This is a genomic window from Roseburia sp. AF20-18LB, assembly GCF_003461185.1.
Taxonomy (GTDB): domain Bacteria; phylum Bacillota; class Clostridia; order Lachnospirales; family Lachnospiraceae; genus Roseburia_C; species Roseburia_C amylophila.
Genome location: NZ_QTWP01000001.1, coordinates 227,739 through 285,409, shown reverse-complemented (window position 1 = coordinate 285,409; position 57,671 = coordinate 227,739). Strand labels below are relative to the sequence as shown.

The window sequence follows — 57,671 nt, the reverse complement described above, 5'->3', positions numbered from 1 at the left end:
GCAAGAGAGTCCGGTGAATTCATGGATTATGAAAATGATTACGAGGACTATGATGAGGAGTATGAAGAGGGTTATGAGGAAGGTTATGAAGAAGAAAACGCAGGAGATGGTGAGTTCATAGATGGCAACGAATAAGAAGATTCCTATGCGGAAATGTGTAGGATGCCAGGAAATGAAAAGCAAGAAAGAACTGATTCGGATTATTCATACGCCGGAAGATGAACTTGTAGTGGACTCCACTGGAAGGAAGAATGGAAGAGGCGCATATATCTGTCCGAATATGGATTGCTTTTTGGCAGCAAAAAAGACAAAGGGCTTGGAAAGATCTTTGAAAATGGCGATTCCGGAAGAAATATATGAGGAGTTGCAAAAGGAGATGCAGAATATTGAAACAAGATAAGGTGTTATCCATGCTTGGACTTTCTGCCAAGGCAGGAAATGTTGCAAGCGGAGAATTTTCAACAGAGAAAGCGGTAAAAGAAGGAAAGGCTCATCTGGTCATTGTCGCAGGAGATGCTTCAGATAATACGAAGAAACATTTCCGTGATATGTGCAGCTTTTATGAAGTGCCATTTTATGCTTATGCTGATAAGGAGAGTCTCGGACATCATATTGGAAAAGAATTTCGGGCATCATTGGCAGTTACCAACGAAGGTCTTGCCAAAGCCGTCATAAAGCAATTGAAACTGTTAACAACTGAATAACGGAGGTAGTTATATATGTCAAAACTCAGAGTATATGAACTCGCAAAAGAATTAAATATAAAGCCGCAGGATGTTTTGGATTCCTTAAAAGGAACCCAGTATGAAGTAAAGACATCCAGTAATAGTATAGATGAAGATGCACAGAAACTGGTACGTTCTAAAGTAAAAGGAGCAGCAAAACCGGCAGCAAAGCCAGCAGCAGAGACAAAGCCGGCAGGCGAAGCAAAAGCTGCAGGCGAGGCAAAATCAACAGAGGCACCGGCTCGACCGAAGAAAAAAGCAAGTATTTCTGCTGTATTTAACCCACAGAACAGCAAGACCAATCCGGGAAGCAGACGTCAGGCTTATCACACCAATGCCAAGACCGGAGAAACAAGAAGACCGGCACCGGCTGCAAGACCAGCTCAGCCTGCAAAACCGGCAGCACCAAAGCCTGCAGAAGTAAAAGCTGCAGAAGTTAAGCCGGCAGAGGTAAAGGCAACAGAAGTTAAGGCTGCAGAAGTAAAACCAGCAGAAACGAAAACTGCAGAAGTAAAGACTACGGAAACAAAAACTGTTCAGGAGAAACCGGTAGTGAAAACAGAAGAGAAGAAGACGGAGACAAGAAACTTTAACAATAACCGTCAGCAGGGAGACAGACCATACAACAATAACCGTCCACAGGGAGACAGACCGTATAATAACAACCGCCCACAGGGAGACAGACCGTATAATAACCGTCAGCAGGGAGACAGACCGTACAACAATAACCGCCCGCAGGGGGACAGACCATATAATAACCGTCAGCAGGGAGACAGACCGTATAATAACAACCGCCCGCAGGGAGACAGACCGTACAATAACAACCGCCCGCAGGGAGACAGACCGTACAACAATAACCGCCCACAGGGAGACAGACCATACAATAATAACCGTCCACAAGGCGACAGAAATGGAAGAGGCGGAAGAAATGGTGGAAGATTCGATCAGGAATTAAACCGTTTCAATAAAGAAGCAATCCAGGCAGGACCGGACGATTTAAGAAAAGAAAGCCGTGAGAACCGTGACCGTGACAATACCCGTAAGAAACAGGTGCAGGAGCACGATAAGTTAGGAAGCAAGAAACAGGAAAGATATGTAAATCTTGAGAAAAACGGCGGTAAGAAGAAACGTCCTGCACAGCCGAAACCAAAGGAAGAAGATACCATCCGCAGCGTATCCCTGCCGGAGCGTATGACGATTAAGGAACTGGCAGATAAGATGAAGGTTCAGGCTTCTGAAATCATCAAGAAGCTCTTTATGAAGGGACAGATGGTTACCGTAAATCAGGAAATCGACTATGACAGTGCAGAAGAAATTGCACTGGAATTTAACTGTATTGCAGAGCCGGAAGAAAAGGTAGACGTAATTGCAGAGCTTTTAAAAGAGGATGAAGAAAGAGAAGAAGATTTAGTTCCAAGACCACCTGTTGTCTGTGTAATGGGTCACGTTGACCATGGTAAAACATCCCTTCTGGATGCAATCCGTAATACACATGTAACAGACCGTGAGGCTGGTGGTATCACACAGCATATCGGAGCATATGTGGTAAGTATCAACGGACAGAAGATTACCTTCTTAGATACACCGGGACATGAAGCATTTACCGCAATGCGTCTGCGTGGAGCAAAATCTACCGACATCGCAATTCTTGTAGTTGCAGCAGATGATGGTGTCATGCCACAGACTGTAGAAGCAATTAACCATGCTAAAGCAGCCGGAATTGAAATCGTAGTAGCAATCAATAAGATTGATAAGCCAAATGCCAATATCGACCGAGTAAAACAGGAGTTATCCGAATATGAACTGATTCCGGAAGACTGGGGTGGAAGCACCATCTTTGTACCGGTATCTGCTCATACCCACGAAGGTATTGACCAGTTATTGGAAATGTTATTATTAACAGCAGAAGTCAGCGAATTAAAGGCAAATCCAAAACGTAAAGCCCGTGGTGTTATCATTGAGGCACAGCTGGATAAAGGAAGAGGAGCGGTAGCAACTGTTTTAGTACAGAAGGGAACCCTTACAGTTGGTGAGCCGATTGCCTGTGGTAGTGCATATGGTAAAGTGCGTGCCATGATTGACGATAAAGGAAGAAGAGTAAAAGAAGCCGGACCATCCATGCCGGTAGAGATTTTAGGACTTTCCAGTGTACCGGATGCAGGAGAAACATTCGTAGCATGTGACAGTGAAAAAGATGCAAGAAACTTTGCAGAGACATATATTTCCGAAGGAAAGGCAAAACTGTTAGAGGAGACCCGTTCCAGAATGTCTTTAGATGATCTGTTCTCACAGATTCAGTCCGGAGATGTAAAAGAGCTGGATATCATCGTTAAAGCAGACGTCCAGGGTTCTGTAGAAGCCGTAAAACAGAGTCTTGTAAAACTTTCCAACGACGAAGTTGTGGTTAAGATTATCCATGGTGGTGTTGGTGCAATCAACGAATCTGATGTTACTTTAGCATCTGCATCTAACGCAATCATCATTGGATTTAACGTAAGACCGGACCCTACAGCAAAGGTTACTGCTGAAAATGAAGGTGTAGATATCCGTCTGTATAAAGTTATCTATAACGCAATTGAAGACGTAGAAGCTGCTATGAAGGGAATGTTAGATCCTGTATACGAAGAAAAAGTAATCGGCCATGCAGAAGTTCGTCAGATTTTCAAAGCATCCGGTGTTGGTAACATTGCAGGTTCTTATGTATTGGATGGTAACTTTGAGCGTGGATGTAAAGTCCGTATTACCCGTGAGGGAACACAGATATTTGAAGGAAATCTTGCTTCCCTGAAACGTTTCAAGGACGATGTGAAGGAAGTAAAAGCCGGATATGAGTGTGGTCTTGTATTCGAAGGATTTAATGATATTGCAGAACTGGATCAGGTAGAGGCATATAAGATGGTAGAGGTTGCCAGATAATCTGATAGAAGGACAGGAAAATTATGCAAAAAAATAGTATGAAAAATATGCGGATAAATGGAGAAGTTCAAAGAGAACTCTCCAACATTATCCGGAGTGAAGTAAAAGACCCGCGTATTGCGCCGATGACCAGCGTGGTTGCCGTAGAAGTGGCACCGGATTTAAAAACCTGTAAGGCGTATATCAGTGTATTCGGAGACGAAGAAGCTCAGAATAATACAATCAAAGGTCTTAATAGTGCAGAAGGGTATATTCGTCATGCCCTCGCAAAAAGTATCAATTTAAGAAATACTCCGGAGATTCGGTTTATCCTGGATCAGTCCATTGAGTATGGTGTAAACATGTCAAAGAAAATTGATGAGGTGATTGGACAGGAAGAGTCCTAAGCCTCATCCGAAGAGAAAGAGAGCAGGTGTTGCCAATGAAATTAGAGGAACAGCTTTATGATGTGAAGCGTGTAGCAATAGCCGGTCATGTAAAACCTGACGGAGACTGTGTAGGTTCCACGTTAGCAGTATATAACTATATCAGAAAATATCATCCGGAAATGGAAGTGGAACTCCATCTGGAACCGATTCCAAACATTTTCAAATTCCTTGCAAATGCAGATAAAATTGACAGCTCTTATATAGAAAAAGAGCCATACGATTTATTTATTGCATTGGACTGCGGTGATGAGAAACGACTGGGAAATGCAGTGAAATATTTTCATGCAGCAAAACGCACCTTCTGTGTTGACCATCATATCAGCAATCAGAGCTTTGCAGATGCAAACTACATTTTCCCGGAGGCAAGTTCAACCTGTGAGCTTGTATATGAACTCATAGATGAAGAGAAGATTACAAAGGAAATTGCAGAATGTATTTATGTGGGAATTGTGCATGATACCGGTGTGTTCCAGTATTCCTGTACTTCCGCAAAGACCATGAACATTGCCGGCAGGCTGATGGAAATGGGAATTGATTTCAGCCGTATCGTGGATAAGACTTATTATGAGAAAACTTACGAGCAGAACCGGATTTTGGGTCAGGCATTGGTGGACAGCCAGCTCTTTTTAGATGGAAAATGCATTGCATCTATCGTAACCAAAGAAGAAATGGAAAAATACCAGGTTCTTCCGAAACATTTAGAAGGAATCGTACAGCAGCTTCGTGCTACCAAAGATGTGGAAGCTGCAATCTTTCTTTACGAAAATGAGGATGGAAGCTTTAAAGCAAGCATGCGTTCCAGTGGTAAGGTAGATGTGGCAGTTATTATGATGTCCTATGGTGGAGGCGGTCATATACGGGCAGCCGGAGCAACCATAGAAGGCAATGCCAAAGAGATTCTTGATGGAATCGTAAAGGACGTTGAAAAACAGCTTTTGAAATAGACAGGATAACGTATGGACGGAATTATTAATGTAAGAAAAGAAAAAGGATTTACGTCCTTTGACGTAGTTGCAAAGCTGCGTGGAATTTTAAAAATGAAAAAGATTGGACATACAGGTACGCTTGATCCGGATGCGGAGGGCGTACTTCCTGTATGTATAGGAAAAGCAACCAGAGTCTGTGACCTTTTAACTGATAAGGACAAGGTATACGAGGCAGTCATGCTTTTGGGAAAAGAAACGGATACCCAGGATATGACAGGAACCATATTAAAGGAATCCGAGGTAAATCTTTCCATAGAAGAAGTAAAGCAGTGTATTGAAAGTTTTGTAGGAGAATATGCACAGATTCCGCCGATGTATTCTGCACTGAAGGTCAATGGAAAGAAATTATGTGACTTAGCAAGAGAAGGTGTGGAAGTAGAACGCAAGGCAAGGAAGGTTCAGATATTAGATATTGCAATTTTATCAATCGACTTGCCGCGAGTGACCATGCGGGTGCACTGTTCCAAAGGAACTTATATCCGGACATTGTGCCATGACATCGGAGAAAAATTAGGTTGTGGAGCCTGTATGGAGTACCTGGTACGGACAAGCGTTTCAGATTTTCAAATAGAAGATGCAAAAACACTGCAGGAAATTGAGACAATAATGAAAAGTGGTAAGATAGAAGAGATTTTATATCCCATTGATACCGTATTTAAAAATCTGCCACAGATTCACAGCCGCAAAGATAGTACGGCACTTTTATATAATGGAAATAAGCTGCCGCTGCCCGTGATAGCAGAGGCAGAGACGATAGAGCATACGCTTGCTTCTTTTTATAAAGAAGATGACTGCAAAAAAGTCAGAGTGTATGACAATGCAAATCATTTTGTTGGAATATATGAATACCGTACAGCGGACAGGCTGTTTAAGCCGGTAAAACTTTTCTTTACACAGCAATGAGAAGGAAAAAGACATTTAAGCAGGTATAAAAAATGAAGTATATACATGGAACAACAGAATTTCATATTGAAGAAGAATGCGTGCTTTCCCTTGGCAAATTTGACGGTCTGCACAGAGGACATGAGACTTTATTAGAACATATGATGGAGCAGAAGAATAAAGGCTGTGCAACGGTACTATTTACCTTTGCCATTCCGCCGAGACCGGGCAGGATAAATGAAGTCCAGAAGGTGCTTACGACGAATGAAGAGAAGGTTGCAATCTGTGAAGAGCAGGGCATTGATTATCTGATTGAATATCCTTTTACCAAAGAAGTCATGACCATGGAACCGGAAGCATTTATTGAAATGCTGGCTTCTTCCATGAAAATCCGTGGCATTGTGGTTGGAACAGATTTTCATTTCGGACATAACCGCCGCGGAGATTACCATCTGCTGGAAATATATGCGAAGAAGCTGCATTATGAACTTAAGGTAATAGATAAGGTTCAGTATGAGAATCGGGATATCAGCAGTACCTTTATCCGGGAAGAAGTAGAAAAGGGCAATATGGAAAAAGTAAAATACCTTCTTGGCTATGATTATTTTGTGGAAGGTGTTGTAATACATGGCAGAGAAATGGGCGCGAAGGTACTTGGAATCCCGACCATAAATATCATACCGCCGGAAAACAAACTGCTTCCGCCGTTTGGTGTCTATGTTTGTGATGTTGTAGTAGGGGATAAGACGTATCATGGAATCGCAGATGTTGGATGTAAGCCGACTATCGAAGGGGTTAATCCGGTGGCAGTGGAAACCAATATTTTTGATTTTAATGAGAATCTCTATGGAAAGAAAGTGCGTGTCTGCTTCCGGAGCAGAGAGCGCAGCGAGATGAAGTTTGAATCCTTAGAGGCTTTAAAGCAACAGCTCGAACAGGATATTGCCTATGGCAGATTTTATGTACAGCAGCATTAAATATATGAATTTCGTAAAATTTCGAACAATTGTTACATAATTGTTACATATTTATGTTGACATTATGAAATCACGTTGCTATAATCTTAAAATATGGAGAAGCATATTGATTCGAACAGATGCGGAAATGCAGGGTGCATTTTGCATCGTTACAATGTCAGGAGGCATATTTTTATGAAGAACAATAGAAAGTGGAAGACAACAGCATTTATTCTTACCTGTGGACTTACAGTGGCGCTTGAGGGTGGCGCAGCTGCACAGACATCAGCAGGTTCCGGCTTAAATGCAGGAATATTTGCTACAATGGATTCCTATTATAATACAGATATTGTTGTTTCAGCAACCAATACTGTTACAACGATGGAAGGACAGTCTGAGGATGCTGCAGCAACCGATACAACGGTACCTGCAGATACAGCAGCAACCGATACAGCGGTACCAGCAGATACAACAATCTGTGGATATACCAATCTTGGTATTGCACAGGTTGACAGCAGTTTAAATGTAAGGGAACAGCCGGATACCAATTCTGATATCGTAGGAAAGATGCAGAACGATGCCGGATGTGAAATATTAGAGGACGATGGCGAGTGGCTTAAAATTGAATCTGGTCAGGTAACCGGATATGTAAAAGCAGAATATATCATTACCGGAGAGGCAGCTGTAGCAAAAGCCCAGGAAGTAATGAAGACCATTGCAACCGTTACAACACAGACTTTAAATGTACGTGCTGAGATGAATACCGATTGTACCAAACTGGCATTGATGCCGGAAGGAGAAGAATTAGAGGTTTTAAATCAGTATGATGGCTGGGTGGAAGTAGACTTAGATGGTGATGTAGGATATGCAAGTACCGACTATGTAGAGATTTCACAGCAGCTGCCAAAGGCACAGACCATGACAGAATTAAAATATGGTCAGGGTGTTTCAGATACAAGAGTATCACTGGTGGCTTATGCAACACAGTTTGTCGGTAATCCATATGTATGGGGCGGAACCAGCCTTACCAGAGGAGCGGACTGTTCCGGATTCGTATTATCCGTATATGCAAATTATGGCGTATATCTGCCACACTCATCCAGAGCACAGGCAGGATGCGGAACCAGAATCAGTGCATCCGAAGCACAGCCGGGAGATTTGTTCTTCTATGGTAGCGGTAAGGGCATCAACCATGTGGCAATCTATATCGGAAATGGTCAGATTGTTCATGCAAGTTCACCTTCTACCGGAATCAAGATTTCCAATGCATATTATCGTTCACCAGTATGTGTTGTCCGTGTATTAGGAAACTAGATAAGGAAACTAACAGAATTTTGTTTACAAATAATAAGTAGTATGTTATATTTGTTAGGTATGATTTAGCCGATATTCGGTAGATGGACACTCCGACCTTTTACTGATTATCAGGCGATAAGAAAATATAAGGAGGAAACGTAAATGTTATCAAAAGAAAGAAAAGAAGCAATCATCGCAGAATATGGTAAAACTGCTACAGACACAGGTTCACCAGAGGTACAGGTTGCACTTTTAACAGCCAGAATCAATGAGCTGAATGAGCACTTAAAAGTAAATCAGAAGGATCATCATTCCAGAAGAGGACTTTTAAAGATGGTTGGTCAGAGACGTCGTTTACTGGCTTACTTAAAGAAAGTTGATATTGAAAGATATCGTTCTTTAATCGAACGTTTAGGTTTAAGAAAGTAATTTCTTGTAAAAGGAAACCGTATAGAATAGAGCGGAGTTGTCCGCTCTATTTTTCGGTTGCTAGGCTTCCACAGGTTGCCGGATATCCGTAAGGAACTGCAAGTACAGAGTCTTATGGATGACAATGTAAGAACGGCAGAAGGACGATTCCGAGACCACTGATTAGTGCAATTACAGATTGTGTTAATCAGTAGTTTCGGTCGATACACCTCCGGATGGCTGCAAACAGCACCATTTCGGAACTTCTGCCATAATAAGCAGGAATATCCTGCATACAAAAAAGGAGAAATGATATGTACCAGAGTTATTCAATGGAACTTGCCGGAAGAACTCTTACGGTTGATATTAACCGTGTGGGTAAACAGGCAAATGGATGTGCATTCATGCACTACGGTGATACCACTGTATTATCTACTGCAACAGCATCTGAAAAGCCAAGAGACGGAATCGACTTTTTCCCTCTTAGCGTAGAGTTCGAAGAGAAATCTTATGCAGTAGGAAAAATCCCAGGTGGATTTAATAAGAGAGAAGGAAAAGCATCTGAGAATGCAATCCTTACTTCCCGTGTAATTGACAGACCTATGCGTCCGTTATTCCCAAAGGATTATCGTAATGATGTAACATTAAACAACCTCGTTATGAGCGTTGACCCGGAATGCCGTCCGGAAATCGTAGCAATGCTTGGTTCTGCGATTGCAACCTGTATTTCGGACATCCCATTTGACGGACCATGTGCTATGACACAGGTCGGAATGAAAGATGGTGAATTTGTAATCAACCCATCCCAGGAAGTTTGGGACAATGGTGATTTACAGTTGACGGTTGCTTCTACCAGAGAGAAAGTAATCATGATTGAAGCCGGAGCAAATGAGATTCCGGAAGATAAAATGATTGAAGCAATTTACATGGCACACGACATCAACCAGACCATTAATGATTTCATTATGAAACTGGTAAACGAAGTTGGTAAACCAAAACATGAATATACAAGCTGTGCAGTTCCAGAGGAAATGTTTGCAGCTATGCGTGAGATTGTTACACCGGATGAGATGGAAGTAGCAGTATTCTCTGACGACAAACAGACCAGAGAAGAAAATATCCGTAAAGTAACAGAGAAAATGGAAGAGGCATTTGCAGATAACGAAGAGTGGCTTCCATTAGTTGGTGAGGCTGTATATCAGTATCAGAAGAAGACCGTTCGTAAGATGATTTTAAAAGACCACAAACGTCCGGATGGAAGAGCAATCAACCAGATTCGTCCGCTGGCATCTGAGGTTGATATTATTCCTAGAGTACATGGTTCTGCTATGTTTACCCGTGGACAGACTCAGATCTGTGATGTTGTAACATTAGCTCCATTATCTGAAGTTCAGAAAATCGATGGATTAGATGAGAATATTACCACCAAGAGATATATGCACCATTACAATTTCCCATCCTACTCTGTTGGAGAAACAAAACCTTCCAGAGGACCGGGACGTCGTGAAATCGGACATGGAGCACTGGCTGAGAAAGCATTGGTTCCGGTTCTTCCTTCTGAAGAAGAATTCCCATATGCAATCCGTGCCGTATCCGAGACCTTTGAATCTAATGGTTCTACCTCTATGGCATCTACCTGTGCATCCTGTATGGCACTTATGGCTGCAGGTGTTCCGATTAAGAAAATGGTTGCAGGTATTTCCTGTGGTCTGGTAACTGGTGAGACAGATGATGATTACATCGTATTAACCGATATTCAGGGACTTGAGGACTTCTTCGGAGATATGGACTTCAAGGTAACCGGTACACATGACGGTATTACTGCAATCCAGATGGATATTAAGATTCACGGATTAACAAGACCTATCGTAGAAGAAGCAATCAGAAGAACCAGGGAAGCAAGACTTTATATCATGGACGAAGTTATGTCCAAAGCAATTGCTGAGCCAAGAAAAGAAGTTGGACAGTATGCTCCAAAGATTCTTCAGGTTCAGATTGACCCGGCTAAGATTGGTGATGTAGTAGGTCAGAAGGGTAAGACAATCAACGAGATTATCGACCGCACTGGTGTTAAGATTGACATCAATGATGAAGGTGCAGTAAGCATCTGTGGTACCGATAAAGCAATGCTTGAGAAAGCTGCTGACATGATCCGTATCATTACAACTGATTTCGAAGAAGGTCAGATTTTCACTGGTAAAGTAGTAAGCATCAAAGAATTTGGTGCATTCATCGAATTTGCACCGGGTAAAGAGGGAATGGTTCACATTTCCAAGATTGCAAAAGAGAGAATCGAACATGTAGAAGATGTTCTGACTCTTGGTGATACAGTAACCTGTATCTGCATGGGCAAAGACAGAATGGGAAGAATCAGCTTCTCCATCAAGGATGTTCCTGCTCAGAACTAATTGCAGATTCGTGGCATGTGATTTTTCAATACTCACATAAATAAAATAAGGCGTATGCTTTTGCGGATGAAAATCCACAAGGGTATACGCCTTTTTACGTAAGTAGCGAAGAAAAAAGTCTGGCAGAAAAAAAGAGCCGAGTTTGCTGGGTAAACTTTTTTTCGGGTATCCGGAAAGCACTGCAGGTGGTCAAAAATGCTGCACTGCATATATTATAAGAAAACATAAAATGGTGCAGTATGGAACGGGTCAGACAGATTACAAGGGTGAATGAAGCTCATAAACTAGGATATATTGGAAATAATGTCACGGTAGCCGTGATGGATACAGGAATTGGAACTCATATTGATTTTGGACAAAGAATCAGAGGATTTCGTGATTATGTAGGTGATAAGAAGATACTTTATGATGATAACGGTCATGGAACCCATGTTTCCGGAATTATTGCAGGTTCTGGTTTCGCTTCCCATGGACGTTACCGGGGAATGGCACCGGGAGCACAGATATTTTCGATAAAAGTATTAGACCGCATGGGAAAGGGAAATACCAGACTGGTGGTATCTGCATTAAAATGGCTGATTGCAAATTATGGGAAAATGAATATAAGAATCTTAAATATTTCCGTAGGAATGCTTGCTTCGGCCAGAAGGGAAGAACAGGAGGAATTGTTAGCAGCAATTGAAGCAGTCTGGGATGCAGGAATTGTAGTGGTTGCCGCTGCCGGAAATAACGGACCAAAGGATAAGAGTATTACGATACCGGGGCTATGCCGGAAGATTATAACGGTAGGCAGCAGTGATGATGAGGAAGGAGAAGTAAAAAATCTGGGTCTGATGCGTGGGTATAGTGGGAGAGGTCCGACGGAAGCCTGCATTATGAAACCGGAAGTAGTGGCTCCTGGAACAGCGATTGTCAGCTGTAAGCGGATGGGAAATGGTTATGAGATGAAAAGTGGAACCTCTATGGCAACACCGGTGGTGGCCGGGGCGGTCGCGGTGCTTTTAAGCCGTTATCCAAATCTAAAACCGGCAGAAGTAAAACTGCGGCTTTATGAGACGAGTGTAGATACTGGAAAATCCAAGCATGCACAGGGCTGGGGGAGGCTGGATGTCATGCGGCTGATTCGATAAAAGAAAATAGCCTGGAAGAGATAAAAAGCAGAAAGAAAGAGAAAGAGACAGAGACAGAGGGAAAGGAATACGCCGGACATTTGATTTCTGGGAGAAAATGCGGTAGAATGAAGAATACGCATAAAACAAGGGGTAGAAAAGAAAGAGGAGGGAATAAGGTGAAGAAAATAGTTAAAGTTTTAATCAGCAGACTTTTTATCACAGTTTTACTTATTTTACTTCAGTTTGGATATTTATTTTATCTGCTGCTGGAAGTTGGTAAAATGTCTACTTACATCAACCTGATTCTCAATATACTTGCATTTATCGTAGCTTTATTCGTTGTAAATCGAAGAATGAATCCGGCATACCGGCTGGCATGGGTATTTATTATTCTGATGTTTCCATTGCTCGGATTATTGCTGTACGTGGTATTTGGAAGACCGGAACTCACCAGAAAGGCAAGAGAGAAAATGAACCGTGTAAATGAGGAAGTAGAACCGCTTCTTACAGAAGATAGAGCGTGCAGAGAACGGCTGGCAGAAGAAGATCCGGTTGCCGCTGGACAGTCTTCATATATCAGTGACTGGGCGCATTTTCCAGTTTATGAACATACAGCAACAAATTATTATCCGTCCGGAGAAGAAATGTTTCCAGTTATGTTAGAAGAAATCCGGAAAGCGAAAAAGTTTGTTTTTCTGGAATATTTTATTTTAGATGATGGAAAGATGTTCCGGGAGCTGATTCAGCTTTTGAAGGAAAAAGTGGAAGAGGGCGTAGAAGTACGTCTGATTTATGATGATGTTGGCTGCATTACGACACTGCCGAATAATTTCTATAAGGAATTGCAGAAAATCAGAATTAAATGTGCGGCGTTTAATCCGTTGCGGGCGAGACTTGCTGTCATTATGAATAACCGTGACCACAGAAAAATCCTCGTTATTGATGGAAATGTTGCATTTACTGGTGGAATCAATATTGCAGATGAATATATCAATGAAATTGAGCGGTTTGGATACTGGAAGGATACCGGAATCCGTATGAAAGGTGCAGCGGTATGGAGCTTTACCTGTATGTTTCTTGAAATGTGGAATTATATAATAAATTCCACGGAGGATTATGAGAAGTTCCGGCCGGATGCAGACTATGTGGCAAAGATTCCATCCGTTGGATATGTGCAGCCGTATAGTGATACACCGTTAGATCACGAAAATACCGGCGAGAATGTATACATGAACATTATTAATTCAGCACAGAAGTATGTCTACATTTTCACCCCGTATCTGATTATTGACCATGAAATGCTGGTAAGCCTTCAGAATGCGGCAAAACGTGGTGTGGATGTGCGGATTGTAACACCTGGAATTCCGGATAAGAAATTTGTTTATCTTCTGACACAGGCAGATTATGGTGTTCTTATTGAAAGTGGTGTAAAGATTTATCAGTATACACCGGGATTTATTCATGCAAAGAGTTTTGTCTGTGATGATAAAATTGCTACCGTAGGCAGTATCAATCTGGATTACCGCAGTATGTATCTGCATTTTGAATGCGGAGTCTGGTGCTATAAGACCGAGGCAGTGCTGCAGTTAAAAGAAGATGCACTTGCGGTAATCGGACAGTCACAGCAGATTGATCTGGAATTCTGCAAACACAGATTTGTAGGAGTACGGATGATACAGACCTGTCTGCGTCTGCTGGCCCCGCTTTTGTAGAAAAGGTTTTACAGGGAGAAGAAATAAGTAAGCGTCTTACGAAAATAATCCTGATAGGTAGCTTTTGGAATTGTAGTATCATATAAGACACGGATGGAGCCGATTTCTTTTTCATTTAATGTATAGTAAAGTGTGCCGGCTTCTTTTCCCTGTGTTACCGGAGCTTTTATTTCTTCTGGAAGAGAAAGCTTTTTTTCAATAAGATTTAAGTCATTTCCTGCAGTATCAAGATATGAAAAGGTTCCTTCATAGGAAAGACTGACCTTTTTATCAGTGCCACCCCGTACTGATAATTCCGGCAGAGCGGGCGGTGTGGTATCCTGATAGAGCCGGCATACGGAAAAACCATAGTCTAAAAGGGCGGACGCATCAGCAAAACGCACTTTATAATCCGGTGCAGCCATAATGACTGCGATGAGTTTAATGTTATCTTTTTCAGCAGTGGCTGAGACACAGTACTTGGCAAGACCGGTGGAACCGGTTTTTAATCCAGTGGCATAGGCGTATTGTTTGATGAGCTTATTGGTGTTGGTTAAACCAAATTCGGAAGACCCTTTTTTCGTGACATGGGTAATATTTTCCATCCAGATGGTAGAATAATTATGTATCTGCGGATATTTTGTGATTAATTCCCGGGACATTAGAGCAACATCATAGGCACTGGTCATATGATTGTCAACGTCAAGACCGCAGCAGTTAACAAAGTTGGTATCCTTCATACCAAGACCGGCAGCCCGCTCATTCATCTGGGCAACGAAGGCATCTTCCGAACCGGCAATGAATTCTGCCATGGCAACGCAGGCGTCATTGGCACTGGCAACACTGATACACTTTATCATGGTATCAACGGTCTGGGTTTCACCCGGCTCTAAGAAGACCTGGGAACCGCCCATGCTTGCAGCATGTTCCGAAACTGTGACAACATCATCCAGGGAAATTTTTTGTGCGTCCAGAGCATCGAAAATCAGAATCAGTGTCATGATTTTCGTAATGCTGGCAGGATGCAGGATGGAATGAGCATCCTTTTCATAGATGATGGTTCCGGTAGATGCTTCCATTAAAAGAGCGCTGGGAGCAGACAATGTGACCGGAGCAGATGCATCGGAAGCAGCATCCGGATTGGAAGCATCTGGCATGGAAGCATCAGGGGATGGATTGTTGGATTCTGCAGGAGTTTCGTTTTCTGCAAGAACAGAAAATTGTGATGCCATTGGTAAAAAGGCCGGGCCAAGAAGAGACAGGCTTATGAAAATGGAAAGAATGGTATGCATAAGAATACCTCCGGTATGTTCTATTACATTTTAATAGAGAAGAGAAAGAAATATGCAGATAAAGCATGGTTTATTTTGTTGATGCAAAGAGGTGAAAGATGTTATTAAAAATCATTATTGTAATAGCATGTGTGATTTTGGTTTACATAATCTGGCAGTGGCAGGAATTAAAAAAATTTGTAAGAACGGATTATGAGATAAAAAGTGGTAAAGTGCAAAGAGAATATAAGGCAGCAGTACTGGCAGATTTGCATGGTTTTCAGTATGGAAAAGACAACATCCGGCTTTTAGATGCAATTAGAAGTGGACAGCCGGATCTGATTCTGATTCCAGGAGATATGGTGGTCAGCAGGAAAAGTGACACCTATGAGACAGCGTTAAAGATATTGGAAGAACTGTGCAGGATTGCACCGGTTTATTATTCTTACGGAAATCATGAATCCCGTGCCCACATAAGAAAAAGTGAGTATCAGGAGAAATTTTTCGCTTTTGAAAATAAGGTAAAAGAGCTTGGCATCCATGTACTGCATAATGAAACAGAAGCTTTTGGAGAACTGGCGGTTACCGGGCTTGAAATTCCATTGTCCTGTTATAAAAAAGGAGTGGATGTGCCACTTCCACAGGATTATCTTGAGAAAACGCTTCCGAAGCAGACGGAAGATACATTTCAGGTGCTGTTAGCACACAATCCAAGATATGCGAAGGAATATGCAGACTGGGGAGCGGATTTGACTTTTTGCGGACATAATCATGGAGGACTGATACGGATTCCTGGCGTTGGAAGCCTGATTTCTCCGCAGTTTCAGTGGTTTCCGAAATATGATGCAGGAGCCTTTGATTTTGAGGGAAAGAAAGTAATCGTAAGCCGGGGGCTTGGAACCCATACCTTTCATATCAGAATCTTTAACCGTGCGGAACTTGTGTTTATGGTTATAAAACCACAAGATATTGCTTGATTTGTGGTATAAAGTTGTGAAAAACACTAAATCTTGTGAAAACACTTGCGTTTTTTCTTAGATACCGTTAAAATAGATGTGCTAGGAAAGAATGGAGAGGTTTTGAAATGGAATTAACAGTAAAGCTGCAGGTGTTCGAAGGACCATTAGATTTGCTCCTTCATCTGCTGGATAAGAATAAAGTAAATATCTATGATATCCCAATTGTGGAGATAACCAATCAGTATATGGAATATATCCGGGAAATGAAGCGGCAGGATTTAAATGTTATGAGTGAGTTCTTAGTCATGGCAGCCACACTGATTGATATTAAATCAAAGATGCTTCTTCCGGCAAAAGAGACAGAAGAAGAGGAAGCAGAAGACCCGAGAGCAGAACTGGTAGAACAGCTTTTGGAATATAAGATGTATAAATGCATTTCCTATGAATTAAAAGACCGTCAGATGGATGCGGAAAAGGTGATGTTTAAGGAGCCGACGATTCCGGACGAGGTAGCTGCCTATGAAGAGCCGGTGGATTTAGAGGAACTGATGGCAGATGTCACATTGAAGAAATTGAATGATATTTTCAAATCCATCATGCGTAAGCAGGAAGATAAGATTGACCCGGTTCGTTCCAAATTTGGCAAGATTGAGAAAGAAGAAGTATCACTGTCCGATAAAATGGTATATTTAGAGCAGTATGCAATGACACATCCACATTTCAGCTTCCGCAGTCTTTTAGAAGCACAGTGTGGCAAGATGGAGATTATCGTGACCTTCCTTGCAGTGCTTGAGCTGATGAAGATGGGCAAGATAACCATTTATCAGGATAAAATATTTGATGATATCAGAATAGAGTCCAAGGTTGCAGCCTAGGCTCTTATTATATGAGGGTAGTAATGGAAGAAAAGAATTATGAAGCAATTATAGAAGCAATTTTATTTACCATGGGGGAATCGGTAGAATTGGATAAAATTGCTAATGCAATTGAATTAGACAAACAGGAAACCAAAAAGAAAATAGAAGCACTCCGGCAGAAATATGAGCAGGAAGAAAGAGGTATCCAGATTATCGAACTGGACGGCGCTTATCAGATGTGTACGAAGAATGAAATGTATGAATATCTGATTCGGATTGCAAAACAGCCAAAGAAGCGTGTCCTTACAGACGTACTGTTAGAGACCTTATCCATCATTGCTTATAAGCAGCCAATCACTAAGGCGGAGATTGAAAAAATCCGTGGCGTATCCTGCGACCATGCAGTAAGCAAACTGGTGGAATATAATCTGGTCAATGAAGTGGGAAGATTGGATGCTCCGGGCAGACCTATGCTATTTGGCACAACAGAGGAATTCTTACGGAGCTTTGGTGTGCATTCCATCGATGAACTCCCGGTGCTGAATGAAGACCAGGTGGAAGAATTCAAGCATCAGGCTGAACAGGAAGCAGAAATGAAGCTTGAAGTATAGCAACAGGGAATGCAGTAAGCGGAAGTATAATCGAAGTATAATCATAGAAAGAAATGAATAGAATGCAGAGAAAATGTATTTCGGAGCGGTCATGAAAAAGAGACGGTGGAAGAAAATGACAGCATTATCTCTGCTTTTTATATTTTTTAGTTCCAATCATATTCCGGCAGAACCGCTGCCACAGGATAATCCGGATGAAACGCAAGAAGAAAATGAAATAGAAATCGAAGAACCAAAGAATTTGTACGCGCTGTCTGCATGCTTAATGGATGCGGATTCAGGGCGTATTTTGTTTGGAAAAGAAGAGGATGTGCGCCGGGCAAATGCCAGTACGACAAAGATTATGACATTGATTGTAACCTTAGAGCATGCAGATTTAAATAACGTGGTTACATTTTCTGATTATGCAGCCTCCCAGCCGGATGTGCAGCTGAATGGAGCAAGTGGGGAACAGTTTTTATTAAAAGACCTTTGTTTCTCTCTGATGTTAGAATCCCACAATGATTCGGCAGTGGCAATTGCGGAACATGTGGCAGGAAGTGTGGAGGCATTTGCTGGCTTGATGAATGAGAAGGCGGCGGAGCTTGGCTGCATGGATACCTATTTCATTACGCCAAACGGACTGGATAAGGAAGATGAAAACGGATTCCATGGAACGACAGCAGCCGACCTTGCCCGGATTATGAACTATTGCATCAATGAGTCTCCCATGAAAGAGACTTTTCTTGAAATTACGCAGACACCGTCCTATTCCTTTTCTAATATAGAAGGAACACGAAACTACAGCTGCAATAATCACAACCGTTTCCTTACGATGATGGACGGAGCAATCAGTGGTAAAACCGGTTTTACGGGCAATGCCGGATACTGTTATGTGGGAGCATTGCGGCGGGATGACCGTACCTATGTGGTGGCACTTTTGGGCTGCGGCTGGCCAAACAATAAGAATTATAAATGGTCAGACACAAAACAGTTGATGCAGTATGGAATTGATTCATTTGAAAAGGTAAATCTTCTGGAGTTGGAAATCCCCAAGGAAGCAGAATGTCCCCTTGAGATAAGTGGGGCAAAGACAGAAGACTATAGCAGAATTAAGATGACAGAGGTTCAGAACAGGACAGAGGAAAAACAGATAGAAAATATACTGCTTCGTAAGGATGAATCCATTGAATTTAAATTGGAGAGAAAGCAGAGACTTGAGGCTCCGGTGGAAGCAGGAACTACTGTTGGAACCCTTAAGTATATACTGAACGGGCAGGTGGTGAGAGAGGAAGAACTTGTCTTAAAAGACAGTGTTCCGGCATGGGATTACCGCTACAGCTGCCTCAGAATGGTTGACCTTTTTTCTTTATAAAGTCAGAAAATCAGCCATAAAATGCGATATGTAAAATCTGTGAAAAAATTAACAATTTGCTATTGAAAAGTTTTGGTCAATGTACTACAATTACCCTAGCGAAAAATTTTATTTTTTCTAAAATAGATGGAGGACTAAGAGATGAGCAACAGAAGTAATAACTTAGCAGAACAGAGAATTTGCCGTTTGCTGGATGAAAACAGCTTTATGGAAATCGGTTCTCTGGTAACCGCAAGAAATACGGATTTTAATCTGGCAGATGAAGCTACGCCATCAGATGGTGTCATTACCGGACATGGTCTGATTGATGGTAATCTGGTATTTGTCTACAGTCAGGATTCTTCCGTATTAAATGGAACAATTGGCGAGATGCATGCAAAGAAAATTGCAGCTGTTTATGACAGAGCAATGAAGATGGGTGCACCGGTAATCGGACTTTTGGATTGTGCCGGAGTTCGTCTTCAGGAATCAGTAGATGCTTTGAATGCATTAGGAATGATTTATGAAAAACAGGTTATGGCATCCGGAGTAATTCCACAGATTTGTGCTGTATTTGGCAACTGTGGCGGCGGACTTACCGTAGTACCTGGATTATGTGATTTTGCATATATGGAAGCTGATAAAGCCAAAATGTTTGTAAATGCACCAAACGCAATCGAAGGAAATTACGTTGGAAAATGTGATACATCTTCTGCAGATTTCCAGAGCACAGAGACCGGCGTCATTGATATGGCAGGTTCTGAAGAAGAAATCTTTGCACAGATTCGTGAACTGGTCTGCATGCTTCCGGCAGATAACACAGAGAATGGTTATATGGAAGACTGTGAAGATGATTTGAACCGTGCATGCGAAAATGTAGATACCATGAAAGGCGATCCTCGTTTCGTATTAAGCGAGATTTCTGATAATCACAATTTCTTAGAGACAAAGAAGGATTATGCAAAGAGCATGGTAACCGGATTCATCCAGTTAAACGGACTGACTGTCGGTGCTGTTGCTAACTGCACAGAAGAATATGATGAAGAAGGAAAGAAAGTCGCAGAGCATGATGCAGCACTTTGTGCAAAAGGCTGTGAAAAAGCTTCTGAATTCATCCAGTTCTGTGATGCATTTGATATTCCTGTATTATCTCTTACCAATGTGGCTGGATTTACAGCAACAAAATGCAGTGAAAGAAGACTTGCAAAAGCTTTGGCTAAGCTTACATATGCATTTGCAAATGCTACCGTTCCTAAGGTTAGCCTGCTTACCGGTAATGCTTACGGAAGTGCAGCAGTAATGATGAACTCCAAAGCAATCGGTGCTGACCTTGTATACGCATGGCCGGATGTTAAGACCGGTATGATGGATGCTCGTCTTGCAGCAGAGATTATGTATGCAGATGCTGATGCGGACAAGCTTGCAGAGAAAGCAAAAGAATATGAGGCATTACAGTCTAATGTTGTAACTGCAGCTAAGAGAGGATATGTAGACTTGATTATTGAGCCTGCTGATACCAGAAAATATCTTGTAGCAGCTTTTGAAATGCTGTTTACAAAACGTATGGATACTCCATATAAGAAACATGGAACAAAATAGAAAGGTGAATCTTATGAAGAAAAAATTGTGGATGCTTGTATGTGTTTGTCTGCTTGCATTTTCTGTTACGGCCTGTGGTAAGACAGATCAGACTTCAATAACATTCAATGGAGGCACCTATGACCAGTGGAAGGATACAGTACAACAGACAGTACAGCAGATAACTACTGTGTCAGAAGCTGATATTGATAATGCTCTTTCTTCCATTTCAGAGAAGAGCGATGCAGTAAACTACAACTTCTATAGCAGTTGGAAAGAAGCTGTTGCTGACGAAGGAGATTTCCAGGGATTTGGTGACTTTACCATGACAGAGTCAAATAAGACAATGGTAATGGAACAGACATTGAATTATACCAACCGTGATTTGAGTTTTACTGTTGTATTTGATACAACTACAGACACACCGGAACTTACCAGTATGACATTTGACAAGGTATATTCACTTGGCGAGAAAATGGGCAAAGCCGGAATGAATACACTTATGGGCATGGGTACCGTATTTGTAATCTTAATTTTAATCAGTATTATTATTTATGCATTCCGCATTATTCCTTATTTACAGAATAAGAAAAAGAATGCGGCTGATGCAACTGCTGCAAAAGAAGATAAAGTAGTAGAACAGATTGCTCAGAAAGAAGAGCTGGTTCAGGATGATTTGGAACTTGTTGCAGTTATCTCTGCTGCAATTGCGGCAGCAACAGGAAGTTCTACAGATGGATTTGTAGTACGTTCCATTAAGAGAAGATAGTTTGAAGAATAATTAGGAGGATATAAAGATGAAAAACTATACAATTACAGTAAATGGAAATGTTTATGATGTTACCGTAGAAGAGAACGGAGCATCTGCACCTGTAGCTGCACCAAGAAAGGCAGCAGCAGCTCCTGCAGCAAAAGCAGCAGCACCTAAGGCAGCAGCCGGAGCAGGAAGCATTAAGATTGAAGCCGGAGCAGCCGGAAAAGTATTCAAGATTGAGGCTCAGCCTGGAACAGCAGTAAAGAAAGGTGATGCAGTTCTGATTCTTGAAATTATGAAAATGGAGACTCCTGTTGTTGCACCGGAAGACGGAACAGTTGCAAGCATCGAAGTTGCAGTTGGTGACAGCGTAGAAGCAGGAGCATTACTTGCTACAATGAACAACTAGGAGGAAAATTATGTTAAGTTATGTTGGAGACACAATGAGTAACCTCCTGCATCAGACTGCATTCTTTAACCTGACCTGGGGTAACTACCTTATGATTGTAATTGCCTGTGTATTCTTATATCTGGCAATCAAGAAAGGTTATGAACCTCTTCTTTTGGTTCCGATTGCATTTGGTATGCTTCTGGTTAACATTTATCCGGACATTATTGCAAGTCCGGAAGAGACCAGCAATGGTGTCGGTGGTTTACTTTATTATTTCTATACTCTGGATGAGTGGTCAATCTTACCTTCTCTGATTTTCCTTGGAGTTGGTGCGATGACAGATTTTGGCCCTTTGATTGCAAACCCAATCAGCTTCCTTTTAGGAGCAGCAGCACAGTTCGGTATTTTCGGAGCTTACCTGCTTGCAATTCTGATGGGATTCAATGACAAGGGAGCAGCAGCCGTATCTATTATCGGTGGAACAGATGGTCCGACCTCTATCTTCCTTGCCGGTAAATTAGGACAGGCTGCATTGATGGGACCGATTGCGGTGGCAGCATATTCTTATATGTCTCTGGTTCCGATTATTCAGCCACCAATTATGAAACTGTTTACAACAAAGAAAGAACGTGCAATCAAGATGGAGAACCTTCGTCCGGTATCCAAACTGGAGAAGATTTTGTTCCCAATCGTAGTTACTACAATTGTATGTCTGATTCTTCCGACAACCGCTCCGTTGGTTGGTATGCTTATGCTTGGTAACCTCTTCCGTGAGTCTGGTGTAGTCAGACAGCTTACAGATACAGCATCCAATGCTTTGATGTATATCGTAGTTATTCTTCTGGGTACTTCCGTTGGTGCATCTACCAGTGCAGAAGCATTCTTAAATTTCAGCACACTTAAGATTGTTGCTCTTGGACTGATTGCATTTATGTTTGGTACTGCAGCCGGAGTCCTCTTTGGAAAACTGCTTTGCTGGATTACCAAAGGAAAAATTAATCCGTTGATTGGTTCTGCCGGAGTTTCCGCCGTGCCTATGGCTGCGCGTGTATCGCAGAAGGTCGGTGCAGAAGAAGACCCGACAAACTTTTTACTTATGCATGCAATGGGACCAAACGTTGCCGGTGTTATCGGTACAGCAGTAGCTGCCGGTGTATTTATGGCAATCTTTGGTATATAGGAGGATAGAAATGTCAGAAGAAATGAAAAAACCTTTAAAAATTACAGAAACTGTTCTTCGTGATGCACATCAGTCTCTGATTGCAACCAGAATGACAACAGAACAGATGCTTCCAATTATCCCGAAAATGGATGAAGTTGGGTATTATGCAGTAGAGTGCTGGGGTGGAGCAACATTTGATGCCTGCCTTCGTTTCTTAAAAGAAGATCCATGGGAGAGACTTCGTAAATTAAGAGATGGATTTAAGAAAACAAAACTTCAGATGCTGTTCCGTGGACAGAATATCTTGGGATATCGTCCATATGCAGATGATGTGGTTGAGTATTTCGTACAGAAGTCTATTGCAAACGGAATTGATATTATCCGTATTTTTGACTGCTTAAATGATGTTCGTAACCTTCAGACAGCAGTAACAGCATGTAACAAAGAAAAAGGACATGCTCAGGTTGCATTATCCTATACATTAGGAGATGCTTATACCTTGGATTACTGGATGGAAATGGCAAAGAGAGTAGAAGACATGGGTGCTGATTCCTTATGTATTAAGGATATGGCAGGACTTTTAGTTCCTCAGAAAGCAACCGAACTGATTCAGGCTCTGAAATCTTCAACCAGCCTTCCAATCGAACTGCATACACATTATACTTCCGGTGTTGCTTCCATGACATACATGAAAGCAGTAGAAGCTGGATGTGATATTATCGATACTGCAATGTCACCATTTGCACTTGGTACCAGCCAGCCTGCAACCGAAGTTATGGTAGAAGCATTCAAGGGAACACAGTATGATACCGGTCTTGACCAGAACAAACTGGCTGAAATCGCTGATTACTTCCGCCCAATGCGTGAGGAAGCATTAGACAGCGGTCTGATGAATCCAAAGGTACTTGGTGTTAATATCAAGACTTTATTATATCAGGTACCGGGTGGAATGTTATCCAACCTGATTTCCCAGTTAAAAGAGCAGGGACAAGAAGATAAATACGAAGAAGTACTGGCTGAAGTACCTCGCGTTCGTAAAGACCTTGGTGAGCCACCACTTGTTACACCTTCTTCCCAGATTGTTGGTACACAGGCTGTATTTAACGTATTAATGGGTGAGCGTTACAAAGTTGCTACCAAAGAGACCAAGGATATTCTTCTTGGAAAATATGGTCAGACTGTTAAACCTTTCAATCCGGAAGTTGTGGATAAGGTTCTCGGTGCTGACAAAGATAAGGCAATTACCTGCCGTCCGGCAGACTTACTTGAGCCTGAATTAGATAAGATTGAAGCTGAAATGAAACAGTACAAACAGCAGGATGAAGATGTATTATCCTATGCATTATTCCCGCAGGTTGCTACTGAGTTCTTCAAATATCGTCAGGCACAGCAGACGAAAGTTGATACAACAATTGCAGATACAAAGAACGGAGCATATCCGGTATAGGGTACCTTGCTATCTATAGCAGGAAAGAAGCGGCTACAGACAAATATGTCTGTAGCTGTTTTCCTTTTGATTGGTATAATGGAATATCAGAATTACATAAAAATTCTATGGACAAGAGGACAAAAGATTGCTATGATGAAGTCATGATTTGTCATGGGGTAGACAATTTTAATTGCAAAGCATTTGAAAATATTGTGGCAGTTCTTTCACGGTATTTGGAGAGGAAAAAGGTGAAGGACAATGAAACTGTATGAATTGGGGACAGGGGAGCCGGTGCAGGTGCTGGTGAAAGTGGAGAATGCTTCAGCAGAATATGATAGTACAGTTGCTTTTGGAAAAGAAGGCATTTTATTAATTGAGCCAATACGTTATGATGGAAAAATTATTAATTTTTCCGGAGATAAGGTGCATATCAGTGTAATTTATATGGAAGATGGAATCAAACCGCTGATATGGGAGGGGTGCAGAATGCAGACCGTCCAGGCAGGAAAAGAAAAATATCATGCAATTGTATGTAAACGTGATGGAATGAGATGGAACCGCAGACAGGCGTATCGCCAGTATCTGGGACTGGATGGAATGTTGTCCATTGACAGTACAAGAGCAAATCGTTCTGTGGTTGTGAAGGATATCAGTGCTACCGGAGTGTCATTTGTGGGGATGCCGGATATGAATTATCTTTCCATGGGACCGTTTCATTTGACGTTTGAAGATAAAGCAAGCAGGCTTAAAGTGCAGTTATCCGGTATGGCTGTTCGTCAGGAGCCGGTAGATGAAACGAAAGTGATTGTAGGATGTACGGTAAAGCAGGCAAATCTCGACTTGGGGACTTATGTCGCCTCCAAGCAGAAGCAGGAAATTGCCAGACGACATGGAAACTGACGAAAATCCTGCAAAAAGATGTTAAAACGACATAAAAAATGCAAAATATTTGTAGAATCGAGAAGAAGGAACTATGAATGGGAATACCAATGATTTGACCAGTCGAATCAACGAATGTTATGGAAGTTTAAGCAAAGGACAGAAAATATTAGCAACCTATATTACGGATAATTATGATAAGGCTGTATTTCTTACGGCAGCAAAAATGGGACAGGTAGTAGGTGTGAGCGAATCGACTGTAGTACGATTTGCTACACATTTAGGCTATAAGGGTTATCCGGAATTTCAGAAGGCTTTAGAGGAGATGGTTCGGAATAAGCTCAACTCCATTCAGCGTATGGAAGTGACTTATGGAAGAATCAGCCAGTCGCATATATTAGAAACGGTATTGCAGTCGGATCAGGAGAAAATTAAGGATACCTTGGAACATATTGATGAGCATGCTTTTGAACTGGCAGTAGATACCATTATCAAAGCAAAACATATTTATATTGTTGGAATACGAAGCTGCGCTCCACTGGCAGCTTTTATGGCGTTTTACTTTAATCTGATGTTTGAAAATGTGACATTGCTTCAGACCAATAATTCCAGTGAATTATTTGAACAGATGGTGCGAATCAGTAAGGATGATGTCATTATCGGAATCAGTTTTCCAAGATATTCCATGCGTACCTTAAAGGCAATGGAATTTGCCAATAACCGGAATGCAAAAGTAATTACATTAACAGATAGTGTGCATTCCCCAATGAATTTATATTCTTCCTGTAATCTGATTGCAAGAAGTGATATGGCATCTATTGTGGATTCTCTGGTGGCACCGCTTAGTGTTATCAACGCACTGATTGTTGCTCTGTGTATGAAGAAGCAGGGTGAGGTTGCCAAGACATTGGAGACCCTGGAGGATATCTGGAATGAATACCAGGTATATGAAAATGATGAAATTAATTATATTGATGATAAAATCAAAATGAGATATGCCAAATTAGGAGATGCAGATGAGTAAGGTACTTGTAATCGGCGGTGGACCGGCGGGCTGTTTTGCGGCAATTGCTGCAGCAGAACAGGGACATCAGGTCGTATTGTTAGAACGCAATGAGAAAATCGGGAAAAAATTATTCATTACCGGAAAAGGAAGATGCAACCTTACCAATGCATGTGATACGGAAGAACTATTTTCAAACATTCCAAGGAATTCCAAGTTCTTATACAGCGCAATCTATTCTTATGACAATTTCCGGGTCATGGATTTCTTTGAACAGAATGGAACACCGGTAAAGGTGGAACGGGGAAACCGTGTATTTCCGGTATCAGACCATTCATCGGATGTCATTGCAGCCTTAAAACGCTCCCTGGATGCACATAAAGTAAAGATTATGTATCATACAACGGTAGAAAAGCTTATGGTATCGGAGAATTGTGTACATGGAGTAATTACTGCAGAGGGAAAGAAAATGCCGGCAGATGCAGTAGTTATTGCAACAGGCGGCTGTTCTTATGCATCTACCGGTTCTACCGGGGATGGTTATCGTTTCGCAGAAGCCTGCGGACATACCATAAAAACCTGCAGTCCATCCCTTGTGCCTTTTAACGCAGAAGAGGAATATGTCAAAGAATTGCAGGGGCTATCGTTGAAAAATGTAAAGGCGAGCATTTATCAGGGCAAAAAGCTTTTGTATGAAGCTTTTGGAGAAATGTTATTTACCCATTTTGGCGTAAGTGGACCTCTGATGTTAAGCGCCAGCAGTGTGGTAAATGATGCGGTAAGAAAACAGCCGTTGCAATTATACATTGACTGGAAACCGGCACTCTCGGAAGAACAGTTAGATCACAGAATTTTAAGGGACTTTGAAGAGGCAAAGAACCGGCAGGTGATTCATGGAATTGAAAAATTATATCCGTCCAAATTCCTGCCGATTATTTTAAGACTTGCTAAGATTCCAGCAGAAAAGCGTGTCAATGAAGTAACCAAAGAGGAACGGCAGCGACTGGTGGACTTGACAAAGAAGTTCCCGGTTACACTGACTGGTTTACGGGGCTTTTCGGAAGCCATTATTACAAAGGGCGGTGTTTCTGTAAAAGAAGTAAATCCATCGACCATGGAATCAAAATTAACAAAGCATCTTTATTTTGCCGGAGAGGTATTGGATTTGGATGCATTTACCGGCGGCTTTAATCTGCAGATTGCCTGGTCTACCGGATATCTGGCAGGAAGCAGCATTGGAAATGAATAAAGAGAATAAAAAAGCAGAAAAATCGGAGGATGAGAAATGAGCTTTAATATAGCAATCGACGGACCGGCAGGAGCCGGAAAAAGCACTATAGCAAAACAGCTTGCAAAGGAACTTTCTTTTATATATGTAGATACAGGAGCCATGTATCGGAGTATGGCATTGTATTTTATGAGAAATGGCATTGCAAAGGAAGATGAGGCAGCAATTTCAGATGCCTGTAAAACCGTGGAAGTATCTATTGCCTATGAGAACGGAGAACAGCAGGTGCTTTTAAACGGTGAGAATGTCAGCAAAGAAATCCGGAAAGAAGAAGTTGGAAAAATGGCATCTGCCACCAGTGTTTATAAGGAAGTCCGCACAAAACTGGTTGAATTACAGCAGAAGCTTGCAGCAGATAAAGATGTTATCATGGATGGAAGAGATATCGGAACCTGTGTGCTGCCGAATGCCCAGGTAAAGATTTATCTTACTGCAAGTGTTGAAACAAGAGCCGAGAGAAGATATCAGGAATTGCAGGAAAAAGGTGCTGCCTGTGACTTGGAAGTGATTAAAAAAGATATTGCGGACCGTGATTATCAGGATATGCACCGGGAGATTTCACCATTAAAGCAGGCAGAAGATGCCATTCTTGTAGATTCTTCGGATATGGGAATTGAAGAAGTGGTAGAAACCATCAAAAATATTTATAGGGAAAAATGTTAATATGAAAAATGTCAGAGTTGCAAAAAGTGCAGGTTTCTGCTTTGGCGTAAAGCGTGCAGTAGATATGGTTTATGCACAGCTTGAAACAAACGATGAAACAAAGGATGGAATAAAAGACCCGATTTATACTTACGGACCGATTATTCATAATGAAGAAGTGGTAAAGGATTTAGAGGCAAAGGGCGTAACCGTAATCCATGATATTTCAGAAATAGAAGAATCAGAAAAAGGAACCATCGTCATCCGTTCCCATGGTGTAGGCGAAAAAATATATCAGACATTAGAAAATGCCGGTTACCATATCGTGGATGCCACCTGTCCTTTTGTAAAGAAGATACATCGTCATGTACGGGAATATGGAGATGCCGGTTATCATGTTGTAATTATCGGAAATGCCAGCCATCCGGAGGTAGAAGGAATCCGTGGATGGGGAAATGAAGAGGAAATTACGGTAATTGGAACGAGGGAAGCAGCAGAAAATTTCCGGGTTTCAGCAGGAAAAAAGGTTTGTATCGTATCACAAACGACATTTAACTACAATAAATTTCAAGAATTAGTTGAAATTATAAATAAAAAAGGTTATGATATAATTGTTTTAAATACAATCTGTAATGCAACGGAAGAGCGGCAGACCCAGTCGAGGGCTTTGGCAAAAGAAGTTGAAGCAATGATTGTGGTTGGTGGGAAGAGCAGTTCCAACACACAGAAGTTATTTGAAATATGTAAAAACGAATGTGCAAATACTTACTATATACAAACCATAGATGATTTGGATCCGGCAGTACTTCGGACCATTGATAACGTAGGTATTACCGCAGGGGCATCTACCCCAAATAAAATTATTGAGGAGGTTCAAAATAATGTCAGAAATGAGTTTTGAACAAATGTTGGAAGAATCTTTTAAAACAATAAGAAATGGAGAGGTAGTCGAAGGCGTCGTTATCGGTGTTAAGCCAGATGAGATCATCCTTAATATTGGATATAAGTCAGACGGAATTATTACACGTAATGAATATACGAACGAAGCAAATGTAGACCTGACCACCGTTGTATCCGTAGGTGACACTATGGAAGCCAAAGTTTTAAAGGTAAATGATGGAGAAGGACAGGTACTTCTTACTTACAAACGTCTTGCTGCTGAAAAAGGAAGCAAGCGTTTAGAGGAAGCATTCAACAATCAGGAAGTGCTTACCGCAAAGGTTACACAGGTATTATCCGGTGGATTAAGTGTTGTAGTTGACGAAGCAAGAGTATTTATTCCTGCAAGCCTTGTATCAGATACTTACGAGAAAGATTTATCTAAGTATGAAGGACAGGAAATTTCATTTGTAATCACTGAGTTCAACCCAAGAAAGAGAAGAATTATCGGTGACAGAAAACAGCTTTTAGTAGCAGAGAAAGCTGAAAAACAGAAAGAACTCATGGAGAGAATCCATGTTGGTGATGTTGTAGAAGGTACAGTAAAGAACGTAACAGACTTTGGCGCATTCATCGACCTTGGTGGAGCAGACGGACTGTTACATATTTCTGAAATGTCCTGGGGACGTGTTGAAAGTCCTAAGAAAGTATTCAAAGTTGGCGATACTGTAAAAGTATTCATCAAAGATATCAATGAGAGTAAGATTGCACTGAGCATGAAATTTGAGGATGAGAATCCTTGGAATAATGCTGCAGAGAAATATGCAGTAGGTAATGTGGTAACAGGTGTTGTTGCAAGAATGACAGACTTTGGTGCGTTCGTAGAATTAGCTCCTGGAGTAGATGCATTACTTCATGTATCCCAGATTTCTAAAGAGCATGTTGAGAAACCTTCTGATGTATTAAAAGTAGGTCAGGAAGTAGAAGCTAAAGTAGTTGACTTTAATGAAGAAGACAAGAAAATCAGCTTAAGCATGAAAGCACTTCTGCCAGAAGAGGAAGCTGATACAGAAGAAGTTCCTACAGAAGAATAATAAGGTAGGAGGTAGCATATATGTTTGAAGGCTATGAAAAGTTTAAAAAAGATATATATGCAATGACCACGATTGACTTAAACGCTTACAAAGAGAAACAGATGCGTCGTAGGATTGACAGCCTTTTGGTAAAGAATAAGGCTCAGTCCTATGATGAGTATGTACATCTGCTTCATACAGATAAAGAGAAGTTTGACCAGTTTATTAATTTCCTGACTATTAATGTTTCGGAATTTTACCGGAACCCGGAACAGTGGAAGTTTTTGGACGAAGAGGTTTTCCCGGCACTTATAAAACAGTTTGGCAGCAATTTGAAAATCTGGAGTGCAGCGTGTTCTACCGGAGATGAGCCATACTCTCTTGTAATGGCTTTATCAAAGCATGTTCCGCTGAACCAGATACATATAATTGCTACTGATATTGATAAACAGGTACTTGAGAAAGCAAGAGTTGGACTTTATAACGAAAAGAGCATTGAATCTGTACCGGATGATTTGAAGCGTAAGTATTTTACACAGGTAGGAAAATCCTATAAGATTTCCGATGAAATCAAAAAGCATGTAGAATTTCGGGAACATAATCTTTTGCGGGATCCATATCCATCAGGTTGTCATTTGATTGTCTGCAGAAATGTAGTAATTTATTTTACAGAAGAAGCAAAAGACGAGATTTATCGCAAGTTCTATGATTCTTTGGCAAAAGATGGAATGTTATTTATCGGAAGTACAGAGCAGATTATGAATTATCGTGAGTTGAATTTAAAAAGACATCAGTCATTTTTCTTTCAGAAATAATAATGACATAGTAAAGACCTCATTCTCAAAATTGGGAAAGAGGTCTTTTTTTACAGGAAATTGCTTTCCTGTAAAGTAAAAAACGCTCCGCGAGGATGCACACTGCGGCGTATAATGTAGGTATCACTTAATTTTCTTGTTTTTTATAGCGTCTAACAAGTGATTTACATAACTTTTGATAAGCTCCGGCGATGAAAGAAATTTTTCCGTAAGTTCAAAGTAAGAAATTTTTTCCTTATAGTCGTGTTTAAAAGAAGGAGAAATAAGCTCTTCGTACTGTGGAAGAAAGCTTCCTTCATGCCGGGTATAGCAGGTGGCAGCGGTAGCCTGTCTGCGGTGTTCTTTATCGACATATGATGCTACACTTTTGTGCATTGCAGTATCTTCAGCCGGAAGATAATAATAATCCTTATAATTTGGAAAGAAATATTTCAGGGCATCCTCTTCTAAACGGACGGAGAGGGTGCATTTTTTGCCCTTTGCATAGAAATAAACAGAACCTATGCGGCAGGAAATATGCTTTGGAAATGGAAATTCCGGCTCAATAGAAAGAATCAGTTCTTTCTTTTTCTGTTGCTTATAATCTGTATATTCAGAAACAGAAGCACTGCAGGATAAATACTGTCCGTAAAACAGATGGACATAGGATAAGACGGGAAGTAATGCAGGCATATCCAGAACATCTTCGTAGTTGTGGAGCAGAAGAATTTCCAATTTATCCGGACGTGGTTCCTTGGTATACGAATGATAGATCTCAATCAATTCACCGCCGGAATATAAGTCATCCCTGCCAATACCAAGAAAAGCTTCGATGGTCTTCTGCTTGTAATTTGGCAGCTGGAGAATATGCTTTATCTGGGAAATGGATTTGAAAATATCCACATAAGTAAAATCAGCAAAGTGCTCGTTACATTCATAAGTATTGCATTTTGCTTTCAGATAAGGAATATCAAAGCCGATTCCATTGAAAGTGATAATTGTATCAAAACCGTCTAATAGCAAAAGAAACTGCTCAAGTACTTCTTTTTCTTCTTCCGGTGTTTCGGCAAAATACTGTTTGATATAAAGCATCTGTTCTATGTGATAGGCACATCCAATCAGATAAAGACTGGTATGAGCCGGGGAAAATCCGGTAGTTTCGATATCGAAAAAGACAGAGGAAGCAGTGAATATTTCCTCATCTAAATTCGAAGCCGGACTATATGGAATTTCATGTACAATTGTTTTCATATCTGTCCTCCTGTCATTTTTTTATTATACACGATATGTTGGAAAAAAGTAATCATTCCTTGTTTAAAATCGACAAAAATATTGAGAAAAAATCTTTTTAGTGTGTCAAAAAATCCTAATTTGTGTTATAATACATTTTATGTTAAACGCATTGCATATGCAGTGCAATACTATCATAGAAAGAGGGGCACATAAGATGGGTTTAATGACATTTAAAGGTGGCGTCCATCCTTTCGAAGGAAAGGATTTATCAAAAGATAAGCCAATACGTGAATTATTACCCAAAGGTGAACTGGTATATCCGTTATCGCAGCATATTGGAGCACCGGCAACACCAATCGTAGCGGTAGGAGATTCCGTTTTGAAAGGGCAGAAGATAGCAGAAGCAGGCGGCTTCGTATCTGCACCAATCCATGCGTCCGTATCCGGAACTGTTAAGAAAATTGAGCCAAGAAGAGTTCCAACAGGTGATATGGTGAACTCCATTGTAATTGAAAGCGATGGTGAATTTAAGGAGGTAGAGTATCAGGCAGTAGAAGACGTCAGTGCTCTTTCCAAAGAAGAAATTATTAACCGTATAAAAGAAGCGGGAGTTGTTGGTATGGGTGGAGCAGGATTCCCAACCCACGTAAAATTATCTCCGAAGGAACCGGAAAAAATCGACTATATTATTGCCAACTGTGCAGAGTGTGAACCATATCTGACATCTGATTACCGCATCATGTTAGACCACACGGAAGAACTGGTAGAAGGCATGCGTATCATTCTCAGTATGTTTGAACATGCCAAGGGTGTATTTGCAGTCGAGAATAATAAACCGGATTGTATCGCAAAATTATTAGAATTAACGAAAGATGAGCCTCGTATGGAGGTCGCACCTCTTATGACAAAATATCCACAGGGTGGTGAACGTCAGCTTATTTATGCAGTAACCAAACGTGCAATTAATTCCAAGATGCTTCCGGCAGATGCAGGATGTATCGTAGATAATGTTGCAACCATGGTTGCCGTATACCATGCAGTAAAAGAAGGAAAACCTGTTACAAGCAGAATCTTTACAGTTACTGGTGATGCAGTAGAAGAGCCGGGTAACTTTGAGTTCTTAATCGGAACCAGTTTCCAGGAGCTTTTAGATGCTGCCGGTGGATTTAAAGAGCAGCCGGAGAAAATTATTTCCGGTGGACCAATGATGGGCTTTTCCATGTTCGGATTAGATGTGCCGACAACCAAGACTACCTCAGCACTCCTTTGTATGACCAAAGATGAAGTGGCAGAAGCAGATGCAGATGCAACAGCATGCATCAATTGTGGCCGTTGCGTAGAAGCATGTCCGGAACAGATTGTTCCATCCAGATTATCTAAATTCTCAGAGCATGGAGATATGGCAGGATTTGAAAAATGGCACGGTCTTGAGTGCGTGGAATGTGGAAGCTGCAGTTTTATCTGCCCGGCAAAACGTCCGTTAGCACAGCTTATTAAGACAATGAAAAAACAGGTTCTTGCTGAAAAGAAAAAAAATAAATAACAAAGAAAGAGGTGGACTATTGTGAGTGAGTTATATCATGTATCATCATCACCACATGTACGAGCCAAAGATACAACAAGCAGAATCATGCTTTATGTAATTATAGCTCTGCTTCCAACAAGTATATTTGGTATTGTTAATTTTGGATATAAAGCAGCAGTATTGATTTTGGTATCTGTTGCAAGCTGTATTGCATCAGAGTGGATTTTCAATCTGATTGTACATAAGAAGAATACCGTCAGTGATTTAAGTGCGGTAGTTACCGGACTGTTACTTGCATTAAACCTGCCGGCATCCCTTCCATGGTGGGAAGCTGTAATCGGCAGTGTATTTGCAATCGTTATTGTTAAAATGATGTTTGGCGGACTGGGACAGAACTTTATGAACCCGGCACTGGGTGCAAGATGCTTTTTACTGATAGCATTTGCCGCAGACATGACAAACTTTACCGTAGATGGATATTCAGGAGCAACTCCACTGGCTCTGATCAGAGAACAGGGCGTTGGAGCTGTTAATACCATGAATATGTTAATTGGTAAGACCGCCGGAACCATCGGAGAGACATCCGCTATTGCTATCTTAATTGGAGCAATGTTCTTAATCCTGATGGGTGTCATTACACTTCGGATTCCGGGAACCTATATCATTACATTTGTAATATTTATCAGCCTGTTCGGCGGACATGGCTTTGACATCGACTATATCGTTGCTGAGCTTTGTGGTGGTGGATTAATGCTTGGTGCATTCTTTATGGCAACCGACTATGTAACATCACCGATCACACCGAAGGGACAGATTTTATATGGAATTCTTTTAGGTATTCTTACCGGATTATTCCGTATCTTTGGAGCAAACGCAGAAGGTGTATCCTTTGCAATTATTTTAAGCAACCTTCTGGTTCCAATGATTGAAAAGATTACAATTCCAAAGGCCTTTGGACAGGTAAAGGAGGCAAAGCAGCATGAATAAGAAGATTGTACATGACGCGTTGATTTTAACCGTATTTACCGTAGTAATCGGATTTATTCTCGGACTGGTATATGAGATAACCAAGGATCCGATTGCAAAGGCAGAAGAGGCAACTGCACAGGCTGCATACAAGGCAGTGTTTGAAGATGCAGATTCTTTTTCCACCTATGATTTTGATGCAGAAGCCGCAGCCAGCCTGTTAGAGCAGAATGGTTACAGTGATGAAATCAATGGTGTGCAGGAAGCATTAGATAAAGATGGCAATGTATTAGGCTATGTGATTACTGTAACAGCTAAAGACGGAAGCCAGGGTAATATCACATTTTCTGTTGGCATAAAGAATGATGGAACCGTAAACGGCTATTCCGTTACCAGTATGTCAGAGACACCTGGACTTGGAGACAAGGCAAAGACAGAAGACTTCTCCAAACAGTATAAGAATAAGAATGTAGACAGCTTTACCGTTGTGAAACAGGCACCATCTGCTGATAACGAGATTGAAGCAATTTCCGGTGCAACCATTACATCAAAAGCAATGACCAATGGTGTAAATGCCTGCATTATATACTTCCAGAATGAATTGGAAGGAGGCGCTGAATAATGAATAAGTATTTAGAACGCGTATATAACGGATTGATTAAAGAAAATCCTACCTTTGTACTGATGCTTGGTATGTGTCCGACACTGGCAGTAACAACATCAGCAATGAATGCACTGGGAATGGGATTATCTACAACAGTGGTATTGATTTTCTCTAACCTGTTGATTTCCTTATTCCGTAAAGCAATTCCAAATGGTGTCAGAATGCCGGCATACATTGTTATCGTAGCATCTTTGGTAACCATTGTAGAATTTATTATGAAGGCTTATACACCGGCACTGGCTAAACAGCTTGGTGTATATATCCCTCTTATTGTTGTTAACTGTATTATCCTTGGACGAGCAGAAAGCTATGCATCTAAAAATCCACCTGTATTGTCTATCTTAGACGGTGTTGGTATGGGACTTGGATTTACCTTCGGATTAACCTGTATCGGTATTGTCCGTGAGATTTTAGGTGCAGGACAGTTGTTTGGATTCCAGATTCTTTCACTGAAATGGTATACACCAATCAATATCTTTGTTATGGCACCGGGTGCATTCTTGGTACTGGCATTCTTAGTTGCTTTAATGAGTATTGTTCGTCAGAAGATGGAAGCAAAAGGCAAACCACTGGCAGAGCCTGCCGGCTGTATCAGTGGAGACTGTGCCGGATGCAGCATGTCTGCAACCTGCAGCGAAAAAGAGAAGAAAGCTGCAGATGCAGAGGAAAAAAGTGAATAGGAGGAATATGACAGATGCAGACATTATTATTGATTGCAATTGGTTCAGCCATTGTAAATAACGTAGTATTAAGCCAGTTCCTTGGTATCTGTCCTTTCTTGGGTGTATCAAAGAAAACAGAGACCGCTGCTGGAATGGGTGGAGCCGTTATCTTTGTCATAACGATATCCTCCTTTGTTACCTCATTGATTTATAAGTTTATACTGATTCCGACGGGAACACAGTATTTACAGACGATTGTATTTATCCTTGTAATCGCAGCGCTGGTACAGTTTGTAGAAATGTTCTTAAAGAAATCCATGCCTGCTCTTTATAAGAGCCTTGGAGTGTATCTTCCTTTGATTACAACCAACTGTGCAGTATTAGGTGTAGCACTTACCAACGTAACCAAAGAGTATGGTATCTTAGAGGGCGTTGTAAACGGTTTTGCAACCGCATTTGGATTCTTTATTGCTATTACAATTATGGCAGGAATTCGTGAAAAAATTGAATATAATGATATCCCTAAGCCATTTAAAGGAACAGCAATTGTGTTAATTACAGCATGTCTGATGTCCATTGCATTTATGGGCTTCTCAGGAATGATTTAGGAGGAAAGAAAAGATGAGTGTACAGGCAATTATTATTGCAGCCGTTATTGTAGGCGGCGTAGGACTTTTTATTGGATTTTTCCTCGGCGTTTCCGGAGAAAAGTTCAAAGTAGAAGTAGATGAAAGGGAAGAAGCAATTGTTGGTGTTCTTCCTGGAAATAACTGTGGTGGTTGTGGTTATGCCGGATGTTCCGGTCTTGCAGCTGCTATTGTAAAAGGTGATGCCCCGGTCAATGGATGTCCTGTTGGTGGTGCGCCGGTTGCAGCAAAAGTCGGTGAAATCATGGGAGTTGCTGCAGAAGAAGGCGCAAAGCAGGTTGCCTTTGTAAAATGTGCAGGAACCTGTGAAAAAGCCGGTCATGATTATGAATATACCGGAGTAGAAGATTGTGCTGCTATGGCATTTATTCCGGGCGGCGGAGCAAAGAGCTGTAGCTATGGCTGCCTTGGCTTTGGAAACTGTGTAAAGGCATGTCCGTTTGATGCAATCCATGTTGTAGATGGTATTGCAAAGGTGGATAAGGAAGTATGTAAGGCATGTGGAAAATGTGTTGCAGCCTGTCCGAAGCACTTGATTGAGCTGGTACCATATGAAGCAAAGCATCTGGTACAGTGCAGTTCCAAGGATAAAGGCAAAGACGTTATGAAAGCCTGCTCCGTAGGTTGTATTGGCTGTCATCTCTGTGAGAAGAACTGTCCAAATGATGCAGTTCATGTCGTAGATAATGTGGCTTATATCGACCAGGAGAAATGTACCGGATGTGGCATTTGTGCCGAGAAATGTCCGAAGAAGATTATTTTATAATCGTTTCTGTGATAGAAAGAACGGGATTGTCATTGATTTGGCAGTCCCGTTTTGCGTAGTTGATGTTATATGAGGATTGGATATGAGAAAATTTAGAGAAAAGTATATTGGAAATAAAGATTTTTATAAAATGGTTCTGCTGGTAGCTATTCCAATTATGATACAGAATGCCATCACTAACTTTGTGAGTCTTTTGGACAATATCATGGTAGGACTGGTTGGAACGGAGCAGATGTCCGGTGTCGCAATCATCAATCAGTTGATGCTGGTTTACAATATCTGTATTTTTGGAGCAGTATCCGGTGCAGGCATTTTTGGGGCACAGTTTTATGGAAAAGGGGACCATAAAGGAGTGCGGGATGCCTTCCGTTTTAAAATTGTAGTCTGTGGTTTCTTAGCAGTCATATGGATGCTGATATTGGGCTTTGCAAATGAACCGTTAATTCGGCTGTTTTTGCATGAAGGAGGAAGCACGGGAGATATTGAAACTACATTATTGTATGCAAAACAGTATTTACAGACGGTAATGCCATCCATGGTTCCTTTTGCATTGATTCAGGCATATGCCCAGACATTACGTGAAACAGGAGAAACGGTTCTTCCGATGAAAGCTGGAATTGCTTCTGTAGCAGTAAATCTGATGTTTGACTATGTATTAATATTTGGTGCATTTGGACTGCCTGCATTAGGAGTAAGAGGTGCAGCGGCAGCAACCGTATTGGCAAGAGTTGTGGAATGCGTTATTGTTGTCTTGTGGACCCATGCGAGAGCAGATAAGAATCATTTTATTGTAGGAGCTTACCGTGATTTTAAAATACCGGGAACACTGGTACGACAGATTATCATAAAAGGAACACCATTGCTTTTAAATGAGACTTTATGGGCTGGAGGAATGGCAGTCCTGATGCAGTGTTATTCCACAAGAGGTCTTGCTGTTGTAGCTGGATTTAATATATCAAATACAGTAGCCAATCTTTTTAATGTTGTATTTATTGCGTTGGGAAGTGCGATATCCATCATTGTAGGACAGCAGCTTGGTGCTGGTAAATTGGAAGAGGCGGTGGATACGGACCGCAAGATGATTGTATTTTCTGTATTTTGTTGTTTTGTTATAGGAGCCTGCATGTTTGCGATTGCTCCGTTCTTTCCAAGAATATACAATACGACAGAAGAAGTACGTGGACTGGCAAAACAATTTATCCGGATTGCATCAGCCTGCATGCCGTTATATGGATTTATGCATGCAACCTATTTCACACTGCGTTCCGGTGGCAGGACAGTCATTACCTTTCTTTTTGACAGTGTCTATATCTGGGTGGTAGATATTCCACTGGCATTTGTGTTAACCAGATTTACAGGAGTTCCAATCGTATCTATTTATTTATCCTGTCAGTTGATAGAGATTATAAAATGCATCATCGGATATGTTATGGTAAAGAAGAAAATCTGGGTCAACAATATGGTTATGGAGCAGCAATAGGATTATGTTTACATTTCATGAAATGGAATATTGCTGCCGATGCCGGAAGTGGTATGAAGTTCGTAATCGTCGGTGATAAAAATGGCTTCCGTGTCATCCAAGGATTCTATCAGCTTCATGCCGTCCTCTAATCCTAAAGCAAAACAGGTGGTGGAAAGTCCGTCACCATCTACGGATTTCGGACAGATAATGGTGACACCCAGCAGGTTATTGTCATAAGGATAACCGGTTTTCGGATTTAAAATGTGGTGATAGAAGTTATCACCCACATAGAAATAACGTTCATAAACACCGGAACTTACTACCGTTTCATCAGAGACTTCAACACTGGCAATGGCAGTGCCGTCATCGGAAAATGGTTTCTGGATACCGATATTATAGTTGCTTCCATCTGGTTTATCACCCAGCGTAAGGACATTGCCTCCAAGGTTAATCATGCCGGAGGTAATGTCTTTTTCATTTAAATAATCTTTCATTTTATCAGCAATATAACCTTTGGCGATGCCTCCCAAGTCAATCATGGCATCCGGATTGGAAAGACTAACTTCGTTTCCATTAATAACAATCGCATGATAGTCGATGGTGGAAAGTGTGGCTTCAATATCAGATTCAGATGGAACCGTACCGCTGTTATTTGGAAAGTCCCAGAGGGAAGACAATTTACCAATGGTGATATCAAACTGTCCCAGGCTTAAATCACCATAATAAATACCTTTTTGTAATAATTCAATCGTATCATCATCCACAGTAACCGGTGTGCCGCCGGCATTGTTTATTTTACTGATATCGCTGTCTGCGATGGTATTGCTGAAAAGGTTCTCATAATGGGAAGCAAGCTTGAAGCAGTCATCAATATAAGAAGCATTTTCTTCTCCATATAGTGTAATGGTAATGACTGTATTAAAATAAAAATCAGATTTGGAAACAGGTTCTTTGCTGCGTCCGCATCCCACGAAGGAGAAGGAGCAGAAGAAGAGAAAGAAAGCAAGTAAACTGCAGGTTAATTTATAAGAAAATATCATCTTTTTTGTTTTCATCATGTATACTCCGGTTCTTTTAAAATCATATAGCACAAGCATAGCACAAGGAAGATAAAATTTACAGATGATTTTTTTCGAAAGGTATGATAAAGTATAAAATGTATGCATATTAATAAAAATTATAACCGGCATTCAGATAGTGAATATGCCGTAGATGATTAAGAGGCGGAAAAATGGATACACAGTTGCGTGAAACATTAAAGAATAAGAAGCGTGTAATTGTAAAAATCGGTTCTTCATCTCTTTTACATGAAGAGACCGGAAAATTAAATCTTTTAAAACTGGAACGTTTGGTAAGAGAATTATGTGATATTAAGAATCAGGGCATGGATGTATGTCTGGTCAGCTCCGGGGCTATTGCAGTAGGAAGACAGTCCATGGGATTCAAAGAAAGACCGGAGAAAATAGCTGTAAAACAGGCATGTGCGGCAGTGGGACAGGCGAGACTTATGATGACTTATCAAAAGCTTTTTTCAGAGTACCACCAGAATGTGGGACAGGTTCTTATGACAAAAAAAACTATGGTTGATAACGTGTCGAGAAAAAATGCCCAGAATACTTTTGAAGAATTGTTTGAAATGGGAATTATACCAATTGTAAATGAAAATGATACCGTATCTACTTATGAAATGCAGTTTGGTGATAACGATTCCCTGTCGGCTATTGTAGCCTCATTGGTAGGAGCAGATTTGTTGATTCTTTTATCTGATATTGACGGGTTGTATACGGATGATCCGAGAAAGAATCCAAAAGCCGAATTGATACCGGTAGTAGAAAAAATTGATAATCGGATTGAAAACATGGCAGGAGATACAGTAGGTAGTGATGTTGGTACCGGTGGAATGACCACCAAATTAACGGCAGCAAGGATTGCAACCTTATCCGGAGCAGATATGATTATTGCCAATGCAAAGGATGTGGGAGTTCTGCATCAGATTTTCGAAGGAAAACAGGTGGGAACCTTTTTCAAAGCCAATAAAAATGATGATTTCTATATTGCAGATTATGTAGAAGAAAGCATGGAGTAAAAAGATGATTGAAAATATAATAGCAAGAATCAATGAATTATATCATAAATCCCAGAAAGAAGGACTGACACCGGAAGAAAAGGAAGAACAGGCAGCACTTCGCAAGGAATACATAGCAAGTGTAAAGCGGAATCTGAAGGGACAGTTAGATAATATTGATATGGTAAATGCAGATGGAACGGTAACCAATCTGGGAGAAAAATATGGAAACAAAGGCAAGCATCAGAACTAAGTATAAGACACTGCGAAATGCAATGCCGGATAATATTGTAAGAGAAGAATCCCAAAGGATTTGTCAGAATATCAGTACCTGGGAAATCTTTCAGAAAGCACAAAATTGTTTCTTTTATTATCCCCTTGGGAAAGAAGCTTCTTTATTGCCGCTTTTTAAAGAAAGCATTCAAAAAAGAGCAGCTTTCCCCCGGGTGCGTGGAGAAGAAATGGACTTTTGTGAAGTCAATAGTACAGATGATTTTCAGGAAGGGTATTTTCATGTGATGGAGCCAAAGGATGAGATACCGGCGATAGATTTAGTAGAACTTGAGCAGGAGAAAACAATTGTATTCACACCGGGACTGGTCTTTGATATTAACGGTGGAAGAAGCGGATATGGTAAGGGCTTTTATGATCGTTTTTTTCAGAAATATAAGAAAGTAATCCGGGTTGGAATTGCATTATCCTGTCAGTTGGCTGGGCAGGTGCCCATGGAGACCCATGATATTCCGATGGATTATCTTGTAACACCGGAGAAGATTTATAAAGTAACGGATAACAGAGACGAAAATAAGTAGAAGGAGGAAAATATGGAATTACAGGAATTAGGTAAGAGAGCAAAAGCAGCAGAAGTCATCATGCGGAATATGGGCATGAAAGAAAAAGAAAAGATTTTGCTTGAAGTTGCAGAACATTTAGTAGAAGATAGCGATGCTATTTTAGCAGCAAACCAGAAGGATATGGATGTAGGAAGAGAAGCCGGAATGCATCAGGGACTTTTAGACCGTCTGATGTTAAATAAAGAGCGTATTGCACAGATGGCAGAAGGAATCCGCCAGGTAGCAGAATTAGAAGATCCGGTAGGAGAAGTCCTTTCCATGAAACAGCGCCCGAATGGACTTATGATTGGAAAGAAGCGTGTACCATTAGGTGTCATTGGAATTATTTATGAATCACGTCCAAATGTAACAGCAGATGCCTTTGCTTTGTGCTTTAAAACTGGAAATACCGTGATTTTAAAAGGTGGAAGTGATGCCATTCATTCCAATATGGCAATCGTAAAGAGCATCAATGAAACTTTAAGTAATAACCAGCTGCCGGAAGGAGTGCTTTCTTTAATCGAAGATACCAGCCGGGAAACTGCTACTGCATTTATGAAAATGAATGAGTATGTGGATGTACTGATTCCAAGAGGTGGCTCAGGACTGATTCGTGCTGTGGTAGCAAATGCTACAATTCCGGTGATTGAGACCGGTACCGGTAACTGCCACATTTATGTGGATGAAACCGCAGACCTTGATATGGCGGTGAATATCATTAATAATGCCAAAACACAGCGCATCGGTGTATGCAATGCCTGTGAATCTTTAGTGCTGCATGAGAGCATCGTAGATGAACTGATGCCACGCCTTTCTGCAAAATTATCCGAAAGCCATGTAGAAATCCGTGGGGATGAGCGGGTTCAGAAAGCTACAAAAGATGCAGTGGCTGCAACAGAAAAAGACTGGGGCACCGAATATTTGGATTATATTATTTCTGCAAAGACAGTTTCAGATATTGATGAAGCCATTACACATATCAATAAATATAATACCGGACATTCGGAAGCAATCATTACCAATAATTATGAGCATGCGCAGAAGTTCTTAAATGAGATTGATGCTGCTGCTGTTTATGTGAATGCATCCACACGTTTTACCGACGGATTTGAGTTTGGCTTTGGGGCAGAAATCGGAATCAGTACCCAGAAGCTGCATGCCAGAGGACCGATGGGCTTAGAAGCACTGACGACCACCAAATATATCATTTATGGGGATGGCCAGATCAGAGAATAATAAGAAAAATATTAAGAAAACAGGAAAAGAAATGAGAGAAATAGAAAAGATAAATCACACCGGTGAAGTTCCGGTAATGGAACCGCAGAGACAATTTTATTTTATGGACCTTGCAAAGCAGTATGTGACGCAGATTTCCAGGAAGAAAGGCAGACCGCTTACCTTTCATGTGACAACTTTTGGGTGCCAGATGAATGCCAGAGATTCCGAAAAGTTATGCGGAATTTTAGAGACCGTAGGTTTTGAAGAGACCGATTCCGAGGAAGCAGATTTTGTCATTTATAATACCTGTACCGTACGTGAAAATGCCAACAATAAGGTTTACGGACGTCTGGGATATTTAAGCGGTTTTAAGAAAAAGAATAAAGATATGATGATTGCATTATGCGGCTGTATGATGCAGGAACCGGAGGTTGTGGAAAAATTAAAACAGAGCTATCGTTTTGTAGACCTGATTTTCGGAACCCATAATATCTTTAAATTTGCAGAACTTCTGGTACGCTGCTTTGAAGAGCAGAAAATGGTGATTGACATCTGGGATGATACGAAAGAAATTGTAGAAGAACTTCCGGTAGAGCGGAAATACAGCTTTAAGTCCGGTGTTAATATTATGTTTGGCTGCAATAATTTCTGCAGTTACTGTATTGTGCCATATGTAAGAGGAAGAGAACGCAGCAGAAAACCGCAGGATATCATAAGAGAAATTGAAAAATTGGTAGCAGATGGTGTAGTAGAAGTTATGCTCTTAGGACAGAATGTCAATTCCTATGGAAAGAACTTAGATACACCAGTGACCTTTGCACAGCTCTTACAGGAAGTAGAAAAGATTGAAGGTCTGGAAAGAATCCGGTTCATGACATCCCATCCAAAGGATTTATCCGATGAACTGATTGAAGTAATGAAGAATTCCAAGAAAATCTGCAGACATCTTCATCTGCCGCTTCAGTCCGGCAGCAGCAGAGTGTTAAAAGAAATGAACCGTCACTATGACAAGGAGCATTATCTTGCACTGGTTGAAAAAATCAAAAAAGCAATGCCGGATCTGGCAATTACAACCGACATTATTGTAGGATTCCCGGGAGAAACCGAAGAAGATTTCTTAGAGACCATGGATGTGGTAAGACAGGTAGAGTATGACAGCGCGTTTACGTTTATTTATTCAAAACGTACCGGAACGCCTGCTGCCAAAATGGAAAATCAGATTCCGGAAGATGTGATAAAAGACCGTTTTGACCGGCTGTTAAAACTGGTACAGGAGATTTCCGCAAAGAAAGCCGGAGCATTAACCGGAAGCGTGCAGGATGTATTAGTTGAAGAATTAGATGAACAGCAGGAAGGTCTTGTGACCGGAAGATTATCCAATAACTCAGTGGTACATCTGCCGGGTGATGCATCCATGATTGGAACCATCGTACCGGTACATTTAAAAGAATGCAAAGGCTTTTATTATATGGGAGAGGTTGCAGAGTAAATGAACCGTCGTTTTGGAAAAAATGATATCCTGTTGCTGGGAATGCTTGCAGTAGTTATTTTAGTTTTCTATGTAGGAATGACCTCTGCATTACAAAGCGGTGACAGTATTATCATTACGGTAAATGGCAGTGAATATGGCAGATATTCCCTGTCAGAAAATAAAGAGATTCCAATTAAAATAGATGGAAAAGTTACCAATATCGTAACGATTGAAAATGGGACTGCCTATATGCTTGAGGCGGACTGCCCGGATCAGTTGTGTATGCATCAGAACGCAATTTCCAAAGATAAAGAATCCATTATCTGTCTGCCAAACCGGGTTGTAGTAACCGTAGAAAGTGAGCAGAAAAATACATTGGATGATGTGGCAGGGTAGGTGAAAGCATGAAGAAAAGTGTAGCATATCTTGGCGTGTTTTTGGCACTGGCCATGATATTAAGTTATGTGGAAGCAATATTGCCCTTTGCCATTGGAATACCGGGAGTAAAGCTTGGACTTGCCAACCTTGTTACGGTGTTGATGCTGTATCTGATTGGCTGGAGAGAGGCTCTTTGTGTATCGGTGCTTCGTATTGTGCTTACCGGAATTTTATTTGGAAATTTGGTCAGCATCTGTTATGGACTTGCCGGCGGATTATTAAGCTTTGTACTTATGTTTATTCTGATTCGGATAAACCGTTTTCATGTAGTTACAGTCAGTATCTGTGGCGGAATCATACATAATATGGGTCAGCTTATCGTAGCAGGATTTCTGGTAAGTTCATACCATGTCATTTACTATATGCCGGTTTTATTGATTGCAGGCTTTGTGACGGGTGCCCTGATTGGAATTGTGGCAAAGGAAGTAGGAGGAAGATTATGTATTCATATATCAAAGGCGAATTATCCGAAATAGTGGCAGAGAATCATATTGTCGTTGAAAATGGCGGAATCGGCTATAATATTTATATTCCGGGACAGGTATTATCTCTGCTACCGGGAGTTGGCGAAGAAGTAAAAATCTATACTTATCTTTGTGTCAGAGAGGATGCATTTATTTTATATGGCTTTCTTACCAGAGATGATTTGAATGTATTTAAATTGCTGATTGGTGTATCCGGAATCGGACCAAAGGGTGCACTGGCAATTCTTTCTGTCATGTCAACGGATGATTTGCGTTTTGCAGTATTGTCTGATGATGCAAAAGCAATTGCAAAAGCTCCAGGTGTTGGAAATAAGACGGCACAGCGGTTGATTATAGAATTAAAAGACAAGCTTAGTTTAGAGGATGCCTTTGAACAGAAATTAAGCCATACACAGGAAGCTGTTTCTGGTAACGGCTTAAAAGGAATCCGCAATGAAGCAGTAGAGGCACTGGTTTCACTGGGTTATTCTTCCACAGAGGCTTTGAAGGTTCTTCGTGATATTGAAATTACGGAAGACAGTTCGGTAGAAGATATTTTAAAACTGGCATTGAAGCAGATGGCATTCTTATAAGAGGAGCAGAAAATGGAAAAACGTGTAATTTCAACGCAGATGCAGGATGAAGATATCAAAATCGAAAAAACACTGCGTCCGATGACCTTGGATGAATATATTGGTCAGGAGAAAGCAAAAGCAAATCTTAAAGTGTATATAGAGGCTGCAAAACAGCGTGGAGAGTCCTTAGACCATGTATTGTTTTATGGTCCTCCGGGACTTGGTAAGACTACTCTTGCCGGCATTATTGCCAATGAAATGGGTGTACATATGAAAGTCACTTCCGGTCCGGCAATTGGAAAGCCGGGAGAAATGGCAGCTATTTTAAGTAATCTTGCAGAAGGTGACATTTTATTTGTAGATGAGATTCATCGTCTGAACCGGCAGGTAGAGGAAGTATTATATCCTGCCATGGAGGATTATGTCATTGACATTATGGTGGGAAAAGGCGCAACTGCCCGTTCAATCCGCCTTGATTTACCGCATTTTACGCTGGTTGGTGCCACTACCAGAGCCGGACTTTTATCGGCACCCTTAAGAGACCGTTTTGGAGTGGTTCATCATCTTGAATTTTATAATGTGGAGGAGCTTAAGACAATTATTGTCCATTCCGCAAAAAAGTTAGAGGTAAAGATTGATGAGGAAGGTGCAATCGAATTGGCACGCCGTTCCAGAGGAACGCCGCGTCTTGCCAACCGCCTTTTAAAGAGGGTGCGTGATTTTGCACAGGTGCAGTACAATGGTGAAATTACCAAAGAAGTAGCATCCTTTGCACTGGATTTACTGGAAGTAGACAAGATGGGATTAGACCAGAATGACAGGAACATTTTGCTTACGATTATTGAAAAATTCCAGGGTGGTCCGGTAGGGCTGGATACCCTTGCGGCAGCGATTGGGGAAGATGCCGGAACCATAGAGGATGTTTATGAACCATATCTTGTAAAGAATGGATTTATCAACCGGACACCAAAGGGAAGGGTCGCAACAGAATTTGCATATCATCACTTTGGAATAGAGGGCTAAGAAAATAGTTGTTTTTCGACAGATTTATAGCTATAATATGCTATATGTAGTAGTCAGAGAATATTTTTAGGCAGATACGCAGAGAGGAAATGAAAATGGCAGCAAAAAATAATACAGAAGTGATTATTGATGGAAAAGTATATACTTTAAGTGGATATGAGAGTCAGGAGTATTTACAGAAGGTAGCAACTTATATCAATGATAAGATTGCAGAATTTAAAATGCTGGATGAATATAAGAGAATTCCAAGTGATATGCGTTCCACATTGCTGGCATTGAACATTGCAGATGATTACTTCAAAGCGAAAAATCAGGTTGAAAAATTAGAGCAGGATTTAGAGGTAAAAGACCGTGAAATCTATGATTTAAAGCATGAACTGATTTCCAACCAGATCCGCATGGAAAGTGATGCCAAGTCATTAAAGGATCTGGAAAAAGAAAATAAAGAGCTGCTTTTAAATAAGACCAGATTAGAAGCAACCTTAGAAGATGCTTTACTTGGTAAAGTAGATAAACTTGAAAAACCGGAAAAAACTGAAAAACCAGAGGAAAAGAAAACAGACCATACGGAAGAAAAGAAAGAGGAAAAGCCTTCCGGAAAGAAAGTGTAATAGAGAATAAAAACTATGAAAGGGGGCAGACATTTATCTGTCCCTTTTGTTGCCATAGGAGATGAGGAAAGATGAAAGAGTTAGAACTTTTAGCACCGGCAGGTTCCTTGAAAACATTAAAGGCAGTCATTCATGCCGGAGCAGATGCCGTATATCTTGGCGGAAGTATGTTCGGTGCAAGAGCATATGCCAATAATTTTAACGAAGAAGAATTATTAGAAGCAATCCGTTTCGGACATATTCATGGACGCAAAATTATTCTTGCGGTGAATACTCTGTTAAAAGAATATGAATTAGGACAGCTCTATGATTATCTGCACCCTTATTATGAAGCGGGATTAGATGCTGTCATCGTGCAGGATATGGGCGTTATGGAGTTTATCAAAACTCATTTTCCAAATCTTCCGATACATACCAGTACCCAGATGACCATTACCAATGTAGAGGGAGCCAGGCTTTTAAAGGAACAGGGTGTAGAGCGTGTGGTGACAGCGAGAGAAATGTCCTTAGAAGAAATTCAAAGAATCCATGATGAAGTAGGCGTGGAACTGGAAAGCTTTATTCATGGCGCATTGTGTTACTGTTATTCCGGACAGTGCCTTTTCAGCAGTATCATCGGCGGAAGAAGCGGAAACCGTGGCAGATGTGCACAGCCATGCCGCCTTTCCTATGAAGTATTGCAGGGAGAAAAAAGTCTTACCGGACATCATGCAACACCGATTCTGAGCCTTAAGGATATGTGTACACTGCCATTTTTGTATGAACTGGCAGACCATGGGGTATATTCCTTTAAGATAGAAGGACGGATGAAGACACCGGAGTATGCTGCCGGTGTAGTAAGTATTTACCGGAAATATATGGATTCCTATCTGGATGGAAGCCGTATCCCAGTGGAAAAAAAGGATATCAGGGCACTTTTAGAGCTTGGAAACCGAGGTGGCTTTACCAACGGATATTACTATCATCATAATGACAGTGATATGCTAAGCGGAGAGAGTGCTTCCCATAATAAGAGCGAAGGTGTTCTTCAGGATAACATCCGTAGAGAATATGTAGACACCGAATTAAAAGAAAAGATTAAAGGAAAGTTAATATTAAATAAACAATGCCCTGCTAAGATAGAAGTGCAACATGGAAAAATAAAAGTTTCTTATCAGGGAGATATGGTTCTTGTAGCACAGAATCGTCCGTTGACGGAAGAAGTTGTAACAGAAAAGATTACAAAGACCGGAAATACACCATTTGTTTTTGAAAATCTTGAAGTTACAATGGATGATGATATTTTTATGCCGGTAAACCAGTTGAACCAGCTGCGAAGAGGTGCATTGGAAGCATTAGAAGAAGCGTTGTTGAAACCTTATGAAAGAACGTTTCCAGAATTGGTGGAAACTTCTTCCGCTGAAACAGATAGGCAGACAACAGGAAATGCCATAAAAGAAAAGCAGATTTCCGGACAGTCATTATCACAGGCTTCTGGACAACAATCCGCTGGTTCATCCACAGAAGTCCGGGTACTGATTGAAGACGCAGAACAGCTTCCGGCAGTATTAAAAGCCGATTTCGTGGATACGGTTTATCTTGATTGTATGTTGTATACAAGAGAAAATCTGATCCGCAAGTTAAGTGAGGATATAGACAGGGTACATGCATCCGGTAAGAAAGCATTTTATGTATTCCCGTTTATTTTCCGGCAGCAGACCAGTCTTTTTTATGAAAAAATCATGCCGGAGCTAAAAAAGCTTCCATTAGATGGTATTATGGTGCGGAGTCTTGATGAGATTGCGTTTATAAAGGAATGGGGCAATGAAAACTGGCAGATGGTATCCGACAGTAATTTATATACCTATTCCAATGAAGCAGCAGAATATTTTTATCATCTTGGAATGATGCAGGATACAATTCCGGTGGAATTGAACCGGAAGGAGATTTTAAGAAGAGAAAACAGCCGGTCTGAAATGATTATCTATGGCAGACTTCCGCTTATGATAACGGCACAGTGTATTCATAAGAACACGTTGGGCTGTATGCATCAGCCCAACGTGCTGACCTTAAAAGACCGTTATTCGGTACATTTTCCGGTGAAAAATTTCTGCCCGGAATGTTATAATGTAATTTATAATTCGCTTCCGGTCTGCCTCTTTAAGGAAGACGCAACCGTGAAAAAGATTGCACCGGCTGCCGTGAGACTTTCCTTTACGATAGAGACGGAAGAAGAGACAGAACAGATTTTAACAATTTATGGCGATATTTATAAAAATGGTGGCATTTTGGGGCAGCTGCCAATGGAATGCACCAATGGTCATTTTAAACGAGGCGTAGAATAAAGCAGAGGTATTTATGGTTCATTTAATTGTGGAGTTATCAAAATATGCATTGATTATTCTGTTTTCCGTGTATACATATGAATGTTTTGCGGTATTCCGGAATATATCAGAACGAAAACAGGAAAAGAAATTTAAACGGCAGGCAAGGATTTTGTATGTGATTCATTTTACGGCATATTTAGTCATATTTGCGGTGACAGAGGATGCATATACTTTTATTTTTTATCTGGCGCAGATAATTCTTCTTGTTGTGGTGCGGAATGTGTACAAATTATGTTATCCGAAGGCTTCGAGACTTTTAGCCAATAATATGTGTATGCTTATGATTATCGGGTTTATTATTCTGACCCGCCTGAACTTTGGACATGCTATCAAACAGTTTGCAATTGCAGCAGTATCCTGTGTGATTTCCCTTGTGATTCCGGTGATGATACGGAGGATGGGATTTTTCCGGAATCTTACCTGGATTTATGCGGCAATCGGTATTGTGGGACTTGGTATTGTATGTATCGCAGGAAGCACCAGCTATGGAGCAAAGATTTCCTTTACCATAGCAGGAATTACGGTACAGCCGTCCGAATTTATTAAGATTCTTTTTGTGTTTTTTGTGGCTGCCATGTATCATAAATCAACGGAATTCCGTCAGGTGGTAATTACCACTTTGATTGCAGCACTGCATGTATTGATTCTGGTATTATCCCGGGATTTAGGTGGCGCATTGATTTTCTTTGTGGCTTATATGGCAATGCTTTATGTGGCAACGAGAAAACCACTCTATTTTGCCGGTGGACTGCTGGCGGGAAGTGTAGCGGCAGTAATTGCCTATAAATTATTTAATCATGTCAGAGTCCGTGTGGTGGCATGGAAAACACCTCTAAAAGTAATTGACAAAGAGGGCTATCAGATCTGCCAGTCACTTTTTGCAATCGGGACCGGAGGCTTCTTCGGTCTGGGGTTATATCAGGGCATGCCAAATAAAATACCGGTAGTAGAACAGGATTTTATTTTCGCAGCAATTTCAGAAGAACTGGGTGGAATGTTTGCCCTGTGTCTGATTCTGGTCTGTGTAAGCTGTTTCCTGATGTTTTTAAATATTGCCATGCAGTTAAAGGATTCCTTTTATAAGCTGGTGGCACTTGGACTTGGAACGATTTACGGATTTCAGGTATTCTTAACCATTGGCGGAGTTACAAAATTTATTCCATCCACCGGAGTAACCCTTCCGTTAGTCAGCTATGGAGGTAGTTCCATGTTAAGTACATTGATTATATTTGGCATTATTCAGGGATTATATATTTTGCGGGAAGACGAAGGAGTGTCACATTATGAAAAAGGAGAATATAAATCAGCAGAAAAGAAAGCAAAATCAGGATTCGAAACAGAAGTCAGGGACCTCAGTTAGTAAGAATAAAGAATTTGCAGTGATTACCTATCTTTTCCTTGCTATTTTTATCTGCCTGATGGGATATATGGTATATTTTCAGATGGTAAAAAGCGAAGATTTTATCAATAGTCCATATAATAGCAGGCAGGATACTTTTGCAGACCGTGTGGTCAGAGGAAAGATTATGTCAGCAGATGGCAAAGTTTTAGCCGAGACCGTAGTGGATGCTGCCGGTAATGAAACCAGAAAATATCCTTATGGTAATATGTATGCGCATGTGGTCGGGTTTTCCACCAATGGAAAGTCCGGTATTGAATCCAATATGAACTTTAATCTTTTACGTTCCCATTCTTTTGTATTAGAGCGTATGTTTAACGAGATTAAAGATGAAAAAAGCATGGGAGACAATGTGGTTACCACGTTGGATTCCACTTTGCAGGAAACTGCATATCAGGCATTGGGCAATTATGATGGTGCAGTCGTTGTGATGGAGCCTTCCACCGGAAAAGTGCTTGCCATGGTGTCCAAACCGGATTTTGACCCGAATACTATTGCGGCAGACTGGGATTCCATTATTTCAGAAGATAATAATAACTCGGTTCTTTTAAACCGGGCGACCCAGGGATTATATCCGCCTGGCTCTACTTTTAAAATAATTACAACTTTAGAATATATCCGCGAAAATCCGGATTATGAGAAGTACAGCTATAGCTGTAACGGAAGTATTACAGAGAATGATTTTACAATACACTGTTATAATAATGCCGTGCATGGAACGCAGGATTTGAAGCAGTCCTTTGCAAATTCCTGTAATTCATCTTATGCCAATATCGGATTATCTTTGGACACAGATTCTCTTTCGGACCTTTGTTCAGATTTGATGTTTGATAAGACACTGCCGGGAAACTTTGAAACAAGTAAAAGTCAGTTTAAATTAACAGATGAATCCCCGGAAAGTATGAAAATGCAGACGGCAATCGGACAGGGAGAGACGCTGGTAACACCACTCCATATGTTATTGATTACCAGTGCAATTGCCAACGATGGAATTCTGATGAAACCTTATGTGGTAGACCATACGGAAAATGAAAATGGTATAGAAGTAAAGAAATATGAGCCGGCTGCAAGCAAGCAGCTTCTTTCGGAAAAAGAAGCAAAGACCATGCAGGAATTTATGGCAGGTGTAGTTGCAGATGGTACTGCATCCAAGTTAAATGGGCAGAGTTATACTGCATACGGCAAGACTGGCTCCGCAGAGTTTAATAACAATAAGGGAGAAAGCCATTCCTGGTTTGTTGGATATGCACACCGGGAGGATAAGGAAGATATTGCAGTTGTTGTAATTGCAGAAGGTGCAGGTGCAGGCAGTACCGTTGCAGTTCCAGCAGCAAAACAGGTTTTTGATGTATATTACAGATAAATGAAAACAGATAGGATGACATGTTGCGTCAGGAATCATCCGGGACTTCTGAAATGGATTGTTGCATCCTTATGAAAAAAGGGGTATACTGTTTGTTAAACAAAAGGTAGTGACCACATCAGGAGGTATTGCAATGATTGAAGCAACAAGTTGTGGTGGTGTGGTAATATTTCGGGGTAAGGTGCTTGTCCTTTATAAGAATTATAAGAATAAGTACGAAGGCTGGGTGCTTCCAAAGGGAACAGTAGAACCCGGGGAAGAATTCAAAGATACCGCAGCAAGAGAGGTATTGGAGGAAACGGGCGTAGATGCATCCATAATCAAATATGTCGGGAAGAGCCAGTATAGCTTTACTGTGCCAGAAGATACGGTGGAGAAACAGGTACATTGGTATCTGATGATGGCAGACAGTTATTACAGTAAGCCACAACGTGAAGAGTTCTTTGTAGATTCCGGATATTATAAATATCATGAAGCCTATCATCTTTTAAAATTTGCCAATGAGAAGCAGATTTTGGAAAAAGCTTATAATGAATATCTGGATTTGAAAAAGTGTAATCTGTGGGGAACCCACAAATATTATTAGAGCAGCCATCTGACTGCTTTTTTAAATCAGATATGAGGTGTAGCATGCATTGGTATTCTAATTTATATCTGGGAGAAAGGCTGAAAAATCAGGAAGCAAAGGTAAAAAGCAGAGTGGAGCGGAATGTGCCACAGCCGTCGCTTTATCTTCTGACCCTTCCGTCAAATGAAGAGAATCTTCTGGATATTATACCGGCAACAGATTTATTACAAAAGGCATATCCGAAGAAAGAACTTTTTATTATCGGTCTGGAAAGAGGATATGACGCAGCATTAGAGATGTCAGCAGCAATTGTGAATGATATTTATCATAAAACAGGAACATTTGAAGTGCGTAAATTTGTACTGAAACAGCAGACTCGTAAAAATACTGAAATGGAGACATGAGGATGACAGTGCTGTTATCTATTTTGAAAATCCTGGGCATAATATTATTATGCATATTAGGTTTACTGGTTTTACTTATCATGCTTTTGCTGTTTGCTCCGGTATCTTACCGGATTCGTGGAGAGACAAGGCAGGGACAGACTACGTTAAAAGTGCATGGAGCATGGTGTCTTATGGCTTTGCGTTTTTCCTTTCTAATGGAGCAGGGAAAGCGGCTTGCAGTTTTAAAGATTTTTGGCATAAAAGCATGGAAGTATCCATCGGATGAAAAATCCAAAAAGAAATTAGAGAAAAAGAAAGTAAAGAAAAAGCAGAAAAAGAAATCCGGGGAAAAATCCCATAAGGAACCGGAAAAAGACTTAGTGCAGAAACGTCAGAAGCCGGAAGAACAAATAGCACCGGCGATTGAAAAAAAGATAGATGTAACGGGGCTGGAAGAACAGAATCCACCGGCTGAAGTGCAAGAAGAACAGACGGAAAAACAGTATGAACAGAAACACCATAAGAAGACATATAAGAAAAAGTTTGTTTTCGCATTTGGTAAAATCAGCAAGACAATACGCTCGATAGTAGAAAAGATAAAAGCAATTCCGCAGAAATTAAAAAATATCGGCAGTAAAATAAAAAAAGTGAATCAGTGGATACAGGATGAGCAGAATAGAAGTGCCGTCCGGTTTGTCCTGGGTGATGTAATAGGGCTGTTAAAAAAATACGGACCAAAGCATATGAAGGCAGATGTTGCTTATGGTATGGAAGATCCGGCAGCCACAGGACAGGTTTTAGCAGTGCTCAGCGTATTACCATTTTTATATTATGATAAGGTATCTATTATGCCGGATTTTGAGGCAGAACGTTTTTATATCGAAGGCAGCTGGGATATAAGGGGACGGATACAGGTGATTCATTTATTAAAGGCTGCAATTCAAATCTGGAGAAATCCGGATGTGAAACACTTTATAAAGCAATTTTAACAGAATCAATATGAAGTAGAATCAGGAGGAATTATTATGTCAGACAGTAATAACACATTTCGCAATACGGTAGAATCTTTATTCAAAGGAATGGACAGCTTCATTACAACCAAGACGGTTGTAGGAGATGCCATTCATATCGGAGATACCATCATTCTTCCATTAGTGGATGTATCCTTTGGTGTAGGCGCAGGTGCATTTTCACAGGAGAAGAAGAACAACGGAGCAGGAGGAATGGGTGGAAAGATTACACCGAGTGCGGTTCTTGTCATTCAGAATGGCACCACCAAGCTTGTAAATATTAAGAATCAGGATGGTGTGACCAAAATTCTTGATATGGTACCAGATTTCGTAAATAAGTTCGCATCCAGGGGAAAGAAGGATGAGGCAGCAACTGCAAAGTTAGATGAAGAATCCAAGAAAGCAGCAGAGTCTGAGATGAATGAAATTTTATCTGATGCAGTAAATAAGGATGAAGAATAAGAACAGTATAGAATAGTAACAGAAGAACGTACAGCGTGCTAAGTGAAAAAGAAGGGCATATACTATAATGGTATATGTCTTTTTGATTGGAGAAAAAACATGAAACGCTTGATGGGGTATTCCTTTTTCATGGTGGGATTTGGCATGTTTTTTATGTTTATTATTCCAAGTGACGTGATTGGGATTATTATTATATTGATATTGCTGTTGATAGGGTATAATCTTTTCTGCTGTAAGTAATAGGAAAGCAATTTCCTGTAAAGTAAAAAAAGGACTGTCCAAAAGGACAGTCCAGATAGAAAATGCTAATTAAGCTCTTTCAACGGATCCGGATCTTAAACAGGAAGTACATACGTACATTCTTTTTGGAGTTCCGTTTACTTTACATTTTACAGATTTGATGTTTGATTTCCACATTCTATTAGATCTTCTATGAGAATGGCTCACATTGTTACCGAAATGAGCGCCTTTTCCACAAACTGCACATTTTGCCATGATAGCACCTCCTTTAAATTCTTCACTAAGCCTGTTATGACACAAGCTCACAACAAAGCTATCTTAACAGAAATACAGACAGAATGCAAGAAAAAAATTGCATTTTTTGAAAATAAAGAAAAATACTGTTTCTTTTTTCAGAAAAAGAGGTTATAATATAGTTCATGTTATGTATATACTGGCGGAAATGCGAGAAGATTAATTTTAATTGGAGGTTATAGAATGACAGGTAAAATGGAAAACGAATTAGGTAAAGTCGTAATTGATAATGAAGTAATTGCAACCTATGCCGGTTCTGTTGCAGTTGAGTGCTTTGGCATTGTGGGAATGGCTGCAGTTAATATGAAAGATGGCCTGGTTAAATTATTAAAGAGAGATTATCTGACACATGGTATAAATGTGGATGTGGATGAAAATAATAAAATTACAATTGATTTCCATGTAATTGTTGCCTATGGCGTAAGTATTGAGACAGTAGCAGACAATCTGATTCATACGGTAAAATATAAAGTGGAAGAGTTTACCGGAATGCAGATTAAGAAAGTCAACATTTTAGTTGAAGGCGTCAGAGTGATTGATTAAGGAGGAACTGTTGAAGTGGAAGTAAGTACAATAAACGCTGCGGTATTTGCTAAAATGTTTTTGGCCGGAGCAAAGAATCTCGAAGCAAAGAAAGAGTGGATTAACGAACTGAATGTTTTCCCTGTACCGGATGGAGATACAGGAACCAATATGTCTATGACAATTATGTCAGCAGCAAAGGCAGTAAGCGAGCTTGAAAATCCGACCATGAAGGAACTTGCAAAGGCAATTTCATCGGGTTCATTAAGAGGAGCAAGAGGAAACTCAGGAGTTATCCTTTCCCAGTTATTCCGTGGATTTACCAAGGTGATTGCAGAATATGATGAGCTTGATGTAGTGATTCTGACAGAAGCTATGCAGAAGGCTGTTGAGACTGCATATAAGGCAGTTATGAAACCAAAGGAAGGAACGATTCTTACTGTTGCTAAGGGGGCAGCCAACAAAGCATTAGAACTTTGTGATGATACCGATGATATTGTATTCTTTGTAGATGAAGTTATTAAAGAAGCAGACCATGTGTTAAGCAAGACACCGGATATGCTTCCTGTATTAAAACAGGCTGGCGTAGTAGATTCCGGCGGACAGGGACTGGTTCAGGTATTAAAGGGCGGTTATGATTCCCTGATTGGCAAAGAAATTGATTACAGCATTGAAGGTTCTGCAGCATCTGCAGGTGTTATGAAGATTACTGCTGAGACAGAAGCTGATATTAAGTTTGGTTATTGTACCGAATTTATCATTGTATTAAATCAGCCATTAACAGAGAAGCAGGAGCATGAATATAAAAACTTCTTAGAGTCCATTGGTGATTCTATCGTTGTTGTGGCAGATGATGAGATTGTGAAAACCCATGTACATACCAATGACCCTGGTCTTGCCATCCAGGAAGCATTGAAACATGGTTCATTAAGCAAAATCAAGATTGATAATATGCGTGAAGAGCATCAGGAAAAATTAATCAAGGATGCTGAGAAACTCGCAAAAGAGCAGAAAGAGGAAGAAACCCAAAAAGAAGAAAAGGCAGAGGAACCAAGAAAAGAAATGGGCTTCATTTCCGTATCCATTGGTGCCGGTGTCAATGAAATCTTCAACGGACTTGGCGTGGATTATATCATCGAAGGTGGTCAGACCATGAACCCAAGTACCGAGGATATGTTAAATGCCATCGACCATGTGAATGCAGATAACATCTTTATTCTTCCGAATAATAAGAATATTGTACTGGCTGCAAATCAGGCAGCATCTTTAGTAGAAGATAAGAAGATTATTGTTATTCCAACCAAGACAATTCCACAGGGAATTACAGCACTGATTAACTTTATTCCGGATCAGTCGGCAGAGGAAAATGCAGAGCGTATGACCGAGGAATTAGAAAATGTAAAGACCGGTCAGGTAACTTATGCAGTCCGTGATACCGTAATCGATGACAAAGAGATTAAACAGGGCGATTATATGGGAATTGGCGACAAGAGCATCCTTGCTGTTGGTAAGGATATCAAGAGCACTACAGAAGATATGGTTGCTGAGATGATAGATGAAGAATCTGCGATTATCTGTATCTATTATGGTGAAGAAGTAACAGAAGAAGATGCCAATGCATTAGGTGCTGCTTTAGAAGAGAAGTATCCGGAGGTAGAAGTGGAGATTCACTTTGGCGGACAGCCAATTTACTATTATGTAATATCAGTAGAGTAACAGGAGTGTTT

The 57,671-nt window shown here is 40.7% G+C and carries 61 protein-coding genes (1 of these 61 only partly in view); 57 read left to right on the top strand and 4 right to left on the bottom strand.

Features of this window, described 5'->3' with window-relative positions; translation table 11 throughout:
* The 13 genes from nusA to cls form a co-directional block, all read left to right on the top strand.
* Window positions 1-135 carry the 3' portion of a transcription termination factor NusA gene (nusA, locus tag DWX65_RS01435; RefSeq protein ID WP_117697162.1) on the top strand. Its footprint begins 1,026 nt before the window's first position, so 135 of the gene's 1,161 nt are visible here — the last part of the coding sequence; its start codon lies beyond the left edge, outside the window; its stop codon occupies window positions 133-135.
* Window positions 122-400, top strand: coding sequence for an RNase P modulator RnpM (gene rnpM / locus DWX65_RS01430; RefSeq protein WP_022242580.1), 279 nt, complete (start codon window positions 122-124; stop codon window positions 398-400). Before nusA ends, rnpM begins: the two co-directional genes overlap by 14 nt.
* Entirely contained in the window at window positions 387-704 is a 318-nt protein-coding gene (locus DWX65_RS01425; protein ID WP_022242579.1) for a L7Ae/L30e/S12e/Gadd45 family ribosomal protein, read from the top strand. Before rnpM ends, DWX65_RS01425 begins: the two co-directional genes overlap by 14 nt.
* Before the next feature lie 15 nt (window positions 705-719).
* Window positions 720-3,641, top strand: coding sequence for a translation initiation factor IF-2 (gene infB / locus DWX65_RS01420; protein WP_118172626.1), 2,922 nt, complete (start codon window positions 720-722; stop codon window positions 3,639-3,641).
* Between the two features lie 23 nt (window positions 3,642-3,664).
* Window positions 3,665-4,027: a 30S ribosome-binding factor RbfA gene (rbfA, locus tag DWX65_RS01415; protein ID WP_022242577.1), complete on the top strand. Its 363-nt coding sequence runs from the start codon at window positions 3,665-3,667 to the stop codon at window positions 4,025-4,027.
* 35 nt (window positions 4,028-4,062) lie between these two features.
* On the top strand, window positions 4,063-5,013 hold the full coding sequence (locus DWX65_RS01410) for a DHH family phosphoesterase (RefSeq protein WP_118172625.1): 951 nt from the start codon (window positions 4,063-4,065) through the stop codon (window positions 5,011-5,013).
* Window positions 5,014-5,025: 12 nt separating this feature from the next.
* Window positions 5,026-5,958: a tRNA pseudouridine(55) synthase TruB gene (gene truB, locus DWX65_RS01405; protein WP_118172624.1), complete on the top strand. Its 933-nt coding sequence runs from the start codon at window positions 5,026-5,028 to the stop codon at window positions 5,956-5,958.
* 32 nt (window positions 5,959-5,990) lie between these two features.
* Entirely contained in the window at window positions 5,991-6,914 is a 924-nt protein-coding gene (locus DWX65_RS01400; RefSeq protein ID WP_022242574.1) for a bifunctional riboflavin kinase/FAD synthetase, read from the top strand.
* A gap of 174 nt (window positions 6,915-7,088) precedes the next feature.
* Complete coding sequence (locus DWX65_RS01395) at window positions 7,089-8,207, top strand: C40 family peptidase (RefSeq protein ID WP_117697173.1); 1,119 nt, start codon at window positions 7,089-7,091, stop codon at window positions 8,205-8,207.
* Between the two features lie 144 nt (window positions 8,208-8,351).
* Window positions 8,352-8,618 (top strand): 30S ribosomal protein S15, encoded by a 267-nt coding sequence (gene rpsO / locus DWX65_RS01390; RefSeq protein ID WP_022242572.1) that lies wholly within the window; start codon window positions 8,352-8,354, stop codon window positions 8,616-8,618.
* A 293-nt stretch (window positions 8,619-8,911) separates the two neighbouring features.
* Complete coding sequence (locus DWX65_RS01385) at window positions 8,912-11,005, top strand: polyribonucleotide nucleotidyltransferase (protein WP_117697175.1); 2,094 nt, start codon at window positions 8,912-8,914, stop codon at window positions 11,003-11,005.
* A 239-nt stretch (window positions 11,006-11,244) separates the two neighbouring features.
* Window positions 11,245-12,135, top strand: coding sequence for a S8 family peptidase (locus tag DWX65_RS01380; RefSeq protein WP_118056739.1), 891 nt, complete (start codon window positions 11,245-11,247; stop codon window positions 12,133-12,135).
* Window positions 12,136-12,293: 158 nt separating this feature from the next.
* Complete coding sequence (gene cls / locus DWX65_RS01375; protein WP_118172623.1) at window positions 12,294-13,829, top strand: cardiolipin synthase; 1,536 nt, start codon at window positions 12,294-12,296, stop codon at window positions 13,827-13,829.
* 8 nt (window positions 13,830-13,837) lie between these two features.
* Here cls and DWX65_RS01370 read toward each other — a convergent pair whose 3' ends face one another.
* Window positions 13,838-15,100: a D-alanyl-D-alanine carboxypeptidase family protein gene (locus DWX65_RS01370; RefSeq protein WP_117946903.1), complete on the bottom strand. Its 1,263-nt coding sequence runs from the start codon at window positions 15,098-15,100 to the stop codon at window positions 13,838-13,840.
* A gap of 98 nt (window positions 15,101-15,198) precedes the next feature.
* Between DWX65_RS01370 and DWX65_RS01365 the strand changes: the two genes are divergently transcribed.
* The 17 genes from DWX65_RS01365 to DWX65_RS01290 all read left to right on the top strand — a co-directional run bounded on the left by DWX65_RS01365 (window position 15,199) and on the right by DWX65_RS01290 (window position 30,732).
* Window positions 15,199-16,056: a metallophosphoesterase gene (locus DWX65_RS01365; protein WP_118172622.1), complete on the top strand. Its 858-nt coding sequence runs from the start codon at window positions 15,199-15,201 to the stop codon at window positions 16,054-16,056.
* Between the two features lie 107 nt (window positions 16,057-16,163).
* Window positions 16,164-16,913 carry a segregation and condensation protein A gene (locus DWX65_RS01360; protein WP_022243723.1) on the top strand — a complete coding sequence of 250 codons (750 nt, stop codon included), beginning with the start codon at window positions 16,164-16,166 and terminating at the stop codon, window positions 16,911-16,913.
* Between the two features lie 23 nt (window positions 16,914-16,936).
* Window positions 16,937-17,506: an SMC-Scp complex subunit ScpB gene (gene scpB, locus DWX65_RS01355; RefSeq protein WP_022243724.1), complete on the top strand. Its 570-nt coding sequence runs from the start codon at window positions 16,937-16,939 to the stop codon at window positions 17,504-17,506.
* A gap of 91 nt (window positions 17,507-17,597) precedes the next feature.
* Entirely contained in the window at window positions 17,598-18,860 is a 1,263-nt protein-coding gene (locus DWX65_RS01350; RefSeq protein ID WP_242997781.1) for a D-alanyl-D-alanine carboxypeptidase family protein, read from the top strand.
* A gap of 141 nt (window positions 18,861-19,001) precedes the next feature.
* A complete protein-coding gene (locus DWX65_RS01345; RefSeq protein WP_117697184.1) occupies window positions 19,002-20,438 on the top strand; it encodes an acyl-CoA carboxylase subunit beta in 1,437 nt (478 codons plus the stop codon).
* A 13-nt stretch (window positions 20,439-20,451) separates the two neighbouring features.
* Window positions 20,452-21,186, top strand: a complete 735-nt coding sequence (locus tag DWX65_RS01340) for an OadG family protein (protein WP_117697185.1) — start codon at window positions 20,452-20,454, stop codon at window positions 21,184-21,186.
* 28 nt (window positions 21,187-21,214) lie between these two features.
* The gene (locus tag DWX65_RS01335) at window positions 21,215-21,580 is read left to right on the top strand and encodes a biotin/lipoyl-containing protein (RefSeq protein WP_022243728.1); all 366 of its coding nucleotides are present in this window, start codon (window positions 21,215-21,217) and stop codon (window positions 21,578-21,580) included.
* A gap of 10 nt (window positions 21,581-21,590) precedes the next feature.
* Entirely contained in the window at window positions 21,591-22,742 is a 1,152-nt protein-coding gene (locus tag DWX65_RS01330) for a sodium ion-translocating decarboxylase subunit beta (protein ID WP_118172621.1), read from the top strand.
* 10 nt (window positions 22,743-22,752) lie between these two features.
* A complete protein-coding gene (locus tag DWX65_RS01325) occupies window positions 22,753-24,171 on the top strand; it encodes an oxaloacetate decarboxylase subunit alpha (protein ID WP_022243730.1) in 1,419 nt (472 codons plus the stop codon).
* Window positions 24,172-24,278: 107 nt separating this feature from the next.
* Window positions 24,279-24,425: a hypothetical protein gene (locus DWX65_RS15100; RefSeq protein ID WP_158580568.1), complete on the top strand. Its 147-nt coding sequence runs from the start codon at window positions 24,279-24,281 to the stop codon at window positions 24,423-24,425.
* On the top strand, window positions 24,412-25,053 hold the full coding sequence (locus DWX65_RS01320; protein ID WP_118172620.1) for a hypothetical protein: 642 nt from the start codon (window positions 24,412-24,414) through the stop codon (window positions 25,051-25,053). The genes DWX65_RS15100 and DWX65_RS01320 overlap by 14 nt, the downstream gene beginning before the upstream one ends.
* A 73-nt stretch (window positions 25,054-25,126) precedes the next feature.
* Window positions 25,127-26,056 carry a MurR/RpiR family transcriptional regulator gene (locus DWX65_RS01315; protein ID WP_022243732.1) on the top strand — a complete coding sequence of 310 codons (930 nt, stop codon included), beginning with the start codon at window positions 25,127-25,129 and terminating at the stop codon, window positions 26,054-26,056.
* Window positions 26,049-27,284, top strand: a complete 1,236-nt coding sequence (locus DWX65_RS01310; RefSeq protein ID WP_118172619.1) for an NAD(P)/FAD-dependent oxidoreductase — start codon at window positions 26,049-26,051, stop codon at window positions 27,282-27,284. The genes DWX65_RS01315 and DWX65_RS01310 overlap by 8 nt, the downstream gene beginning before the upstream one ends.
* A 36-nt stretch (window positions 27,285-27,320) precedes the next feature.
* Window positions 27,321-27,986 carry a (d)CMP kinase gene (gene cmk / locus DWX65_RS01305; RefSeq protein ID WP_118056733.1) on the top strand — a complete coding sequence of 222 codons (666 nt, stop codon included), beginning with the start codon at window positions 27,321-27,323 and terminating at the stop codon, window positions 27,984-27,986.
* Window position 27,987: 1 nt separating this feature from the next.
* Window positions 27,988-28,866 carry a 4-hydroxy-3-methylbut-2-enyl diphosphate reductase gene (ispH, locus tag DWX65_RS01300; protein ID WP_022243735.1) on the top strand — a complete coding sequence of 293 codons (879 nt, stop codon included), beginning with the start codon at window positions 27,988-27,990 and terminating at the stop codon, window positions 28,864-28,866.
* Complete coding sequence (gene rpsA / locus DWX65_RS01295) at window positions 28,847-29,938, top strand: 30S ribosomal protein S1 (RefSeq protein ID WP_117841012.1); 1,092 nt, start codon at window positions 28,847-28,849, stop codon at window positions 29,936-29,938. Before ispH ends, rpsA begins: the two co-directional genes overlap by 20 nt.
* A 20-nt stretch (window positions 29,939-29,958) precedes the next feature.
* The gene (locus DWX65_RS01290) at window positions 29,959-30,732 is read left to right on the top strand and encodes a CheR family methyltransferase (RefSeq protein ID WP_022243737.1); all 774 of its coding nucleotides are present in this window, start codon (window positions 29,959-29,961) and stop codon (window positions 30,730-30,732) included.
* A gap of 123 nt (window positions 30,733-30,855) precedes the next feature.
* Here DWX65_RS01290 and DWX65_RS01285 read toward each other — a convergent pair whose 3' ends face one another.
* Window positions 30,856-31,962, bottom strand: coding sequence for a ribonuclease H-like domain-containing protein (locus DWX65_RS01285; RefSeq protein ID WP_118172618.1), 1,107 nt, complete (start codon window positions 31,960-31,962; stop codon window positions 30,856-30,858).
* Window positions 31,963-32,158: 196 nt separating this feature from the next.
* Between DWX65_RS01285 and rsxC the strand changes: the two genes are divergently transcribed.
* The 7 genes from rsxC (at window position 32,159) to DWX65_RS01250 (ending at window position 38,654) form a co-directional block, all read left to right on the top strand.
* Window positions 32,159-33,487 carry an electron transport complex subunit RsxC gene (gene rsxC / locus DWX65_RS01280; RefSeq protein WP_117841014.1) on the top strand — a complete coding sequence of 443 codons (1,329 nt, stop codon included), beginning with the start codon at window positions 32,159-32,161 and terminating at the stop codon, window positions 33,485-33,487.
* 21 nt (window positions 33,488-33,508) lie between these two features.
* Complete coding sequence (locus DWX65_RS01275) at window positions 33,509-34,456, top strand: RnfABCDGE type electron transport complex subunit D (RefSeq protein WP_118172617.1); 948 nt, start codon at window positions 33,509-33,511, stop codon at window positions 34,454-34,456.
* A complete protein-coding gene (locus DWX65_RS01270) occupies window positions 34,449-35,057 on the top strand; it encodes an RnfABCDGE type electron transport complex subunit G (RefSeq protein ID WP_118172616.1) in 609 nt (202 codons plus the stop codon). Before DWX65_RS01275 ends, DWX65_RS01270 begins: the two co-directional genes overlap by 8 nt.
* A complete protein-coding gene (gene rsxE, locus DWX65_RS01265; protein WP_022243742.1) occupies window positions 35,057-35,779 on the top strand; it encodes an electron transport complex subunit RsxE in 723 nt (240 codons plus the stop codon). Before DWX65_RS01270 ends, rsxE begins: the two co-directional genes overlap by 1 nt.
* 14 nt (window positions 35,780-35,793) lie before the next feature.
* A complete protein-coding gene (rsxA, locus tag DWX65_RS01260) occupies window positions 35,794-36,369 on the top strand; it encodes an electron transport complex subunit RsxA (protein ID WP_022243743.1) in 576 nt (191 codons plus the stop codon).
* Window positions 36,370-36,382: 13 nt separating this feature from the next.
* Complete coding sequence (locus DWX65_RS01255) at window positions 36,383-37,174, top strand: RnfABCDGE type electron transport complex subunit B (RefSeq protein WP_117698415.1); 792 nt, start codon at window positions 36,383-36,385, stop codon at window positions 37,172-37,174.
* Between the two features lie 82 nt (window positions 37,175-37,256).
* A complete protein-coding gene (locus tag DWX65_RS01250; protein WP_118172615.1) occupies window positions 37,257-38,654 on the top strand; it encodes an MATE family efflux transporter in 1,398 nt (465 codons plus the stop codon).
* 8 nt (window positions 38,655-38,662) lie between these two features.
* Here the strand turns inward: DWX65_RS01250 and DWX65_RS01245 are convergent, their stop codons facing one another.
* Window positions 38,663-39,694, bottom strand: a complete 1,032-nt coding sequence (locus tag DWX65_RS01245) for an FAD:protein FMN transferase (RefSeq protein ID WP_330414719.1) — start codon at window positions 39,692-39,694, stop codon at window positions 38,663-38,665.
* Between the two features lie 173 nt (window positions 39,695-39,867).
* Here DWX65_RS01245 and proB point away from each other — a divergent pair, with 173 nt between their 5' ends.
* From proB to DWX65_RS15095, 18 genes are all read left to right on the top strand, one after another.
* Complete coding sequence (gene proB / locus DWX65_RS01240; protein ID WP_117698413.1) at window positions 39,868-40,722, top strand: glutamate 5-kinase; 855 nt, start codon at window positions 39,868-39,870, stop codon at window positions 40,720-40,722.
* A gap of 4 nt (window positions 40,723-40,726) precedes the next feature.
* Entirely contained in the window at window positions 40,727-40,954 is a 228-nt protein-coding gene (locus DWX65_RS01235) for a DUF896 domain-containing protein (RefSeq protein ID WP_022243748.1), read from the top strand.
* Complete coding sequence (locus DWX65_RS01230; RefSeq protein ID WP_118172614.1) at window positions 40,926-41,513, top strand: 5-formyltetrahydrofolate cyclo-ligase; 588 nt, start codon at window positions 40,926-40,928, stop codon at window positions 41,511-41,513. Before DWX65_RS01235 ends, DWX65_RS01230 begins: the two co-directional genes overlap by 29 nt.
* Window positions 41,514-41,525: 12 nt before the next feature.
* Window positions 41,526-42,770 carry a glutamate-5-semialdehyde dehydrogenase gene (locus tag DWX65_RS01225; RefSeq protein WP_118172613.1) on the top strand — a complete coding sequence of 415 codons (1,245 nt, stop codon included), beginning with the start codon at window positions 41,526-41,528 and terminating at the stop codon, window positions 42,768-42,770.
* Window positions 42,771-42,801: 31 nt separating this feature from the next.
* Window positions 42,802-44,241, top strand: a complete 1,440-nt coding sequence (gene miaB / locus DWX65_RS01220; RefSeq protein ID WP_118172900.1) for a tRNA (N6-isopentenyl adenosine(37)-C2)-methylthiotransferase MiaB — start codon at window positions 42,802-42,804, stop codon at window positions 44,239-44,241.
* The gene (locus tag DWX65_RS01215) at window positions 44,242-44,619 is read left to right on the top strand and encodes a NusG domain II-containing protein (protein ID WP_118172612.1); all 378 of its coding nucleotides are present in this window, start codon (window positions 44,242-44,244) and stop codon (window positions 44,617-44,619) included. It abuts the gene before it with no gap.
* Between the two features lie 8 nt (window positions 44,620-44,627).
* Complete coding sequence (locus DWX65_RS01210) at window positions 44,628-45,137, top strand: Gx transporter family protein (RefSeq protein WP_117841021.1); 510 nt, start codon at window positions 44,628-44,630, stop codon at window positions 45,135-45,137.
* A complete protein-coding gene (ruvA, locus tag DWX65_RS01205; protein ID WP_117841022.1) occupies window positions 45,101-45,718 on the top strand; it encodes a Holliday junction branch migration protein RuvA in 618 nt (205 codons plus the stop codon). Before DWX65_RS01210 ends, ruvA begins: the two co-directional genes overlap by 37 nt.
* Before the next feature lie 12 nt (window positions 45,719-45,730).
* Window positions 45,731-46,723, top strand: coding sequence for a Holliday junction branch migration DNA helicase RuvB (gene ruvB, locus DWX65_RS01200; protein WP_022243755.1), 993 nt, complete (start codon window positions 45,731-45,733; stop codon window positions 46,721-46,723).
* 95 nt (window positions 46,724-46,818) lie between these two features.
* Window positions 46,819-47,334 (top strand): cell division protein ZapA, encoded by a 516-nt coding sequence (locus DWX65_RS01195; RefSeq protein WP_118172611.1) that lies wholly within the window; start codon window positions 46,819-46,821, stop codon window positions 47,332-47,334.
* Window positions 47,335-47,405: 71 nt separating this feature from the next.
* Window positions 47,406-49,658, top strand: a complete 2,253-nt coding sequence (locus DWX65_RS01190) for a peptidase U32 family protein (RefSeq protein WP_118172610.1) — start codon at window positions 47,406-47,408, stop codon at window positions 49,656-49,658.
* A gap of 13 nt (window positions 49,659-49,671) precedes the next feature.
* Window positions 49,672-51,060, top strand: a complete 1,389-nt coding sequence (locus tag DWX65_RS01185) for an FtsW/RodA/SpoVE family cell cycle protein (protein ID WP_118172609.1) — start codon at window positions 49,672-49,674, stop codon at window positions 51,058-51,060.
* On the top strand, window positions 50,984-52,462 hold the full coding sequence (locus tag DWX65_RS01180; RefSeq protein ID WP_118172608.1) for a peptidoglycan D,D-transpeptidase FtsI family protein: 1,479 nt from the start codon (window positions 50,984-50,986) through the stop codon (window positions 52,460-52,462). Before DWX65_RS01185 ends, DWX65_RS01180 begins: the two co-directional genes overlap by 77 nt.
* Window positions 52,463-52,595: 133 nt before the next feature.
* Window positions 52,596-53,048 carry an NUDIX hydrolase gene (locus tag DWX65_RS01175; protein WP_022243760.1) on the top strand — a complete coding sequence of 151 codons (453 nt, stop codon included), beginning with the start codon at window positions 52,596-52,598 and terminating at the stop codon, window positions 53,046-53,048.
* Window positions 53,049-53,092: 44 nt separating this feature from the next.
* Complete coding sequence (locus DWX65_RS01170; protein WP_118057432.1) at window positions 53,093-53,434, top strand: hypothetical protein; 342 nt, start codon at window positions 53,093-53,095, stop codon at window positions 53,432-53,434.
* 2 nt (window positions 53,435-53,436) lie between these two features.
* Window positions 53,437-54,405, top strand: a complete 969-nt coding sequence (locus tag DWX65_RS01165) for a DUF2953 domain-containing protein (protein WP_118172607.1) — start codon at window positions 53,437-53,439, stop codon at window positions 54,403-54,405.
* Window positions 54,406-54,441: 36 nt separating this feature from the next.
* A complete protein-coding gene (locus DWX65_RS01160) occupies window positions 54,442-54,888 on the top strand; it encodes a GerW family sporulation protein (RefSeq protein WP_022243763.1) in 447 nt (148 codons plus the stop codon).
* Between the two features lie 99 nt (window positions 54,889-54,987).
* On the top strand, window positions 54,988-55,128 hold the full coding sequence (locus DWX65_RS15095) for a hypothetical protein (protein ID WP_199534326.1): 141 nt from the start codon (window positions 54,988-54,990) through the stop codon (window positions 55,126-55,128).
* 69 nt (window positions 55,129-55,197) lie between these two features.
* On the opposite strand, the gene rpmB is transcribed toward DWX65_RS15095, so the two are convergent.
* On the bottom strand, window positions 55,198-55,383 hold the full coding sequence (rpmB, locus tag DWX65_RS01155; RefSeq protein WP_117698403.1) for a 50S ribosomal protein L28: 186 nt from the start codon (window positions 55,381-55,383) through the stop codon (window positions 55,198-55,200).
* A 222-nt stretch (window positions 55,384-55,605) separates the two neighbouring features.
* Between rpmB and DWX65_RS01150 the strand changes: the two genes are divergently transcribed.
* The gene (locus DWX65_RS01150; RefSeq protein ID WP_022243764.1) at window positions 55,606-55,965 is read left to right on the top strand and encodes an Asp23/Gls24 family envelope stress response protein; all 360 of its coding nucleotides are present in this window, start codon (window positions 55,606-55,608) and stop codon (window positions 55,963-55,965) included.
* Window positions 55,966-55,980: 15 nt separating this feature from the next.
* Window positions 55,981-57,660: a DAK2 domain-containing protein gene (locus DWX65_RS01145; protein WP_118172606.1), complete on the top strand. Its 1,680-nt coding sequence runs from the start codon at window positions 55,981-55,983 to the stop codon at window positions 57,658-57,660.
* Window positions 57,661-57,671 lie beyond the last annotated feature (11 nt).

Bases quoted from the DNA above. Each gene is read 5' to 3' on its own strand.
- rnpM (WP_022242580.1), top strand. From the start codon at position 122: ATGGCAACGAATAAGAAGATTCCTATGCGGAAATGTGTAGGATGCCAG.
- infB (WP_118172626.1), top strand. From the start codon at position 720: ATGTCAAAACTCAGAGTATATGAACTCGCAAAAGAATTAAATATAAAG.
- rbfA (WP_022242577.1), top strand. From the start codon at position 3,665: ATGCAAAAAAATAGTATGAAAAATATGCGGATAAATGGAGAAGTTCAA.
- DWX65_RS01410 (WP_118172625.1), top strand. From the start codon at position 4,063: ATGAAATTAGAGGAACAGCTTTATGATGTGAAGCGTGTAGCAATAGCC.
- truB (WP_118172624.1), top strand. From the start codon at position 5,026: ATGGACGGAATTATTAATGTAAGAAAAGAAAAAGGATTTACGTCCTTT.
- DWX65_RS01400 (WP_022242574.1), top strand. From the start codon at position 5,991: ATGAAGTATATACATGGAACAACAGAATTTCATATTGAAGAAGAATGC.
- DWX65_RS01395 (WP_117697173.1), top strand. From the start codon at position 7,089: ATGAAGAACAATAGAAAGTGGAAGACAACAGCATTTATTCTTACCTGT.
- rpsO (WP_022242572.1), top strand. From the start codon at position 8,352: ATGTTATCAAAAGAAAGAAAAGAAGCAATCATCGCAGAATATGGTAAA.
- DWX65_RS01385 (WP_117697175.1), top strand. From the start codon at position 8,912: ATGTACCAGAGTTATTCAATGGAACTTGCCGGAAGAACTCTTACGGTT.
- DWX65_RS01380 (WP_118056739.1), top strand. From the start codon at position 11,245: ATGGAACGGGTCAGACAGATTACAAGGGTGAATGAAGCTCATAAACTA.
- DWX65_RS01370 (WP_117946903.1), bottom strand. From the start codon at position 15,100: ATGCATACCATTCTTTCCATTTTCATAAGCCTGTCTCTTCTTGGCCCG.
- DWX65_RS01365 (WP_118172622.1), top strand. From the start codon at position 15,199: ATGTTATTAAAAATCATTATTGTAATAGCATGTGTGATTTTGGTTTAC.
- DWX65_RS01360 (WP_022243723.1), top strand. From the start codon at position 16,164: ATGGAATTAACAGTAAAGCTGCAGGTGTTCGAAGGACCATTAGATTTG.
- scpB (WP_022243724.1), top strand. From the start codon at position 16,937: ATGGAAGAAAAGAATTATGAAGCAATTATAGAAGCAATTTTATTTACC.
- DWX65_RS01350 (WP_242997781.1), top strand. From the start codon at position 17,598: ATGAAAAAGAGACGGTGGAAGAAAATGACAGCATTATCTCTGCTTTTT.
- DWX65_RS01345 (WP_117697184.1), top strand. From the start codon at position 19,002: ATGAGCAACAGAAGTAATAACTTAGCAGAACAGAGAATTTGCCGTTTG.
- DWX65_RS01340 (WP_117697185.1), top strand. From the start codon at position 20,452: ATGAAGAAAAAATTGTGGATGCTTGTATGTGTTTGTCTGCTTGCATTT.
- DWX65_RS01335 (WP_022243728.1), top strand. From the start codon at position 21,215: ATGAAAAACTATACAATTACAGTAAATGGAAATGTTTATGATGTTACC.
- DWX65_RS01330 (WP_118172621.1), top strand. From the start codon at position 21,591: ATGTTAAGTTATGTTGGAGACACAATGAGTAACCTCCTGCATCAGACT.
- DWX65_RS01325 (WP_022243730.1), top strand. From the start codon at position 22,753: ATGTCAGAAGAAATGAAAAAACCTTTAAAAATTACAGAAACTGTTCTT.
- DWX65_RS15100 (WP_158580568.1), top strand. From the start codon at position 24,279: ATGGACAAGAGGACAAAAGATTGCTATGATGAAGTCATGATTTGTCAT.
- DWX65_RS01320 (WP_118172620.1), top strand. From the start codon at position 24,412: ATGAAACTGTATGAATTGGGGACAGGGGAGCCGGTGCAGGTGCTGGTG.
- DWX65_RS01315 (WP_022243732.1), top strand. From the start codon at position 25,127: ATGAATGGGAATACCAATGATTTGACCAGTCGAATCAACGAATGTTAT.
- DWX65_RS01310 (WP_118172619.1), top strand. From the start codon at position 26,049: ATGAGTAAGGTACTTGTAATCGGCGGTGGACCGGCGGGCTGTTTTGCG.
- cmk (WP_118056733.1), top strand. From the start codon at position 27,321: ATGAGCTTTAATATAGCAATCGACGGACCGGCAGGAGCCGGAAAAAGC.
- ispH (WP_022243735.1), top strand. From the start codon at position 27,988: ATGAAAAATGTCAGAGTTGCAAAAAGTGCAGGTTTCTGCTTTGGCGTA.
- rpsA (WP_117841012.1), top strand. From the start codon at position 28,847: ATGTCAGAAATGAGTTTTGAACAAATGTTGGAAGAATCTTTTAAAACA.
- DWX65_RS01290 (WP_022243737.1), top strand. From the start codon at position 29,959: ATGTTTGAAGGCTATGAAAAGTTTAAAAAAGATATATATGCAATGACC.
- DWX65_RS01285 (WP_118172618.1), bottom strand. From the start codon at position 31,962: ATGAAAACAATTGTACATGAAATTCCATATAGTCCGGCTTCGAATTTA.
- rsxC (WP_117841014.1), top strand. From the start codon at position 32,159: ATGGGTTTAATGACATTTAAAGGTGGCGTCCATCCTTTCGAAGGAAAG.
- DWX65_RS01270 (WP_118172616.1), top strand. From the start codon at position 34,449: ATGAATAAGAAGATTGTACATGACGCGTTGATTTTAACCGTATTTACC.
- rsxE (WP_022243742.1), top strand. From the start codon at position 35,057: ATGAATAAGTATTTAGAACGCGTATATAACGGATTGATTAAAGAAAAT.
- rsxA (WP_022243743.1), top strand. From the start codon at position 35,794: ATGCAGACATTATTATTGATTGCAATTGGTTCAGCCATTGTAAATAAC.
- DWX65_RS01255 (WP_117698415.1), top strand. From the start codon at position 36,383: ATGAGTGTACAGGCAATTATTATTGCAGCCGTTATTGTAGGCGGCGTA.
- DWX65_RS01250 (WP_118172615.1), top strand. From the start codon at position 37,257: ATGAGAAAATTTAGAGAAAAGTATATTGGAAATAAAGATTTTTATAAA.
- DWX65_RS01245 (WP_330414719.1), bottom strand. From the start codon at position 39,694: ATGATGAAAACAAAAAAGATGATATTTTCTTATAAATTAACCTGCAGT.
- proB (WP_117698413.1), top strand. From the start codon at position 39,868: ATGGATACACAGTTGCGTGAAACATTAAAGAATAAGAAGCGTGTAATT.
- DWX65_RS01235 (WP_022243748.1), top strand. From the start codon at position 40,727: ATGATTGAAAATATAATAGCAAGAATCAATGAATTATATCATAAATCC.
- DWX65_RS01230 (WP_118172614.1), top strand. From the start codon at position 40,926: ATGGAAACAAAGGCAAGCATCAGAACTAAGTATAAGACACTGCGAAAT.
- DWX65_RS01225 (WP_118172613.1), top strand. From the start codon at position 41,526: ATGGAATTACAGGAATTAGGTAAGAGAGCAAAAGCAGCAGAAGTCATC.
- miaB (WP_118172900.1), top strand. From the start codon at position 42,802: ATGAGAGAAATAGAAAAGATAAATCACACCGGTGAAGTTCCGGTAATG.
- DWX65_RS01215 (WP_118172612.1), top strand. From the start codon at position 44,242: ATGAACCGTCGTTTTGGAAAAAATGATATCCTGTTGCTGGGAATGCTT.
- DWX65_RS01210 (WP_117841021.1), top strand. From the start codon at position 44,628: ATGAAGAAAAGTGTAGCATATCTTGGCGTGTTTTTGGCACTGGCCATG.
- ruvA (WP_117841022.1), top strand. From the start codon at position 45,101: ATGTATTCATATATCAAAGGCGAATTATCCGAAATAGTGGCAGAGAAT.
- ruvB (WP_022243755.1), top strand. From the start codon at position 45,731: ATGGAAAAACGTGTAATTTCAACGCAGATGCAGGATGAAGATATCAAA.
- DWX65_RS01195 (WP_118172611.1), top strand. From the start codon at position 46,819: ATGGCAGCAAAAAATAATACAGAAGTGATTATTGATGGAAAAGTATAT.
- DWX65_RS01190 (WP_118172610.1), top strand. From the start codon at position 47,406: ATGAAAGAGTTAGAACTTTTAGCACCGGCAGGTTCCTTGAAAACATTA.
- DWX65_RS01185 (WP_118172609.1), top strand. From the start codon at position 49,672: ATGGTTCATTTAATTGTGGAGTTATCAAAATATGCATTGATTATTCTG.
- DWX65_RS01180 (WP_118172608.1), top strand. From the start codon at position 50,984: ATGAAAAAGGAGAATATAAATCAGCAGAAAAGAAAGCAAAATCAGGAT.
- DWX65_RS01175 (WP_022243760.1), top strand. From the start codon at position 52,596: ATGATTGAAGCAACAAGTTGTGGTGGTGTGGTAATATTTCGGGGTAAG.
- DWX65_RS01170 (WP_118057432.1), top strand. From the start codon at position 53,093: ATGCATTGGTATTCTAATTTATATCTGGGAGAAAGGCTGAAAAATCAG.
- DWX65_RS01165 (WP_118172607.1), top strand. From the start codon at position 53,437: ATGACAGTGCTGTTATCTATTTTGAAAATCCTGGGCATAATATTATTA.
- DWX65_RS01160 (WP_022243763.1), top strand. From the start codon at position 54,442: ATGTCAGACAGTAATAACACATTTCGCAATACGGTAGAATCTTTATTC.
- DWX65_RS15095 (WP_199534326.1), top strand. From the start codon at position 54,988: ATGAAACGCTTGATGGGGTATTCCTTTTTCATGGTGGGATTTGGCATG.
- rpmB (WP_117698403.1), bottom strand. From the start codon at position 55,383: ATGGCAAAATGTGCAGTTTGTGGAAAAGGCGCTCATTTCGGTAACAAT.
- DWX65_RS01150 (WP_022243764.1), top strand. From the start codon at position 55,606: ATGACAGGTAAAATGGAAAACGAATTAGGTAAAGTCGTAATTGATAAT.